The 54,841-nt window shown below is 67.7% G+C and carries 44 protein-coding genes and 1 pseudogene; 24 read left to right on the forward strand and 21 right to left on the reverse strand.

Going from position 1 to position 54,841, the window contains the following annotated elements; translation table 11 throughout:
* Window positions 1-150 precede the first annotated feature (150 nt).
* Window positions 151-693, forward strand: a complete 543-nt coding sequence (locus A5678_RS25015) for a histidine phosphatase family protein (protein WP_156747076.1) — start codon at window positions 151-153, stop codon at window positions 691-693.
* Here A5678_RS25015 and A5678_RS25020 read toward each other — a convergent pair.
* Both A5678_RS25020 and A5678_RS25025 read right to left on the reverse strand, forming a co-directional pair.
* Window positions 656-1,204 carry a DUF3558 domain-containing protein gene (locus A5678_RS25020; RefSeq protein ID WP_068048537.1) on the reverse strand — a complete coding sequence of 183 codons (549 nt, stop codon included), beginning with the start codon at window positions 1,202-1,204 and terminating at the stop codon, window positions 656-658. The genes A5678_RS25015 and A5678_RS25020 overlap by 38 nt on opposite strands.
* A complete protein-coding gene (locus tag A5678_RS25025) occupies window positions 1,201-1,758 on the reverse strand; it encodes a DUF3558 domain-containing protein (RefSeq protein ID WP_068048539.1) in 558 nt (185 codons plus the stop codon). Before A5678_RS25025 ends, A5678_RS25020 begins: the two co-directional genes overlap by 4 nt.
* A gap of 147 nt (window positions 1,759-1,905) precedes the next feature.
* Between A5678_RS25025 and A5678_RS25030 the strand changes: the two genes are divergently transcribed.
* The 4 genes from A5678_RS25030 (at window position 1,906) to A5678_RS25040 (ending at window position 7,802) form a co-directional block, all read left to right on the forward strand.
* The gene (locus A5678_RS25030) at window positions 1,906-3,663 is read left to right on the forward strand and encodes an ABC transporter ATP-binding protein (protein ID WP_068048543.1); all 1,758 of its coding nucleotides are present in this window, start codon (window positions 1,906-1,908) and stop codon (window positions 3,661-3,663) included.
* Complete coding sequence (locus tag A5678_RS25035; RefSeq protein WP_068048546.1) at window positions 3,660-5,558, forward strand: ABC transporter ATP-binding protein; 1,899 nt, start codon at window positions 3,660-3,662, stop codon at window positions 5,556-5,558. The genes A5678_RS25030 and A5678_RS25035 overlap by 4 nt, the downstream gene beginning before the upstream one ends.
* A gap of 21 nt (window positions 5,559-5,579) precedes the next feature.
* Window positions 5,580-5,888 (forward strand): FHA domain-containing protein, encoded by a 309-nt coding sequence (locus tag A5678_RS28240; RefSeq protein ID WP_255396946.1) that lies wholly within the window; start codon window positions 5,580-5,582, stop codon window positions 5,886-5,888.
* Between the two features lie 135 nt (window positions 5,889-6,023).
* Window positions 6,024-7,802 (forward strand): serine/threonine-protein kinase, encoded by a 1,779-nt coding sequence (locus A5678_RS25040; RefSeq protein ID WP_068048549.1) that lies wholly within the window; start codon window positions 6,024-6,026, stop codon window positions 7,800-7,802.
* A gap of 36 nt (window positions 7,803-7,838) precedes the next feature.
* Here A5678_RS25040 and A5678_RS25045 read toward each other — a convergent pair whose 3' ends face one another.
* Both A5678_RS25045 and A5678_RS25050 read right to left on the reverse strand, forming a co-directional pair.
* Window positions 7,839-8,420, reverse strand: coding sequence for a hypothetical protein (locus tag A5678_RS25045; RefSeq protein ID WP_068048553.1), 582 nt, complete (start codon window positions 8,418-8,420; stop codon window positions 7,839-7,841).
* A gap of 279 nt (window positions 8,421-8,699) precedes the next feature.
* Complete coding sequence (locus tag A5678_RS25050; protein WP_068048556.1) at window positions 8,700-9,812, reverse strand: adenylate/guanylate cyclase domain-containing protein; 1,113 nt, start codon at window positions 9,810-9,812, stop codon at window positions 8,700-8,702.
* 147 nt (window positions 9,813-9,959) lie between these two features.
* Between A5678_RS25050 and A5678_RS25055 the strand changes: the two genes are divergently transcribed.
* Entirely contained in the window at window positions 9,960-10,460 is a 501-nt protein-coding gene (locus A5678_RS25055; protein WP_068048559.1) for a DNA-deoxyinosine glycosylase, read from the forward strand.
* Here A5678_RS25055 and A5678_RS25060 read toward each other — a convergent pair.
* Window positions 10,455-11,846, reverse strand: a complete 1,392-nt coding sequence (locus A5678_RS25060; RefSeq protein WP_082945738.1) for an amidase — start codon at window positions 11,844-11,846, stop codon at window positions 10,455-10,457. The genes A5678_RS25055 and A5678_RS25060 overlap by 6 nt on opposite strands.
* 38 nt (window positions 11,847-11,884) lie before the next feature.
* On the opposite strand from A5678_RS25060, the gene A5678_RS25065 reads away from it, so the two are divergent.
* The 3 genes from A5678_RS25065 (at window position 11,885) to A5678_RS25075 (ending at window position 16,753) form a co-directional block, all read left to right on the forward strand.
* Window positions 11,885-12,313, forward strand: a complete 429-nt coding sequence (locus tag A5678_RS25065) for an HIT family protein (RefSeq protein ID WP_068048688.1) — start codon at window positions 11,885-11,887, stop codon at window positions 12,311-12,313.
* Window positions 12,314-12,323: 10 nt separating this feature from the next.
* A complete protein-coding gene (locus A5678_RS25070; protein ID WP_068048561.1) occupies window positions 12,324-12,770 on the forward strand; it encodes a nitroreductase family deazaflavin-dependent oxidoreductase in 447 nt (148 codons plus the stop codon).
* Between the two features lie 161 nt (window positions 12,771-12,931).
* Entirely contained in the window at window positions 12,932-16,753 is a 3,822-nt protein-coding gene (locus A5678_RS25075) for a bifunctional diguanylate cyclase/phosphodiesterase (protein WP_068048563.1), read from the forward strand.
* Window positions 16,754-16,774: 21 nt separating this feature from the next.
* Here A5678_RS25075 and A5678_RS25080 read toward each other — a convergent pair.
* From A5678_RS25080 to A5678_RS25090, 3 genes and pseudogenes are all read right to left on the reverse strand, one after another.
* Window positions 16,775-17,806, reverse strand: a pseudogene (locus A5678_RS25080) (LLM class flavin-dependent oxidoreductase).
* Between the two features lie 58 nt (window positions 17,807-17,864).
* Window positions 17,865-18,983, reverse strand: a complete 1,119-nt coding sequence (locus tag A5678_RS25085) for an FAD-binding protein (RefSeq protein WP_068048566.1) — start codon at window positions 18,981-18,983, stop codon at window positions 17,865-17,867.
* On the reverse strand, window positions 18,980-19,807 hold the full coding sequence (locus tag A5678_RS25090) for a uracil-DNA glycosylase (RefSeq protein WP_068048569.1): 828 nt from the start codon (window positions 19,805-19,807) through the stop codon (window positions 18,980-18,982). The genes A5678_RS25085 and A5678_RS25090 overlap by 4 nt, the downstream gene beginning before the upstream one ends.
* Window positions 19,808-19,891: 84 nt before the next feature.
* Between A5678_RS25090 and A5678_RS25095 the strand changes: the two genes are divergently transcribed.
* Window positions 19,892-21,145 (forward strand): MFS transporter, encoded by a 1,254-nt coding sequence (locus A5678_RS25095; RefSeq protein ID WP_068048570.1) that lies wholly within the window; start codon window positions 19,892-19,894, stop codon window positions 21,143-21,145.
* A 4-nt stretch (window positions 21,146-21,149) separates the two neighbouring features.
* Here the strand turns inward: A5678_RS25095 and A5678_RS26830 are convergent, their stop codons facing one another.
* Window positions 21,150-21,746, reverse strand: a complete 597-nt coding sequence (locus A5678_RS26830; protein WP_068048571.1) for an SHOCT domain-containing protein — start codon at window positions 21,744-21,746, stop codon at window positions 21,150-21,152.
* Window positions 21,747-21,813: 67 nt separating this feature from the next.
* On the opposite strand from A5678_RS26830, the gene A5678_RS25105 reads away from it, so the two are divergent.
* The 3 genes from A5678_RS25105 to A5678_RS25115 all read left to right on the forward strand — a co-directional run bounded on the left by A5678_RS25105 (window position 21,814) and on the right by A5678_RS25115 (window position 25,095).
* Window positions 21,814-23,181, forward strand: coding sequence for an FAD-binding oxidoreductase (locus A5678_RS25105; RefSeq protein ID WP_068048572.1), 1,368 nt, complete (start codon window positions 21,814-21,816; stop codon window positions 23,179-23,181).
* A gap of 94 nt (window positions 23,182-23,275) precedes the next feature.
* Window positions 23,276-24,517, forward strand: a complete 1,242-nt coding sequence (locus tag A5678_RS25110; RefSeq protein ID WP_197502244.1) for a cytochrome P450 — start codon at window positions 23,276-23,278, stop codon at window positions 24,515-24,517.
* On the forward strand, window positions 24,517-25,095 hold the full coding sequence (locus A5678_RS25115) for a TetR/AcrR family transcriptional regulator (RefSeq protein WP_068048575.1): 579 nt from the start codon (window positions 24,517-24,519) through the stop codon (window positions 25,093-25,095). Before A5678_RS25110 ends, A5678_RS25115 begins: the two co-directional genes overlap by 1 nt.
* A gap of 198 nt (window positions 25,096-25,293) precedes the next feature.
* On the opposite strand, the gene A5678_RS25120 is transcribed toward A5678_RS25115, so the two are convergent.
* Both A5678_RS25120 and A5678_RS25125 read right to left on the reverse strand, forming a co-directional pair.
* Entirely contained in the window at window positions 25,294-26,433 is a 1,140-nt protein-coding gene (locus A5678_RS25120) for an acyltransferase (RefSeq protein ID WP_068048578.1), read from the reverse strand.
* Window positions 26,430-28,130, reverse strand: coding sequence for a DEAD/DEAH box helicase (locus A5678_RS25125; protein ID WP_068048581.1), 1,701 nt, complete (start codon window positions 28,128-28,130; stop codon window positions 26,430-26,432). The genes A5678_RS25120 and A5678_RS25125 overlap by 4 nt, the downstream gene beginning before the upstream one ends.
* Before the next feature lie 166 nt (window positions 28,131-28,296).
* Here A5678_RS25125 and A5678_RS25130 point away from each other — a divergent pair, with 166 nt between their 5' ends.
* Both A5678_RS25130 and A5678_RS25135 read left to right on the forward strand, forming a co-directional pair.
* Window positions 28,297-28,896 carry an LppP/LprE family lipoprotein gene (locus tag A5678_RS25130; protein ID WP_068048584.1) on the forward strand — a complete coding sequence of 200 codons (600 nt, stop codon included), beginning with the start codon at window positions 28,297-28,299 and terminating at the stop codon, window positions 28,894-28,896.
* Between the two features lie 41 nt (window positions 28,897-28,937).
* Entirely contained in the window at window positions 28,938-32,345 is a 3,408-nt protein-coding gene (locus A5678_RS25135) for a TM0106 family RecB-like putative nuclease (protein WP_068048589.1), read from the forward strand.
* Window positions 32,346-32,359: 14 nt separating this feature from the next.
* On the opposite strand, the gene A5678_RS25140 is transcribed toward A5678_RS25135, so the two are convergent.
* Complete coding sequence (locus A5678_RS25140) at window positions 32,360-34,321, reverse strand: MFS transporter (protein ID WP_068048592.1); 1,962 nt, start codon at window positions 34,319-34,321, stop codon at window positions 32,360-32,362.
* A gap of 224 nt (window positions 34,322-34,545) precedes the next feature.
* On the opposite strand from A5678_RS25140, the gene A5678_RS25145 reads away from it, so the two are divergent.
* From A5678_RS25145 to A5678_RS25160, 4 genes are all read left to right on the forward strand, one after another.
* Entirely contained in the window at window positions 34,546-35,325 is a 780-nt protein-coding gene (locus A5678_RS25145) for a hypothetical protein (protein WP_068048600.1), read from the forward strand.
* Window positions 35,326-35,519: 194 nt separating this feature from the next.
* On the forward strand, window positions 35,520-39,248 hold the full coding sequence (locus A5678_RS25150; protein WP_068048603.1) for a multifunctional oxoglutarate decarboxylase/oxoglutarate dehydrogenase thiamine pyrophosphate-binding subunit/dihydrolipoyllysine-residue succinyltransferase subunit: 3,729 nt from the start codon (window positions 35,520-35,522) through the stop codon (window positions 39,246-39,248).
* An 81-nt stretch (window positions 39,249-39,329) separates the two neighbouring features.
* Window positions 39,330-40,157, forward strand: coding sequence for an SDR family oxidoreductase (locus A5678_RS25155; RefSeq protein ID WP_068048605.1), 828 nt, complete (start codon window positions 39,330-39,332; stop codon window positions 40,155-40,157).
* Between the two features lie 69 nt (window positions 40,158-40,226).
* On the forward strand, window positions 40,227-41,078 hold the full coding sequence (locus tag A5678_RS25160; RefSeq protein ID WP_068048608.1) for an SDR family oxidoreductase: 852 nt from the start codon (window positions 40,227-40,229) through the stop codon (window positions 41,076-41,078).
* Between the two features lie 7 nt (window positions 41,079-41,085).
* On the opposite strand, the gene A5678_RS25165 is transcribed toward A5678_RS25160, so the two are convergent.
* From A5678_RS25165 to A5678_RS25175, 3 genes are all read right to left on the reverse strand, one after another.
* The gene (locus A5678_RS25165) at window positions 41,086-41,955 is read right to left on the reverse strand and encodes a glycine betaine ABC transporter substrate-binding protein (RefSeq protein WP_068048611.1); all 870 of its coding nucleotides are present in this window, start codon (window positions 41,953-41,955) and stop codon (window positions 41,086-41,088) included.
* The gene (locus tag A5678_RS25170; protein WP_068048614.1) at window positions 41,952-43,151 is read right to left on the reverse strand and encodes an NADP-dependent malic enzyme; all 1,200 of its coding nucleotides are present in this window, start codon (window positions 43,149-43,151) and stop codon (window positions 41,952-41,954) included. The genes A5678_RS25165 and A5678_RS25170 overlap by 4 nt, the downstream gene beginning before the upstream one ends.
* Window positions 43,152-43,222: 71 nt before the next feature.
* Window positions 43,223-44,212: a malate dehydrogenase gene (locus A5678_RS25175; RefSeq protein WP_068048617.1), complete on the reverse strand. Its 990-nt coding sequence runs from the start codon at window positions 44,210-44,212 to the stop codon at window positions 43,223-43,225.
* A gap of 195 nt (window positions 44,213-44,407) precedes the next feature.
* Here A5678_RS25175 and corA point away from each other — a divergent pair, with 195 nt between their 5' ends.
* Window positions 44,408-45,511: a magnesium/cobalt transporter CorA gene (corA, locus tag A5678_RS25180; RefSeq protein ID WP_068048697.1), complete on the forward strand. Its 1,104-nt coding sequence runs from the start codon at window positions 44,408-44,410 to the stop codon at window positions 45,509-45,511.
* Window positions 45,512-45,514: 3 nt separating this feature from the next.
* Here the strand turns inward: corA and A5678_RS25185 are convergent, their stop codons facing one another.
* From A5678_RS25185 to A5678_RS25210, 6 genes are read right to left on the reverse strand one after another with little or no spacing between them, the layout of a single operon-like run.
* Entirely contained in the window at window positions 45,515-46,108 is a 594-nt protein-coding gene (locus tag A5678_RS25185) for a suppressor of fused domain protein (RefSeq protein ID WP_068048619.1), read from the reverse strand.
* The gene (locus A5678_RS25190; protein WP_068048621.1) at window positions 46,105-47,283 is read right to left on the reverse strand and encodes an ABC transporter ATP-binding protein; all 1,179 of its coding nucleotides are present in this window, start codon (window positions 47,281-47,283) and stop codon (window positions 46,105-46,107) included. Before A5678_RS25190 ends, A5678_RS25185 begins: the two co-directional genes overlap by 4 nt.
* A 4-nt stretch (window positions 47,284-47,287) precedes the next feature.
* A complete protein-coding gene (locus A5678_RS25195) occupies window positions 47,288-48,121 on the reverse strand; it encodes a carbohydrate ABC transporter permease (protein ID WP_197502245.1) in 834 nt (277 codons plus the stop codon).
* Window positions 48,122-48,125: 4 nt separating this feature from the next.
* The gene (locus A5678_RS25200) at window positions 48,126-49,037 is read right to left on the reverse strand and encodes a carbohydrate ABC transporter permease (RefSeq protein WP_068048626.1); all 912 of its coding nucleotides are present in this window, start codon (window positions 49,035-49,037) and stop codon (window positions 48,126-48,128) included.
* Window positions 49,034-50,416, reverse strand: coding sequence for an extracellular solute-binding protein (locus A5678_RS25205; protein ID WP_156747080.1), 1,383 nt, complete (start codon window positions 50,414-50,416; stop codon window positions 49,034-49,036). Before A5678_RS25205 ends, A5678_RS25200 begins: the two co-directional genes overlap by 4 nt.
* 55 nt (window positions 50,417-50,471) lie before the next feature.
* Entirely contained in the window at window positions 50,472-50,999 is a 528-nt protein-coding gene (locus A5678_RS25210; RefSeq protein ID WP_068048633.1) for a general stress protein, read from the reverse strand.
* Between the two features lie 161 nt (window positions 51,000-51,160).
* Here A5678_RS25210 and A5678_RS25215 point away from each other — a divergent pair, with 161 nt between their 5' ends.
* The 4 genes from A5678_RS25215 to A5678_RS25230 all read left to right on the forward strand — a co-directional run.
* The gene (locus A5678_RS25215) at window positions 51,161-51,781 is read left to right on the forward strand and encodes a DUF4190 domain-containing protein (protein ID WP_068048635.1); all 621 of its coding nucleotides are present in this window, start codon (window positions 51,161-51,163) and stop codon (window positions 51,779-51,781) included.
* Between the two features lie 69 nt (window positions 51,782-51,850).
* Complete coding sequence (locus A5678_RS25220; RefSeq protein ID WP_068048653.1) at window positions 51,851-53,158, forward strand: CBS domain-containing protein; 1,308 nt, start codon at window positions 51,851-51,853, stop codon at window positions 53,156-53,158.
* Entirely contained in the window at window positions 53,155-53,691 is a 537-nt protein-coding gene (locus A5678_RS25225; protein WP_068048656.1) for a DUF1003 domain-containing protein, read from the forward strand. The genes A5678_RS25220 and A5678_RS25225 overlap by 4 nt, the downstream gene beginning before the upstream one ends.
* Window positions 53,692-53,802: 111 nt before the next feature.
* Window positions 53,803-54,841 (forward strand): lytic transglycosylase domain-containing protein (locus A5678_RS25230; protein ID WP_068048700.1); only part of this gene is annotated, 1,039 nt, incomplete at its 3' end.

Consider the following 54,841-nt stretch of genomic DNA (forward strand, 5'->3'; position numbering starts at 1 on the left):
CCGCACCAACGCCAAGGGCCGAACCGAATGGATCCCACCACCCCACCTCGACAAAGGCCGACCCCGCACCAACAACTTCCACCACCCCGAAAACCTCCTGCGTGACGGCGACGATGACGACGACGCGGCATAGCGGTTAGCGTGACTCTCGTGGAAGATCAGCGCACCCTGCTCTTGATGCGTCACGCGAAATCCGACTACCCGTCGGGGGTCGCCGACCACGACCGGCCGCTGGCGCCCCGCGGCATCAAGCAGGCCGGACTCGCCGGTGACTGGCTGCGTGCCAACGCGCCCACCATCGACGCGGTCCTGTGCTCCACCGCGACGCGTGCCCGGGAGACGTTGGCCAACACACGCATCGAGGCGCCGGCGCAGTACAGCGAGCGGCTCTACGGCGCCACCGCCGGCACCATGATCGAGGAGATCAACTCGGTTGTCGACGACGTCAAGACTCTGCTCGTCGTCGGACATGAGCCAACGATGTCCGCCCTGGCGCTCGGCCTGGCCGGCAGTGGCACCGACGCCGCTGCGGCCGAAGCAGTTTCGGCCAAGTTCCCGACGTCGGCGATCGCGGTGCTGGCCGTGCCGTCCGGATGGGAAGACCTCGAACTCGGCCGCGCGGCCCTGATCGGCTTCCAGGTGCCGCGCCGATCCGCTACGAGTTCGTGGCCAGCGTCAGTTCCATCAGCTTGAGGGCCTGACCGCAGGCATCGATGCCGGGCGCTTGGGGGTTGACCCACCACCCGACCACGCCGGCCGCATCGCTGGCCACTCCGCATGCACCGTTCGGGTCATCCGGGCGCATCACGATCGACGCGATACCGGCGATGTTCCGTGACTCGACCTTGTACTTGAGGAAGTCGGCGACCTTGCGCTCCTCGGACAGGCTGCCCTGCTCGAACCAGAACCGGGTGATGTCGATCAGCCCGGCCGGGTTGGCCGCCTGCCACCGGCAGATGGCGCCGACGAACGTGCTCTGGATGTCGAGAGGGTCGGCACCCACGGTCTTGGCCAGGATGTCGCTGGTGAGCACCTCGCACTCCTTGAGCAGGTTCGGATACTGCTGCTGGGAGTTGTTGTTGCGCGGAACGCCGCCCGATCCGGCCTTAACGGCGTTGCCGGCGACGGACCTCGAACATCCGGTCAGTACCAGTAAGGCCGCGATCAAGACGGTCACAACGGCGCGGACGCTTCTTCTGGTCATTTGGAGTTCGCAATCGACTGACGCGCCAATTCTTTGGCTATGTCGCATGGCGGGGGGAACGGCTTTTGGCTGAAGCTGATCGACCATTCGATGAAGTCGTCCTGAAATTGGATGCCCACCTCGCACAGCGAGTCACCCAGGTTCGGCTCGTTTCCTATCGCGATGAAGCCACCGTGTCCGTCGATGTTAATGTCGTCGACGCTGGCGCGCGACAACTCCTCGGTCTTGCGCTCACGCCCGATCGGGCTGCCGCGATACCAGGAAAAAGAGAAGTGTGGGCCGAGGATGCCGCCGCCCGCCAGCCATTGGCAGCCGACGGAGTTTCGGGCGGTGTTGATCAGGCCGGTTACCTTGGTCAGCTCGGCCACCGTCTGATCGTTGATGCCGCCGCACTGGGGGAACATCGGCCCGTGGTGGCCCTCCGCGTTCGCCGGAGTCTGGCTAGCCGTCACGCCGGAGCTGTTGGCGCCGGAAGTCGAGCATCCGGCGATGGCGGGGATCACGATGGTCAGGGCCGATGCCCCAAGAGCAAGCGCCCTCGCGCTACGCCGCACTGCTACCCTGCCTTCGCCGAGCCTTGTTCTGGTCCACAGGATGCACTCTAGCGGCAGCCCAGGGGTCAACCGCGGACGCCGCGCCTGAGCAGGCATTTCAACGCGGTGGTCCCAACCGCGGCGACAGGGGTATGCGACCCTTACGAAATGCTCCTGGCACTGCTGCGCCAGTACATCCAGCCGTACCGGCGGCTGGTCGCGGTGCTGATGGCGCTCCAGTTGACCAGCACGCTGGCGTCGCTGTACCTGCCGACGGTCAACGCCGCGATCATCGACGAGGGCGTCGCCAAGGGCGATACGGCCACCATCGTCAGGCTCGGCATGGTGATGCTCTCGGTCACCGGGCTGCAGGCGTTGTGCGCGGTCGCGGCGGTGTACTTCGGCTCGCGAACCGGGATGGGCTTCGGCCGTGACCTGCGCGCAGCGATGTTCGACCACGTCACCACCTTCTCCGAGCATGAGACCGCGCGCTTCGGCGCGCCTACCCTGTTGACGCGCAGCACCAACGACGTCCGCCAGATCCAGTACCTGGTTCAGATATCGAGCACGGTGCTGGTCACCGCGCCCATCATGTGCATTGGCGGAATCTTCATGGCCTTCCGCCAGGAGGCCGCGCTGACCTGGCTGCTGCTGGTCAGCGTTCCCGTCATGGCTGTGGCCAATTACTGGGTGATGTCGCACATGCTGCCCCTGTTCCGCAGGATGCAAGGCCTGATCGACGGCATCAATCGGGTGATGCGCGACCAGCTTTCCGGCGTCCGCGTCGTCCGGGCGTTCGCCCGCGAGGGCTACGAGCGCGACCGGTTCGCCCGTGCCAACGCCGCGCTGTCGAACACCGCCCTGACCGCCGGCAACTGGCAGGCGGTGATGCTGCCGGTGACCACGCTGACCGTCAACGTGTCCAGCGTCGCGCTTATTTGGTTCGGCGGGCTGCGCATCGATCGCGGCCAGATGCAGGTCGGTTCGCTGACCGCCTTTCTGGCCTACTTCACCCAGATCCTGATGGCGGTGTTGATGGCGACCATGATGCTGGTGGTGCTGCCGCGAGCGTCCGTGTGCGCCGAACGGATCACCGAGGTGCTCGCCACCCAGGTCGCGGTCAACGACCCGCCGCGGCCCGTGTTCCCGCACGGCGGGATCACCGGGGTGGTGCGGGTGGCGGGCGCGACGTTCACCTATCCGGGCGCCGACCGCCCGGTGCTGCAGGACATTTCGTTGACGGCACGGCCCGGCACCACCACGGCCATCGTCGGCAGCACCGGTTCGGGCAAGTCGACACTGGTGTCGCTGATCTGCCGGCTCTACGACGTGACCGGCGGCGCCGTCCTGGTCGACGATGTCGATGTCCGCGATTACCACACAGAGCGGCTCTGGTCCGCGATCGGGCTGGTTCCCCAGCGCGGCTATCTGTTCTCCGGAACCGTTGCCGACAACCTGCGCTACGGCAAGGCGGACGCGACCGACGACGAGATGTGGGAAGCGTTGCGGGTGGCCGACGCCGACGGGTTCGTCCGCGCACACGACGACGGGCTGCGAATGCGGGTGGCCCAGGGCGGAATCAACTTCTCCGGCGGTCAGCGGGAACGGCTGGCGATCGCGCGGGCGGTCATCCGGCGCCCAGCCATCTACCTCTTCGACGACTCGTTCGGGGCCCTCGACGTGCACACGGACGCACGGGTGCGGGCGTCACTCAAGCGGATATCGGGCGCGGCCACCGTCATCGTTGTCACCCAACGGGTTTCGACCGCCGCCCAGGCCGACCAGGTGATCGTCGTCGACGGCGGGAGGCTGGTGGGCACCGGCACGCACGAATCGCTGCTCACCGAATGCGCCACCTACGTGGAGTTCGCCGACTCGCAGTCGGTGAGCGCCTTGCGGTCGGGTCAGGTCGGGGGTGCGTCATGACCGTGGCGGCCACTCGAGGCTTGACCCCGGCCCCGGCCGGGCGGTCGCGCGACTTCTGGGGTTCGGCCACCCGGCTGGTGAAACGGCTTGCGCCACAACGCCGGCTGAGCATCGCGGTGATCACGCTGGGCGTCACGGGAACGGCGATCGGGGTGATCGTGCCGCGAATCCTCGGACACGCCACGGATCTGCTCTTCAACGGCGTGCTCGGCCGACAGCTCCCCGCGGGCATCACCAAGGCGCAGGCCGTCGCCGCGGCCCGGGCGCGGGGTGAGGGCACCTTCGCCGACCTGCTGTCGGGGATGAATGTGGTGCCGGGCAAAGGCGTGGACTTCGGCGCGGTGGCGCGGACCCTGGCGCTGGCGTTGGGCCTGTATTTGATTTCGGCGCTGCTGATTTGGGCCCAAGCACGGCTGCTCAACGTCACCGTGCAGCGCACCATGGTCGCACTGCGCTCGGACGTCGAGGACAAGATCCACCGGCTGCCGCTGTCGTACTTCGACGGCCGCCAACGGGGCGAGCTGCTGAGCCGGGTCACCAACGATATCGACAACGTGCAGTCGTCGCTGTCGATGACCATCAGCCAGCTGGTGACGTCGATCCTGACCGTGGTGGCGGTGTTGGCGATGATGGTGTCCATCTCGCCGCTGTTGGCCCTGATCACGCTGGCGACGGTGCCGTTGTCGTTGGTGGCGACCCGCGCGATCGCGCGGCGCGCGCAGCGTCTGTTCGTGGCCCAGTGGAGGAGCATCGGTCGCCTCAACGCCCACGTCGAGGAGACCTACAGCGGCTTCACGGTGGTCAAGACCTTCGGCCACCAAGCCGCGGCGCGCCAGCATTTCCGCGACTGCAACGACGACGTTTACCAGGCCAGTTTCGGGGCCCAATTCTTCTCCGGTCTGGTGGCACCCGCGACGGCGTTGATCGGCAACCTCGGCTACGTGGTCGTTGCCGTGGTGGGCGGCCTGCAGGTGGCCACCGGCCACGTCACCCTCGGCGGTATCCAGGCTTTCATCCAATACGTCCGGCAGTTCAACGCCCCGCTCAGCCAGGTCGCCGGTATGTACAACACCCTGCAGTCCGGGGTGGCCAGCGCTGAGCGGGTGTTCGATCTGCTCGACGAGCCCGAGGAAGCACCGAACCCTGCGCCCACCCCCGACCGCGATGCGGCGCGCCCGGCCGGACGCGTCGAGTTCCAGCACGTGAGCTTCGGCTACCGCCCGAATACCCCGGTCATCCACGACCTGTCGATGGTGGCCGAGCCGGGTAGCACGGTGGCGATCGTCGGGCCCACCGGGGCCGGCAAGACCACCTTGGTGAACCTGCTCATGCGGTTCTATGACGTCGATTCCGGACGGATCCTGGTCGACGGGGTCGACATCGCGACGGTGAACAGGCAGGCGCTGCGGTCGAGAATCGGCATGGTCTTGCAAGACACCTGGCTCTTCGACGGGACGATCGCGGAGAACATCGCCTACGGGCGGCCCGGGGCCAGTGCGGACGAGGTGGTGCAAGCCGCCAAGGCGGCTTACGTCGACCGGTTTGTGCACACGCTCCCGGCCGGCTACGAGACGCGGGTCAGCGGCGGGGGCGGAAATATCAGCGCCGGCGAGAAGCAGCTCATCACCATCGCGCGCGCATTCCTGGCCAGGCCGCGGCTACTGATCCTGGACGAGGCGACCAGCTCGGTCGACACCCGCACCGAAGCACTCATCGCCCAGGCCATGTCCGAGCTCCGCCGTGATCGAACGAGTTTCATTATCGCGCATCGCCTTTCGACGATCCGCGATGCCGACCGCATCGTGGTGGTCGAGGCGGGCCGCATCGTTGAACAAGGCAGTCACGCCGAGCTGTTGGCCCGACGGGGCGCCTACTACGCCATGACACGGGCGTAGGCCGAGAACCCGGCGCGCGGCGTGGCCGCAATCGCATCGCGGGGAACGCATTTCACTCTGGCTGTCAGAAGTTGGTGTTATTGCGTCAACCCCCGCGGGGTTGCAGCACAATGGCAACTTAGTGACCGGAAGGTCAGCCGCCACCATGCGGTCATTGTCGACACGGGCACCAGCTTGATCATCAATGACCTCCGCTCGTCCAACGGGGTGCATGTGCAGCACGAGCGAATCCGCTCCGCCGCCACGCTGCGCGACGGTGATCACGTCCGCATCTGCGACCACGAATTCACGTTTGAGATCGCCGCGGACGACGAGAGCGCACCGAGCTAAATCGCGTGATTGTCGTGCGTCGGGCTGGGCGGGGGCTTACGGTCATGGTTGCTGGGTCAGGGGGTTGCGGCTGACCCGTGTCCCCGGCGATTGTTGGGTGTCGATGGTGTGGTGGCTGGGTGTGAAGGATCGGCGATGAGTGATGAGCAGGCCTCGCGGGCGGGCACGGAGTTCGGGCCTTATCACCTAAAACGGCTGTTGGGCCGGGGTGGGATGGGGGAGGTCTACGAGGCCGAGCACACCGTCAAGGAGTGGACGGTGGCGGTAAAGCTGCTCTCGGAGACCTTCAGCAAGGACCCGGTGTTTCGGGAGCGGATGAAACGCGAAGCCCGCACCGCCGGTCGTTTGCAGGAGCCGCACGTGGTGCCCATCCACGACTACGGCGAAATCGATGGACAGATGTTTCTGGAGATGCGCCTGATCGAGGGCACCGACTTGGACAGTGTGCTCAAACGCTTTGGCCCGCTGGCCCCGCCGCGCGCGGTGGCCATCATCACCCAGATCGCCTCGGCGCTCGATGCCGCCCACGCCGCCGGGGTGATGCACCGCGACGTCAAGCCGCAGAACATTCTGGTCACCCGCGACGACTTCGCCTATCTGGTCGACTTCGGTATCGCCAGCGCCACCACCGATGAGAAGCTCACTCAGTTGGGCACCGCGGTCGGCACCTGGAAATACATGGCGCCCGAACGGTTTTCCAACGCAGAAGTCACCTACCGTGCCGACATCTACGCCCTGGCGTGCGTGCTCTACGAATGCCTCACCGGCTCGCCGCCGTACACATCCAGCAGCGCGGGCGCGCTGGTGACGGCCCACACCATGGACCCCATCCCCCAGCCCACCGGGCTGCGCCCGGGCATCCCCAACGGCTTCGACGCGGTGATCACCCGGGGGATGGCCAAGAAACCCGAGGACCGCTACGCCAGCGCCGGCGACCTGGCCCTGGCCGCCCACGAGGCACTCAGCGACCCCGACCAAGACCACGCCGCCACCATCTTGCGACGCAGCCAAGAGGCCACCCTGCCCGGCACCGTCATGGCGCCTCCCCCCCGGCTGGGTCCGGTGGCCAACATCCCGCCACCGCCGGCGGCCCAGAATTCGCCGACACCCAATCCCGTGCCCGGCTCCACTCCCGTTCCCGCGCAAAGCGCTCCGCCCTGGCGACCCGACAGCGGGTCCATCCAGGCCGGCGCCCAACCGCCGGTCACACCGCGGTATTACCAAGGTGCCAACGCCAATTGGGTTGGTGCGCCACAACAATTCACTGGCCCGCCCGCCTGGAACCAACCCCCGCCGCGACGACGCAACCCGTGGCCTATCGTCGCCGCTGTCGCCGCGCTCGTGATCGTGGTCGTTCTGGCCGCCGTGGGCATCGCGATATTCATGGGCGGCGACGACGGCAACCCGCAGGCGAACGGCACGTCGACGACGACCACCACCAGGACCGTCCCCAGCACCACGACAACCACCCGGCCCGCCAACCCGCAGAGCAAGCTGCTGGGCATGCTGCCCGCCGGTTATCCCAGTGGCGCTTGCACGCCCGCAACCCCGAGGTCCAACAGCATATGGGTGAGTGCGCTGGCCATAATCGACTGCGACCAGAACACCAACCAGGGCGGCCCATCCCGCGCGGTCTACGGCCTGTTCGCCAGTACGGACGTGCTGAAGAAGGCGTTCGACGACGACGTGGCCGCCGTACAGCTGATGAACTGCCCCGGAGCCGGAGCGTCACCGGATGGCTGGCACCACGACAGCACGCCGACGGTAACCGCGGGCATGATCGCGTGCGGCACCTATAAGAACCACCCCAACGTGATATGGACCAACGAGGCGAAACTCATGCTCTGTGACGTCTACGGGGATCCCCCGGCCATCGAGGACCTGCACACCTGGTGGACCAATTACGGTGGCTGAACGGATCCCGAACCTCGGGCGCACTGCGGCTTTGATTCACGACTGAAGGTCGGGGCCCTCGGCGCGCAAGTCGTCGACCGCCGCCATGGCGCTACGCAACTTGGCCAGCCATTCCTCGGCATGTTCCCCGACGAGTTTGACCGACCACGCGAGCGCGTCCGCGCGGGACCGGGCGACGCCGGCGTCGACCAATGTGTCGAGCACCTGCCGTTCCGGTTGCTTCAAGCGGGTCATCACAGGTACTGCGATGTGAGTGAAGAGGATTCGCTCCGCGCTGGCGTTGGAGCCGACCTCGACGCCCCAAGAGACCTTGCGGCCGTAGCGATCCTGCGCCTCGTCGGCGATGCGCATTCGCTCCGAACGGGTTTCCTCGCGGAACCGCGATGCGCGGCCTTCCGCGCGGGCCTCGGTCTCTTTCTCGGAACCTTGCGGTTCGGGCAGTCGTCCGATGACCGTGATTTCTTCGCGGTCGACGACGACCGTCGGGTCGCCGTCGAACCAGCTTTCGGGCAGGCGCCCGGCGAACCATTCGGCGGCGTCGCTCGCGTCGGGTTGCTGTGCCTGCTGCCAGCCGCCGGGGCGGCCGTAGCGCCGACCGTGGGTGTGGTGTGATTTCATAATTACATGATTACACCGTTACACGAGTAAAGAAATAGCGTTCACCGGCGGCGAACGCGGTCCCCGCACCGGAAGCCCGCAAAAGGTGCGCCAAGTGCGGAGAACCCGTTGATATGAGCTGTTCGAAGTTGTATTTTTAGTAACGAAGCAGGCCCGGAAACGACCAATTCCCAAGCGCCGGAAGTCAGGGTAAAAAGCCGGCCGCGTAGGACCCGCGCATGACGGAGCCCAACGCCCCCTAGAGTCGTCCGGGCCTGCCCATGTCCGCAGGATTTCCAGTCAGTCTCCGCCCTCAGACGCGCTCCCGCGGCGGATCCGGAAGAGCTTGACCTCGTTCTTGATGCCCTTGAGACGGCGGGCGCCGGCGAACGACCCGTCGAATATCCCGGCGTCGCCGATCGCCTCCCAGACCGAGTCCGCCGCCAGCACCGTGCCCGGGCGCGCCACGCTCGTCACCCGGCTCGCGACGTTGACCGGGTTGCCGAACCAGTCGCCCGCCCGGCTCACCGCCATGCCGGAGGCCACCCCCGCTCGCAACCGCGGGAAGTCGTCGTCGGTGTCGATGGTGTCCACGAGCTTCACCACCACGTCGAGCATCGGCAGCGGGTCGGGACAGACGAACATCACCGCGTCGCCGATCGTCTTGATGAACCGCACGGGCGGGACGGTGATGTCTCGGGCCAGGACCGCCAGCCGGTTGGCCAGGTGACCCAACTCCTCCGCCGACACCACTTCGCCGATCCGGGTGAAGCCGACGAGGTCGGCGAAGGCCACCGTGATCTGACGCGCCCCGGGCAGCGGCTGGCCGGCGGCACGCTCGGCCGCGTTGACCGCTTCGGTCTCCATCATGTGGCGCAGCTGCATGAACATCATGTGCTGTAGCATCGGGCCGAGTTCGGGCGCGATCTTGCCGACCAATGCCTTTGACGCCTTGGCGATTTCCAGCTCGGTGGCCCCGGGCCGCAAGATCGCCGATAGCGCCGTGTAGCGCATGACCTCGGCGGCGCGTGACAGGCCTTCGGTGAGCACCCGGACCACCAGCACCACCTGCTCGGGATCCAGGCCCAGCTCGACGAAACGCTGGGCGTAGGCCGCGGCTTCACCGTCGGCGCGCATGTGGATGACCGCATCGGGGTCGTCGACTCTGGCCAGACCGATCGCGCGCTGCACCTGTTGCAGCAGCCCCAGGTCGATGCCGTACGTCTGGCTGATCTCGCGGGTCGACACGTAGCTGCCATCGTCGCCGATCAGGTGGCGGGTTGCCAGCAGCAGCGGCGGATTGGTCGTTCTGATCTCCTCGGGCGTGATGCCCTGCTGGAGCAGCCACTCCACCAACTCCGCCCGCTCGGCGCGTGCGGTTCCCTCGAGTCCGTCGAGCAGGTCCTCGTCCACTTCGCCAACCTACAACGGCGCGTCGATCGCGAGCGCGGGCGAAGCCGTGAAGCGGGTCGGCGCCATCAGACCGCCGGTCGCGAGCGCGGCAGAACCGGGCGAAGCGGGTGGAAGCCGGTAGACGGCAGCGAGCCATGATGGGAAGCGATGAGCGCACCACTGCTGCGGGGATTCCCGCCGATCGTCGATGAGCACGCGAGTGTGCTGATCCTGGGTTCGTTTCCGAGCGTGCAATCCCTGGCGGTCGGCCAGTACTACGGCAATCCGCGAAATGCGTTCTGGCCGATCACCGGTGAGCTGTTCGGGTTCGACGCGGCCGCGCCGTACGAAACACGGCTGGCCGCGCTGCAATCGGCCGGTGTGGCCCTGTGGGACGTGTTGCGCGCATGCCGCCGCGCCGGCAGCGCGGACGCGGCGATCGATCCGAAAAGCTTGGCGGTCAACGACTTCGGTGGACTTTTCGCGCAGTACCCGAAGATCGCGCGGGTGTACTTCAACGGCGCCAAGGCCGCGGCGCTGTACCACAGGCTGGCCGAGGCCGACGAGCGGGTCGAGTACCGGCGGCTGCCGTCGACGAGCCCGGCCCACGCCGTCCGTCCGGGCGCCAAGCTGGCCGCCTGGCGCGAGATCGTAGTACCGCGCTTATGACACCGGCGGTCGCCGGTGGGCCCACGGCCGGGCGGATTCGATCTGCGCGGCCAGCGACAACAGCGTCGCTTCGTCGTACGGCCGGCCCACCAGCTGCACGGCGATCGGCAGGCCGTCACCGTCGAAGTCCCACGGCACGGCCGCCGCAGGCTGGCCGGTCAGGTTCCAGACCTGCTGATAGGGCACCCGCTGCGCCGCCGCCAGCAGCGTCCACACCGCGCCGCGACGCTGGTAGGCACCGATGCGCGAGGGGCCCGTCGCGTTGCCGGGCGTGACGACGACATCGACATCGTCGAAGATCGCTTGGATCCGGACGGCCACCGCCGGTTCCGCATCGCGAAGGGCGATCATGCGGCGGTCCGAAAAAAACGAGCCAGCGCGCGCCAGGTTGCGGGTGCGCGCTTCGAGACGTTCGGGGTGAGCCAGTGAATCGGCGTCGTCACTGATACCGCGCAGATAGCGGGGCAGGTAATTCGTGATGATGGCCGACGGCGGATATTCGGGGTCGGCGGTGATCACCTCGTGACCCAGATCCCGCAGCAACGCGCCGGCCTGCTCGATCGCCGTGAGCTCCTCCTTGCCGATCCTGGCGGGGAGCGGCGTCGGGGACTTGGTGCTCAACGCAATGCGCAGCCTCCCGGGGTCACGCGTCGCCGCGGCCGCGAACTCCCCCTCAGGCCCCGGCACGGTCGACGTCGCATCGAGGAACAGCGCCGCGTCCAGCACCGACCGGGCCAGCGGGCCGTTGACACTCAGCCCGTACCACGCATCGTCGTGCGGCTCCAACGACACCCGATCCCGTTGGGGTTTGACACCGAACAGGCCGCACCAGATCGCCGGGATGCGAATCGACCCGCCACCATCGGACCCGAGCGCCAGCGGAGCGAGTCCGGCGGCCACCGCAGCGGCGCTACCGCCACTACTGCCACCCGGAGTGCGCTTGGGATTCCAGGGGTTGCGGGTAGCACCGAAGGTCAGCGATTCGGTGTAAGGAAACATCATCAGCTCGGGCACATTGGTTTTGCCGAGGATGACGGCGCCCGCGGCGCGCAGCCGGCGGACCACCTCCGCGTCGGATGTCGCGGCGGGGCCGTGTCCGCCGCTGCCGTAGGTCGTCACCTCGCCGGCAACGTCGACGTCGTCCTTGATCGCGATCGGAACCCCGAGCAGAGGGAGCCGCTCGCCGGCGTCGAGGCGGTCCTGCGCGACCGCTGCCTCGTAGCGGGCGCTGTCGGAAAGCACCACGCGATAGCAGCGCAGCTGGCTGTCCAGTCGCGCGATCCGTTCCAGGTAGATCTCGAGCAGCTCGGGCGCGGTCAGTTCGCCGTCGGCCAGCATCCGTGCCTGAGCGGCCGCGCCGGCATAGGCCACGTCGCGAGCGTCCACTGCGGCAGCGTATCCCGGCGGCCAGTACCGTGGGCGACATGTCCTGCGTGTTCTGTGCGATCGTCGCCGGGGAGGCCCCGGCAATCCGGATCTACGAAGACGACGACTACCTGGCGATCCTCGACATCCGCCCGTTCACGCGCGGCCACACCCTGGTGATCCCCAAAGGCCACACCGTGGACCTCACCGACACGCCGCCGGAGACGCTGGCGGGGATGGTCACCATCGGCCAACGGATCGCCCGCGCAGCGCGCGCGACGGAGTTGGCCGACGCGACCAACATCGCCATCAACGACGGCGGCGCCGCCTTCCAGACGGTGTTCCACATTCACCTGCACGTGCTGCCCCGGCGCAACGGTGACAAGCTGTCGGTCGCCAAGGGGATGCTGCTGCGGCGCGATCCCGACCGGGATGCCACCGCGCAGATCCTGCGTTCGGCACTGGCCCGCATCGACGCCAGCCAGTAATACTGGGCGGATGGCACTTCCCTCCTGGGTCGAGCAGCGTTTACTGCCTCAGGTTCTGCGCGCACACGACACCGTCTATCGCAGGACGAACGGCTGGATCGGGCATCGCATGCTGCTGATACCCAGCCTGCTCCTCCACACCCTGGGGGCCAAGACAGGCCAGGCGCGGACCGCGGCGCTCACCTATGCGCGGGACGGCGATGACTACCTGATCGTCGCTTCCAAGGGCGGCGACCCGCGCGCACCCGGCTGGTACCACAACCTCCGGAAGAATCCCGACGTGGAAATCAACGTCGGCCCAAAGCGTTTCGCGGTGACCGCCCGCGCCGTGCTGCCGGACGATCCCGATTACTCCCGGCTATGGCAGATCGTCAACAAGAACAACGGCGACCGCTACACGGCCTACCAGAAGAAGACGTCTCGGCCGATTCCCGTCGTGGTGCTCACGCGGCGTTGACCCTGAACCTGATGCGGAGGTTTATTCTCCACTAGCGCGGTGAACTGCTCGACGGCTCACCAGACGGCGCGGGATCGGCTGGAGCAGGCATGAAACCCTGGGCGGGAAAACCCTGGCGGCGGTTGAGGCTGCCCCCGCGCCTCGGTTGGCTCGTCGTCGCTGTGTACGGTTTGGCGGCCGCGCTGGTGATGGCTTCGTCGATCGCCGGTTGGCAGGGCGCCTACGCGACCCGGCCCGTCGACGAGATCGCGCTTGCCATTTGCCTGCTGTTCGGGGCGGCGTGTGCCGGCTACGCGGCCCGGTCGGCGGCCGGTCGGCACAGGGCCGGATGGCTGGCAATGGTGACGGCCCAGCTGGGCTGGGCGGCGGGCGAGGTCATCTGGGCCGTCTACGACGTGCGTCCCAAACTGGCCCACGCCACCCATCCCGCCGCCGCGGAGATCGTGCTGTTGCTATGGCCGTTCGGCGCCTATGCATCGTTGGTGCTGTTGTCGCGCTTCTCCCGCCAGAGTCCGCGTCGACTGGTGCTGGACGGCCTCATCGTGGCGACGTCGCTGTTCGTGGTGTCGTGGGTCTTCGTCCTCGAGAAACAACTGCGCGAGGACAGCGGTTCGCAGGTGACGACGATCGCCGAAGTCTTCAACGACGTCCTCCTCCTGACGACCGCGATCCTGATGCTGTCCCGGGTTCGTCGCGGCGACCCGCCGAGCCGCAACCTGCTGGCCGGGGGCGTGACGACGATCAGCATCGCCGACATCGCGATGGTGTTCAAGAGCGGGATCGGCAGCTACCAGGTCAGTGATCTGGTGGACCTCGGCAGAGTGGGCGGGCTCGGCATGATCGCGCTCGCCGCGCTGTCGAGCCTCTACGAGGTGCCGGTACCGGGGTCGCGTGACGACGAAATACGGTCGCGCACCCGGCTGTGGCTGCCATACCTGCCGTTGCTGGTGGCCGCCGCAGTCGGGCTGACCCGCGCGGTCAGGTTGATGGTGCACGGACCTCTGCTGATCGCGCTGGGAGTCCTGGTAGCCGCGGTGCTGGTCCGGCAGTTCGTCATGCTGACGGAGAACCAGAGGTTGTTGTCGGAGGTGGCCCGGGAAGCGTTCCGCGACAGTCTGACGGGGCTGGCCAATCGGGCGTATTTCCTCGATCGACTGGAGCAGGCCGTCGCCCGGCAAAGCTGCGAAATCACGCCCATTGCGGTGTTGTGCCTCGATCTCGACAACTTCAAATCGGTCAACGACGCCCTCGGACACCCAGCCGGTGACGAATTGCTGATCCGGGTCGCCGGGCGACTCACCGCCGCCTTGGATGGCAAGTGCGTCACCGCTCGCCTCGGTGGAGATGAATTCGCCGTGCTCATCGAGGGTTCCGTCGAGGAATCACAAGCGGCGGCGCAGCGAGTCCTGGACGCGTTCAACCACCCGATCCTCGTCGATGGCGTTGCGATACCGGTCCGACCGAGCGTCGGTTACACGGTGGCCATCACCTCGTCCGACTGCACCGTCGAACAGCTGCTCAGGCACGCCGACCTGGCCATGTACACCGCCAAACGCGAAGGCGGCCAATGCATTCGCAGCTTCGTGCCGGATCTGTCCCTCTCCTTTCCGACCGCGCAGCCGGCGAGGCCGGCCCCGCCTGCAGTGGAGGTCGCCGAGCCGAGTACCGCACCGATGCTCAGGCGGGCAGCTGACGTGGGGGCGCCAAGACCGGCGCAACCGCAGGAAGGCCTCGACGGTGTCCGGTGGCCGCCGACGGCGATCCGGATTGCGCTGACTCTCTTGATGTTTGGCGTGGTCGCCTTCACCGCGACCAGTGCCCTCTACCCGCATGCCAGCCACAGCGTCTTCTTCGCCAAATCGCTTTACTCGGCGTTGAACCTGCTGGCGGCCGGGTTGATCGCCGTCCGCGCATACCGCCTCAAGGCCGATCGCCTTGCGTGGTCTCTGATCGCGGCCGGCATGGCATTGTCGGCGCTCGGTGACGTCGTCTACGCCTTGTGGGTGCCGAACGCCCAGTCGCCGTCGGTTGCCGATCCCGAATACCTGGCGTTCTATCCGTTCGTCTATGCCGGGATTCTGCTGCTGATGCGATCGCGCCTGAAGCGAGTGCCGATGCCCATCCGCCTCGATTCCCTGGTGTGCGCGCTGGCCGTAGCTGCGCTCGCCGCGGCGCTGCGGGCCGGGCCTATGCACGCGGCCGCCGCACGGACGCCCGCGACCGTGCTGGTGGGTCTGGTTTATCCGTGGGGCGATCTGGTGTTACTGGCGCTGGCCATCGGCATGCTGCCAATCCTCGGCTGGCGCAGCGAGTTCCGTTGGGGCTTTCTCGTCGTCGGGCTGGTTGGGTTTGCGGTTGCGGACACGGCCTACCTCTTCCAGACGTCGGTGGGCTCGTACCGGGTGGGCACCACGCTGGACGCGCTCTGGCCCGCTTCGTCGCTGCTGGTCGCGATGGCCAGTTGGGCCCGTTGGTCGTCGGCGGCGCCGGCGCCGCGGCGTGGACTCGGCTCCTACGCGGTTCCCGTGACCTGCACCGTCGTGGCGCTGGGCGTCGCCATCCTGGGGCACGATTCGCGGCTCGCGTCGACGCTCGCCGCGCTGAGTCTGGTTGCCGTCGCCGCCCGATTCTCGGTGACCTTCCGTGATATCAGCATGCTGGCCGAAAGCCACCAGCAGGCTATGACCGACGAACTGACCGCCCTGCCCAATCGGCGATCACTGGCGACGGCGCTGACCGCACTGTCAACTTCCTCGTCACCCGGCAGGACGTCGTCGCACCGTGCGCTGCTCTTGCTGAATCTCCATAAGCTGCGCGAGATCAACGACTCCGTCGGTCGGCACTTCGGCGATGAGCTGTTGTGGCACATCGCAAACCGCCTGGCACACAACGTTCGTCGCGACGATCTGCTCGCGCGCGTGAGCGACGAAGAATTCGCCATCCTGCTCGGTGAGGGATCGGATCTGGTCGCCGCACGGGCCCAAGCGGGGCGGTTGCTCGAAGGCGTCAGCATCCCATTCGAATTGGATGCGATCAGCGTGCAAATCGATGCTTGCATCGCGATCGCGCTCTACCCCGACCATTGCGACCATCCGCAGGAGCTGTTGAATCGCGCCGAGGCGGCGATCCCGCACGCCAAGTCCGCCCTCAGCAGGATCGCGGTGTACGAGTCCGCCTTCGAGATCGACCGTGATCACGACCCTAACCTCGTCGGGGAGCTGCGCGCCGCGCTGATCGATGGCGACGAGTTGACGGTGCACTACCAGCCGAAGGTCAATACGAGCGACGGGAACGTCCACAGCGTCGAGGCGCTGCTGCGCTGGCAGCATCCCACCCGCGGGTTGCTGCTGCCGGAGGAATTTCTTCCGGCCGCCGAGCGTGCCGGGTTGATGCGCACGGTCGCCAATCGCACCATCAACCTGGCGCTCGAGCAGGTTCGGTCCTGGAGCGACCAGGGCATTCCGCTGACCGTCGCGGTGAACCTGTCGACGACGAACCTGCTCGACCTGGACCTCGCTGTCACCATCGAGCGACTGTTGCGGGTGCACGGCCTACCCCCCGATGCACTGATTGTCGAGATCACCGAAAGCGCCCTCGTCGACTCGGAGCGCTCCCGCAATACCGTCGCCGCCCTACAGCTTCTCGGCGTTCGGATCTCGCTGGACGACTACGGCACCGGGTGGTCGTCGCTGGCGCGCCTGCAGGATGTCTCGGTCGACGAACTGAAACTCGACAGAAGATTCGTGGCGCGGCTGGCCCAGGACCCGCGATCGGTTGCCATCGTGCAGTCCACCGTGGACTTGGCCCAGAACCTGGGCGCCGACCTCGTTGCCGAGGGGGTCGAAGACGAGGTCACCCTGAGCGCGCTGCGGGGCTACGGCTGCACCATCACCCAAGGGTTCGTGCACAGCGCGCCGTTGCCGCCGGACGAACTGCAACGCTGGATCACGACCAGGGGCGCGATCGCGGGCGTCGAATCTTAAGCGTTCGGCTCTGACCGACCGCTAGAACAACTCCTTGGCCAGCAATTCCAGGGTCAACACCCGTGCCGGAGCGGTGGCCGGGTTGGTGCCGCGGCGGGCCGAGGCGACCGGGTGCACCATCACCTCGTCGACGTCGAACCGTTGTGCAAGCGTCCGCAACTGTTCGGCGGCCTCGGCGGGTGTGCCGAGGACCGCTCGTTGCAGCCCGCTCTCCACGATGTGCTCCTGCTGCGGCGTCAGCTCCGCGCGTTCGGCTTCCTCGACAAGGGGGACCGGACCGAGGGGCTGCCCGGTGCGCAGCTTCGCCATCATCTGCAGGTTGGGCAGCATCAAAGCCGTTGCCTCGTCCCGGGTTTCGGCCACCGCGGCGTTCACCGTCAGGAACGTCACCGGCTAGGGCGTCAGGGCGCTGGGCTTGAATCGGGAGCGGTAGAGCTCGAGCGCCTCTTCGGTTCCGTTGCCGGAGAAGTGATGCGCGAACACGTACGGCAGCCCCTTGGCGGCGGCCAGGTGCGCCGAGTACATCGACGAGCCCAGCAGCCACAGTCGCGGCTCACCGGCCGCCGCCGGGGTGGCCTTGAGGCGATAGTCCCCCGAGCGCAGCGGCACAACCACGCCGCGCGCGCTCATCAGCGCCGCCACGTCGTCGAGGTATTCGGGGAAGTTCTCGATGTCGCGTTCGTCCCGGCCGCCGCGCAGTGCATAGGAGGTCACCGGGTCGGACCCGGGCGCGCGGCCGATGCCCAGGTCGATGCGGCCCGGCGCGGCCGCTTCCAGCAGCGCGAACTGCTCGGCCACCGCCAGCGGCGCGTGATTGGGCAGCATCACACCGCCGGACCCCAACCGCACCTGCGTGGTCTGCGCGGCCAGATAGGCGATCAGGACCGCAGGGCTGGTGGCGCCGACGGACGGCATGTTGTGGTGCTCGGCGACCCAGTAGCGCGTGAAACCCAGGCGATCCGCCGCCTGCGCCAGCTGCACGGTCGCCGCGAGCGCATCGCTGGTCGTCTGGTCGGTGCGCACCGGGACGAGATCAAGTACGGAAAGACGCACGTTCCCGTCAACGCCTTTACGCATGCGAACGTTCCCGACGTCAGCAGTCCTTCGGGTTTCAGTAGTCCTTCAGCGTGATCGAACTGACGATGCGGTCGAAGACCTCCTGCGGTATCGGCGCACCGCCCGGAATGTTGTCGACGACCAGCCATTGGTTGCGCTTGACGTAGTCGTTGAACTCTTTGTGGTAGTTGGCGAAGCCGAGTTCGTAGTCCTCACCGGTGGCTGCGAGCTCGCCGGCCAGGATGTAGGCACCCAGCAGGGCGACACTGGTTCCCTGCCCCGACAACGGCGAGCAGCAATACCCGGCATCGCCGACCAGCGCCACCCGGCCCTTGGACCAACGATCCATTTTGATCTGCGCCATTTCGTCGAAGTAGAAATCCGGTGCGCTGCGCATGTATTCCAGCAATTGCGGACGCACCCACCCGTCGTCGGTCATCCGCCGCTCCAGCTCGGCGAACTGCGCCTCGGTGTCGCGGTAGTCGATCCGCAGGTCGGTGTCCATGAAACCCAGCATGGCCCGCGCCTCGCTGTTGTTGCGCGCGCTGTACACCCCGGCCATGGTCGAATCCCCGTAATGCCAGGTTTGCCAATAGTCCAGGCCGAGGAAATTGGGCACGGTGAAGATCGCCGCGTGCGTGCCCAGCCGCTCGATGAATTGATCCTCGGGGCCGAACACCAACCGGCGCACGTTGGAATGCAGTCCGTCCGCCCCGATGACCAGGTCGAAGCCGCGCGCCGGGGCGCGTTCGAAGGTCACGTTGACGGCCGCACCGTCGTCGTCCAAGCCGGCGATGGTGTCGTCGAAGATGTATTCGGCCGTCCATTGGCTTGCGCCGTAGAGCAATTCGACGAGGTCGTCACGCAGGAGCTCGATGTCGGGGCTGTCGATGGGCCCGCCGGTGGGCGTCGACTCCGTGTCGCGGGAGAGTTCGTTGCCGTCGCGGTCGACGACGGAAGCGCCGCGGATTTGCGTCTTCCGTTTCTGGGCGGCGGCCAGCAGCCCCATGCGTTCCAGCACTCCCAGCGCCGGCCCGCGCACGTCGATGGCCTGACCGCCTGGCCGCGGCCCGGGGTGGCGCTCCACCACGGTGACCGAATAGCCGTGCCGTCCAAGCCAATAAGCCGCCGTTGCACCGGCCACGCTGGCGCCGGAAACCAGAACGTCAGTCACTTGATCCCTGCCAGCCTTTTCGCGTCTCGGAAAACGTCGTCGAGCATTGCTGGTGTCAACCTACCGGTAAACATGTTTTGCTGGCTCGGGTGGTAGCAGCCGAGTAACCGCACGCCAGGCGCGAATTGCGCCACCACCCCGTGGCCGAACCTCGGTTTGCGCATGCCGGACGCGCCCGGCAGGCGCAGCGCGATCTGCCAGGCGAAGCCGCCCAACGCCACGATCGTGCGCACATGATCGGACACCAGCCGCCATTCGGCCTGCAGCCAGGGCCAGCAAGTGTCGCGCTCCGCCGGCGTCGGGGCGTTGGCCGGAGGGGCGCACCGTACCGGCGCCGCGATGCGAATACCGTTGGCCCGCAACCCATCCGCGGCATCCACGCTGGTCGGTTGGTTCACCAGCCCGGCCCGGTACAGCGCCGCGTAAAGCTGATCGCCGGACCGATCGCCGGTGAACATGCGTCCGGTCCGGTTGGCCCCGTGCGCGGCCGGCGCCAGCCCGATGATCAACAGCCGCGGTCGCTCCGACCCCCAGCCCGGAACGGGCCGGCCCCAATACGGCTGGTCGGCGAAGGCGCGGCGCTTGAGGACGGCCACGTCTTCGCGCCATTCGACCAGCCTCGGGCAGGCCCGGCAGACGCTGATCAGGGCGTCGAGTTCGGGGATCGACGCGGCGTTGGGCGCCAGCGCGGCGACCTGCGCGGCGCCGGCGGCCACGGTGGTTTGCGGGGTCGCCAAGTCGCCCGGCCATCCGGTGCCGGGAACCACTGGAGAATCGAACGCTTGGCCGGTACGAGGATGGGCGAGCACATGAACATCCTGCAGTGAGCCGGTACCCGGCGGCCGACGCCCCCAAATATTCGGTGGTCCCGCCGGAAATCAGCGGCTAAGTTCGCGCCCGGGATATTCATGAGCCATACGAGCCGCGGCCCGGCGTTTCTGATCCTGTCCGCCACGCTGATGGCGACGGCCGGCACCGGCATCTCGGTGATCGCGTTTCCGTGGCTGGCGTTGCAGCATGATGACCGCGCGCGCGACGCGTCGATCGTGGCCGCGGCCATGACGCTGCCGCTGGTGCTGTCCACGCTCGTCGCCGGCACCGCCGTCGACTTCTTCGGACGCCGCCGGATTTCCCTCGTTTCCGATTCGCTGTCCGGCGCGGCGGTGAGCGCCGTCCCGCTGACCGCCTTGCTGTTCGGCGCAGACGCGATCAGCGTCGCCGAGCTGGCCGGGTTGGCCTTCTGCGCAGCCGCTTTCGACCCTGCCGGGACCACGGCGCGCCAGTCGATGCTGCCCGAGGCCGCCGCCCGCGCGGGCTGGTCGCTGGACCGCACCAACAGTGTCTACGAGGCGATCCTGAACCTCGGTTTCATGGTGGGCCCGGGCATCGGCGGCTTGATGATCGCCACGGTCGGCGGCGTCAACACCATGTGGGTCACGGCGGCCTGTTTTGGCCTGTCCCTGTTGGTGATTGGTGCGCTGCGGCTCGAGGGCGTCGGCAAGCCCCACCACGCGACCCGCCCCGGCGGGTTGGTCTCCGGCATCGTCGAGGGCCTGCGGTTCGTCTGGACCCTGCGGGTGCTGCGGACACTCGGCCTGATCGACCTTGCCGTCACCGCGTTGTACCTGCCGATGGAAAGTGTGCTGTTCCCAAAGTATTTCGCCGACCAACATCAGCCCGCACAGTTGGGTTGGGCGCTGATGGCGCTCGCGGTCGGCGGCGTCGCGGGCGCACTGGGCTATGCGGTGCTCTCGAAATACACCCGGCGGCGTACCGCCGTGCTGACGGCGACCCTGACCTTCGGCGCGGCGACGGTGGGCATCGCGTTCCTGCCGCCGCTGCCGGTGATCTTGGCGCTCTGCGGGGTGACCGGCCTGGTCTACGGGCCGATCCAGCCCATCTACAACTACGTCATGCAGACGCGGGCGCCGCATCATCTGCGCGGCAGGGTGGTCGGGGTGATGGCGGGGCTGACCTACGCCGCTGGGCCGTTGGGCCTGCTGGTGGCCGGCCCGCTCGCCGACGCCGCCGGGTTGAAGGTCACCTTCTTGGCGCTGGCGGTGCCGATTCTGCTGATCGGGCTGGTTGCCGTGCGGCTGCCGGTGCTGCGGGAATTGGACCGCGCGCCGGAATTTGAGGCGAGTCGCAATTCGCCGCTGTGATTCGTCAGTCGCCGAGGATTTTTCGCTTTTGCTGCTCGAATTCCTCGTCGGTGAGCAGTCCCCGGTCTTTCAGCGCGGCCAGCCTCTCGAGCCGCTCGATCGGGTCTGCACCCTGTTGGGTCTGCGCCGTCTGCATCGCGCCAAGCGCCTGCTGCTGCATCTCGGCACCGCGCCGCATCATCTCCTCCCGGAATGCGGTCGGATCGGCAATGGCTTGGCGGATGACATCGGCCATCGGCATACCCATGACCTGGGCGCCCGCCAGGTCGGGGCGGGCCGCCGTCACGGCGTCGATTGCCACATCGGCCGTGGCGGCCGGCTGGTGGTCCAGTTGGACCCGGTCGTGGTCTTTCGGGTCGTAGAGCACCGGCAGCCTCATCCCCGGCCGCGGTGGGCTCAGCTGAGGTAGCAGCGCGGTGACGCTGGCCTCGAACGGCGGTTCGGCGTCCGGCGTGACCCGCAGGCGCAGCTTCCAACGAACTTCGGTGTTGTTGACCAAATTCGGGTTGCCGATCATGACGGCGATGGCCGATTGCTCGGCGGCGAGGACGTCCGCGAACGCGCGGATGCCGACTTTGCTGAGATCTCGCCGTCCGAACACCTCTGACCCGACCTTTCGCCAGAATCGCTCAACTGTACAGCGCCGACCGGGCCCGTAGGATCGGTCCGTGACAGCTGACGTCCTTGCCGAGCTCATCGCCGGCCTGCCCGACGGCATGGTCGTCACCGACCCGACCGTGACCGAGGGGTATCGCCAGGACCGCGCCTTCGACCCGTCGGCCGGCAAACCGTTGGCCGTGGTCAGGCCGCGGTGCACCGAAGACGTGCAAACCGTGTTGCGGTGGGCCTGTGCTCACGGAGTGCCGGTGGTGACCCGGGGGGCCGGCAGCGGCCTGTCCGGCGGGGCGACGGCGCTGGACAACGGGATCGTCCTGTCGACGGAGAAGATGCGCGACATCGCCGTCGACCCGGTCACCCGCACCGCGGTATGCCAGCCCGGTTTGTTCAACGCCGAGGTCAAGAAGGCCGCGGCCGAGCACGGGCTGTGGTATCCCCCCGATCCGTCGTCGTTCGAGATCTGCAGCATCGGCGGCAACATCGCCACCAACGCCGGCGGCCTGTGCTGCGTGAAGTACGGCGTCACCACCGACTACGTGCTGGGCATGCAGGTGGTGCTGGCCGACGGGACGGCGGTCCGGCTCGGCGGCCCGCGTTTGAAGGACGTGGCCGGGCTTTCACTGACCAAGCTGTTCGTCGGCAGCGAAGGCACCCTGGGCGTCGTCACCGAGGTCACCCTGCGCCTGGTGCCCAAGCAGAACGCGTCCAGCATCGTGGTGGCCGCCTTCGCCACGGTCGAGGCGGCGGTCGATGCGGTGCTCGGGGTCACCGCTCGGTTACGCCCGTCGATGCTGGAGTTCATGGACTCGGTGGCCATCAACGCCGTCGAGGACACCTTGCGCATGGACCTGGACCGGGGTGCGGCCGCCATGCTGGTGGCCGGGTCCGACGAGCGCGGCGGGGCGGGCAGCGAGGACGCCGAGGTCATCGCCGCCGTGTTCGCTGAAAACGGTGCCACAGAAGTGTTTTCGACCGACGACCCCGACGAGGGCGAAGCGTTCGTAGCCGCCCGCCGGTTCTGCATCCCCGCGGTCGAGGCGAAGGGATCGCTCCTGCTCGAGGATGTCGGGGTTCCCCTTCCGGCGCTGGGCAGCCTGGTCACGGGCATCGCGCGCATCGCCGACGAGCGTGACCTGACCATCTCGGTGATCGCCCACGCCGGTGACGGCAACACCCACCCGTTGATCGTGTACGACCCCGCGGACACCGCGATGACCGAACGGGCCCACCTCGCCTTCGGCGAGATCATGGACCTGGCCGTCGGGCTCGGCGGCACGATCACCGGCGAGCACGGCGTCGGCCGGTTGAAGCGACCGTGGCTGGCCGGCTACCTCGGGCCCGAGGTGATGGCGCTCAACCGGCGGATCAAGCAGGCCCTGGATCCGCAGGGCATCCTCAACCCGGGTGCGGGGATCTAGGCTTTCGGCCGCGTTGCCTTTCGAGTGCCCGACCGGTCGGGCGCTCGGCCATCATGCGGTTGACATCCTGTGTACGTTGTCATATGAATGAGACATGACGCGGTTTATGTCTCATAATGCACCGGTCAAGTTCGAGCTGGCGAAGGCCGAGACCTGGCCTGATCCCTGGCCGATGTACCGCGCGCTTCGCGACCACGATCCGGTGCACCACGTGGTCCCGGCCAAGCGGCCCGAGCACGACTACTACGTGCTGTCCCGGCACGCCGACGTGTGGGCCGCGGCGCGCGACCACGAGACGTTCTCCTCCGCACAGGGACTGACGGTCAACTACGGCGACCTGGAAATGATTGGGCTGCAAGATAATCCACCGATGGTGATGCAGGATCCGCCGGTGCACACCGAGTTTCGGAAACTGGTGTCGCGCGGCTTCACGCCACGACAGGTCGAGGCGGTGGAGCCCAAGGTGCGCGAATTCGTCGTCGAGCGCATCGAGCGACTGCGCGCGGACGGCGGGGGCGACATCGTCACCGAGTTGTTCAAACCGCTGCCTTCGATGGTGGTCGCGCACTACCTCGGCGTCCCCGAAGCGGATCGGGCGCAATTCGACGGGTGGACGGATGTGATCGTCGCAGCCAACACCGTTGACGGCGGTGTCGCCGGGGCGCTGGAAACCGTCGGTGATGCGGTCGGGTCGATGATGGCCTACTTCACCGGCCTGATCGAGCGCCGCCGAACCGAGCCCGCGGACGACACCATCTCCCATCTGGTGGCCGCCGGAGTGGGCGCCGACGGTGATATCGCCGGGACGCTGTCGGTGCTTGCGTTCACGTTCACCATGGTCACGGGCGGCAACGACACCACCACCGGAATGCTGGGCGGCTCAATGCCGTTGCTGCATCAGCGCCCCGACCAGCGCCGGCTTCTGGCCGACGATTCGGGGCTCATCCCCGACGCGGTCGATGAGCTGCTGCGGCTGACCTCGCCGGTACAGGGACTGGCCCGCACGACCACCCGCGACATGACGATCGGCGACACCACCATTCCCGCCGGCCGCAAAGTGTTGCTGCTGTATGGCTCGGCCAACCGCGACGAGCGCCAATATGGCCCGGACGCGGGCGAACTCGACGTGACGCGACGCCCGCGCAACATCATGACGTTCAGTCACGGCGCGCACCACTGCCTGGGCGCGGCGGCGGCGCGAATGCAATCCCGCGTCGCCCTGACCGAACTGCTCACGCGCTGCCCGGATTTCGAGGTCGACGAATCCGCGATCGTCTGGTCGGGCGGCAGTTACGTGCGGCGCCCGCTGTCGGTACCGATCAGGGTGAAGTCCTGATGCCGAACGACTGGCTGGGCACGCACCGCACCGAAGCGGCCGCGGACCGGATCCTCGACGCGGCCGAGCAGCTCTACACCGAGCGCGACCAGGCTTCGATCGGCATGAACGACATCGCCAGGGCTGCGGGCTGTTCCCGCGCCACGCTGTACCGGTATTTCGAGAACCGCGAGGCGCTGCGAACCGCCTACGTGCACCGCGAAACCCGTCGGCTCAGCCGTGCGATCAAGGAACAGATCGGCGGCATCGACGATCCCCGGGAACGGCTTATCGCGAGCATCACCGCCACGCTGCGGATGGTTCGCGGCAGCCGCGCGTTGGCGTCGTGGTTCGCCATCACCCGGCCACCGATCGGCGCCGAGGTCGCCGGGCGATCCGAGGTGATCACCGCCCTGGCCGCCGCGTTCATCGGCTCACTCGGGCCGGAAGACCCCGCCGTCGTGGAGCGCAGGGCGCGCTGGGTGGTGCGAGTGATCACCTCGCTGCTGCAGTTCCCGGGCCGCGACGAAGCCGAGGAGCGGGCAATGATCGAGGAGTTCGTGGTGCCGATCGTGACGCCGGTTTCCGCCCGGGGCTAGGCGGCGGGTTCGTCCCGCCAGCCACACCGGTTGCTCCGCCGGAACCAATGCTCAAAGTGCCCGCCTCACAGCGACAAACCCGCCTAGTCGCGCCTCTGGTCGCGCGGCGCGGCCCCACAGTCGCTGTGAGGCGGGCACTTCGAGGCCGGCTTGCGCGACGGTACTTCTGGGGCGGATGGGGTTTGCCGAGGCGGCGGCTCAGCTCCGCACGCGGGTGAAGCGGTGCAGCAGCCAGGCCAGCGGGATGGTCACCACCATCGTCGCGATGAACAGATTCAGCATCGAGCCGGTGTAGACGTGGGCGCGCACGATGTAGACCATGGCGAATTCCATGGTGATCAGGTGGATGAGGAAGATTTCGTAGGAGATCTCCCCCAGCCACACCATCGGCCGCGTCGCCAGCAGCCGCCAGTACCAGCCGTGGTCCCCCAGGGCCAGGGGCGCCACCGCAAGCGCGGCGATCACGGCGTAGAAGCACGTCTTGAACAGCGCCTCGCTCAGCGTCGCCGGCGACGTGGTGGGGGCGCCGGCGACCGGAGTGGAGACGATGAAATAGCAGACGATGGCCAGCGGTATCGCGACGAAGGCGTAGCCACGCACGCCCATCGCCTGCAGCACGGCCAGCAGCATTCCGGCGAGGAACCAGGCCAGGTAGGTGGGCAGCCACAACCGTGCGCCGTCGGGGAACCAGTGGTCGGTGTGCACCAGGACCAGCCAGGCCGGGCTGATCAACGTCAGCCCCGCCAGCGCGCCCAGCAGTAACCTCGGCTGCCACCGTCGCCGACAGACGAGCACCAACAGCACGTATGCCAGCAACGGCAGCATCACATAGAAGGACGCTTCCACTGCGAGGCTCCACATCTGGGTCAGGCCCTGATGCAGGTACTTACCCAGGTAGCCGTTGCAGTAGATCTGCGTCAGCGTCAGGTTGCGGACCAGTCCGAGCCACGTGTGCCCGGGGTTGGGTCCCGCCTCGCGGAAGTGGTACAGCACGTAGGCGAACAGCACGGTGATGACGTAGGCCGGCATGATGCGCCGAACCCGGTGCCACGCATAACGACTCAGCGACGGTGGCGGTGCGCCAATGGCGGCCGATTTCAACCACGGCCGGAACAGCAGAAAGCCGGACAGTACGAAGAAGATCGGCACGCCGATCTCCATCCGGGAGCCGACCAGGCCCCAATAACCGTGGGTGTACTTGCCGGTGGTGTAGGCCGCGTGGGTCCCGACGACGAGAAGGGCGGCGACGGCACGGATTCCGGTCAGGGAGGCGACCCGGTCGACGTGGGCGGTCTGCTCGAGTCCGCCCTGGGCGTCTTGTTCTTCCGACAGGGTCATCCGGTGTGTTTCCTGCGCGGCTTTCCGCCGTCACGGCCGCGGGGCTTGGTCGCCGACCGGTCCGGCTGGAGGTTGATCAGCACTCCCGAAATGCGGGTGTGCTCGAGCTTTTTCAGCGTCGACTTGGGTAGCTTGGCCGGCAACTCCACCAGCGAGAAGTCCGGGCCGATCGCGATATGACCGAAGTCGCTGCGATGCAGGCCGCCCTCGTTGGCGATGGCGCCGACGATCGAGCCGGGGCCGATCTTGTGCCGCTTGCCCACCGCGATGCGGTAGGTGGTAAAAGGTTTGATCTGCCTTGGCTTTTCGGGACGCTCGCGATGTTCGGTGTGCCGCTCGCGCCGCTCGCGCGGCGGCTCGGGCGACATGAGGAACTCTTCGCCGTCACGGGACTGCAGCGCCAGCGCCGCTGCGATGTCGGCCAGCGGGACATCGTGCTCGCGTTCGTAGTCCTCGACCAGCTTGCGGAACAACTCGATTCCCGGACGGCCCAGCGCGGTGGTGATGGAATCGGCGAACTTCGCCACCCGCTGGGCATTGACGTCCTCGACGGTGGGCAGCTCGGCCTCGATGAGCGTTTGCCGCGTTGCCTTTTCGATCGCTTTGAGCAGGTGGCGCTCGCGCGGGGAGACGAACAGGAGCGCGCTCCCCGACCGCCCGGCGCGGCCGGTGCGTCCGATGCGGTGCACGTAGGACTCGGTGTCGTGCGGAATGTCGTAGTTGAGCACGTGCGATATCCGCTCCACGTCCAGCCCGCGCGCGGCCACGTCGGTGGCGACCAGGATGTCGATGCCGCCGTCCTTCAGCGCGGCAACGGTCCGCTCCCGCTGACCTTGTGGGATGTCGCCGTTGATGGCCGCCGCGGAAAAACCTCGGGCCCTTAGCTTTTCCGCGACCTCCTCGGTGGCCTGTTTGGTGCGCACGAATACGATCATCGCCTCGAACGGCTCGACTTCCAGGACTCGGGTCAGCGCGTCCATCTTGCGCGGACCGGCGACCTGGATGTAACGCTGTGAAATATTCTCCGCGGTAGCGGTTTTGGCCTTGGTGGTGACTTCGAGCGGGTCGTGCAGGTACTTGGTGGTGAGCTTGCGGATCGCTGCCGGCATGGTCGCCGAGAAGAGGGCGACCTGTTTGTACTCGGGGGTGTCGGCCAGGATGCGTTCGACGTCTTCGGCAAAGCCCATGGTGAGCATCTCGTCGGCCTCGTCGAGCACCAGGTAGTCGACGTGCGACAGGTCCAGCGTCCCCCGTTCGAGATGGTCGATCACCCGGCCGGGTGTACCGACCACCACTTGGGCGCCCCGCCGCAGCCCGGCCAGCTGAACCGTGTAGGAGGAACCGCCGTAGATCGGCAGCACGTTGATCTTCGGCAAGTGGGCTCCGTAGCGGCTGAACGCCTCGGCCACCTGCAGCGCCAGCTCCCGGGTGGGAGCCAGCACCAGCGCCTGAGTCGCCCTGCTGGTGGCGTCGATCTTGGACAGGATCGGGATCGCGAACGCCGCGGTCTTGCCGGTGCCGGTCTGCGCCAGCCCGACGACGTCCGAGCCCTCCATCAGCGCCGGGATCGTCGCGGCCTGGATGCCCGTGGGCGACTCGTAGCCGACGTCGGCGATCGCCCGCAGGACCGAGGGGTGGATCTGCAGGTCGGCAAATGTCGGAGAGGCAGCCTCAGGCGAGCTGTCCGGGAGGGTCATCGTCCAAGGAGTCTAGTGGTGATCGCGAGCTCAGCGGTGCTGAGCGCTGCGGGTCACCACCATCGGGCCCCGTGGTGATCGCGAGCTCAGCGGTTCCCGTGATAATGAGCACAACTGCGGCGGGCCCGGCCATGCCTGTCACACCAGCGCGCGCGATGACGGTACGGTGCGCGATGTGTGGTCGATACCCCGCCGTACCGAGCCACTGACCGGCTCGGCCACTCTCGCGTTGATCGCCATGACGTTGACCGGCTGCGGTTCGGGAGACTCCACGGTCGCGAAGACGCCGCAGGCTACGACGACTACCGAGATCCCGTCCATCACCGCCCCGGCTCAGCCGTCCGGCGCCGCCGCGCCGCCCGGCAGCGCCGCCGCGCCGGCGGACCCGTGCGCGGTCAGCCTCGCATCACCCACGATCGCGAAGGTGGTCTCCGAGCTGCCGCGCGACCCGCGCAGCCAGCAAGGCTGGAATCCGGAGCCGCTGGCCGGCAACTACAACCAGTGCGCCCAGCTGTCGGCGGTGATCATCAAGGCCAACACCAACGCCGTCAACCCCACCACCCGGGCGGTGCTGTTCCATCTCGGGCAGTTCATCCCGCAGGGGGTCCCCGACACCTACGGGTTCAATGGCGTCGACGCCGCCCAGACCACCGGCGACACGGTGGCGCTGACCTACCCCAGCGGCATCAACGGGTTGAACACCGATGTGCGGTTCCACTGGAACGGCAACGGCGTCGAGCTGATCGGCAACGCACCGGGTCACTGAGCCCCGCCTTTTCGTCAGTCCCCTCCCCTACAGTTGCTGCTGTGTTCGTCACCGGCGACAGCATCGTGTACAGCGCGTCGGACCTCGCCGCAGCGGCCCGCTGCGAGTTCGCGCTGTTGCGGGATTTCGACGCAAAGCTGGGCTGGGGACCCGCCGCCGCGGTCGAGGACGACCTGCTCGCGCGAACCGCCGTCCTCGGGAACGAACACGAGCGACGCGAACTGGACCGGCTGCGCACCCAGTTCGGTGACGACATCGCGGTCATCGGCCGCCCGGCATACACGCCCGCCGGCCTGGCGGCGGCCGCCGAGGCGACCCGCCGCGCCGTTGCCGGCGGCGCGCCCGCGGTGTATCAGGCCGCCATGTTCGATGGCCGCTTCCTCGGTTTCGCCGACTTTCTGGTGCGAGACGGCGAACAGTACCGAGTGATCGACACCAAGCTGGCCCGCTCGGCGAACGTCACCGCGCTGCTGCAGCTGGCCGCCTACGCCGACGCGCTGGCCGCCTCGGGTGTGCCGGTGGCCCCCGAGGCCGAACTGCACCTGGGCGACGGGACCGCGGCGCGCTTCCGCGTCCGCGACCTGGTTCCGGTTTACCGCTCGCAGCGCGCCCGGTTGCAACGCCTCCTCGATGAGCACCACGCCGGGGGAGCCGCGGTTCGCTGGGACGACGAGGGCGTGGGCGCGTGTATGCGTTGCCCGTTGTGCACCGAGCAATTGCGGACCACCGACGACCTGCTGCTGGTCGCCGGCATGCGAGTGGGCCAGCGGGACAAGCTGATCGACGCCGGAATCACCACGGTGTCCGAGCTCGCCCGGCACACCGGCCCGGTACCCGACCTCGCGTCCGGCGCGCTCGGCAAGCTGACCGCCCAGGCGAGGCTTCAAGTCCGCCAACGCGAACGCGGCACGCCGCTTTTCGAGGTCGTCGACCCGCAGCCGCTGGCGCTGCTACCTGAACCCGATCCGGCTGACCTGTTCTTCGACTTCGAGGGCGACCCTTTGTGGACCGTTGACGGGCGGGAGTGGGGTCTGGAATACCTGTTCGGCGTCCTGGAAGCGGGGCCGGCCGGCACGTTCCGCCCGTTGTGGGCGCATAGCCGGATGGACGAACGCAAGGCCCTGACCGATTTCCTGGCGATGGTGGCCAAGCGCCGCAAGCGCCGGCCGAACATGCACATCTACCACTACGCGCCGTACGAAAAGACCGCGTTGCTGCGGCTCGCCGGCCGTTACGGAGTCGGCGAGGATGAGGTTGACGAACTGCTGCGCAGCGGAACGCTGGTCGACCTCTACCCGCTGGTGCGCAAGAGCATTCGCGTGGGTGCGGAGTCGTTCAGCCTGAAGGCGCTCGAACCGCTCTACATGGGAGCGCAGCTGCGGGCCGGCGACGTCACCACTGCAACCGGTTCGATCACCTCCTACGCCCGGTACTGCGAACTGCAGGCCGACGGCCGCCGCGACGAGGCCGCCTCCGTGCTCAAGGAGATCGAGGACTACAACCACTACGACTGCCGCTCGACTCAGGAACTGCGTAACTGGTTGATGTTGCGCGCCTACGAATCTGGCGTCGTGCCGGTTGGCGCACAGCCCGTCCGGGACGGCAACACCGTCGAGGACCGTGACCAGTTGGCGGTGAGCCTGTCGACGTTCACCGGCGACGCCGCTGTCGATCAACGCACGCCCGAGCAGACGGCGGTGGCGATGCTGGCCGCGGCCCGCGGCTACCACCGGCGCGAGGACAAACCGTTCTGGTGGGCGCACTTTGACCGGCTGAACTTCCCCGTCGAGGAGTGGGCGGACAACACCGACGTCTTCTTCGCCGAGCACGCGTCGGTCAGCGTCGACTGGAACACGCCGCCCCGCGCGCGCAAGCCGCAGCGTCGGGTGAAATTGCGCGGCGAGCTGGCACGCGGAGAGCTGGTGGCCGACGTCTTCGCGCTCTACGACCCGCCGGCCCCGCCGGGGATGTCGGACGATCCGGACCGGCGGGCGGCCGGACGCGCCACGGTCGTCGCGGCCGACGATCCGGCCCTGCCCACCGAGGTGACCATCGTTGAACGAGCGGGCAACGACGGCAAGCCGTTTCATCAACTTCCGATTGCGCTCACTCCCGGCCCGCCGATCCCGACCACCGCACTGCGCGAGTCGATCGAGGCGACGGCCGCCGCCCTGGCGGCCGGCTTGCCGCGGCTACCCCGCACCGCCGTCGTCGACATCCTGCTGCGCCGCGCGCCCCGCACCCGGAGCGGCTCCGCGTTGCCGCGCGGCGCCGACACCGCGGCCGACATCACCGCCGCGGTATTGGATTTGGACTCGTCGTACCTGGCGGTGCATGGACCGCCGGGCACCGGCAAAACGCATACCGCCGCCCGCGTGATCCAGCGCCTGGCCACCGACCATGGCTGGCGCGTCGGCGTTGTGGCGCAATCGCATGCCACAGTGGAGAACCTGTTGGACTGCGTCATCGACGCCGGGCTGGAACCGGCGCGGGTGGCGAAGAAACGCAACGACCACAGCGCCCCACGCTGGCAGGAGATCGACGCCGGCGCTTACGCCGCGTTCATCGCCGACACCGCGGGCTGCGTCGTGGGCGGAACGGCCTGGGATTTCGCCAACGTCAATCGGGTCCCGCGCGACAGCCTGGACCTGCTCGTGATCGACGAGGCGGGGCAATTCTGTCTTGCCAACACCATCGCCGTGGCGCCGGCCGCTGCCAATCTGTTGCTGCTCGGCGACCCCCAGCAGCTACCGCAGGTCAGCCAGGGAACCCATCCCGACCCGGTGGACACCTCCGCCCTCGACTGGCTGGTGGACGGGCAGCGCACCCTGCCCGACGAACGCGGCTATTTCCTCGACTTCTCCTACCGGATGCACCCGCAGGTGTGCGCCGCGGTGTCCGCACTGTCCTACGAGGGCAGGCTGCATTCGCACGAGTGCACCGCCGCCCGACGCCTTGCCGGATACCGCCCCGGCGTGCGGACGCTCACCGTCGGGCATCACGGCAACTCGACGGAGAGTCAAGAGGAGGCGGAGGCGATCGCCGCCGAGGTCGATCGACTGCTCGGCACGCCGTGGACCGATGAGCACGGCACCCGGCCCCTGACCGCTTCCGACGTGTTGGTGCTGGCCCCCTACAACGCCCAGGTGGCGCTGCTGCGCCGGCGGTTGACCGCCGCCGGGCTCGGGGGGATCCGGGTTGGCACTGTCGACAAGTTCCAGGGCGGCCAGGCGCCGGTGGTTTTCATCTCGATGACGGCCTCCTCCGCGGACGTGGTGCCGCGCGGAATGTCGTTCCTGCTCAACAGGAACCGGCTCAACGTCGCCATCAGCCGCGCCCAGTATGCGGTGGTCATCGTGCGCTCGGGGTCGCTGACCGAGTACCTGCCCGGCACGCCCGCGGGGCTGACCGACTTGGGCGCTTTTCTGGCCCTGACGCAGCCGACGTGACGACCGGCCCGGCCCTAGTAGCCGGACGAGTGGCGACCGTAGCCGGTCGGGTCGTCGTCGGCATCGCGGCGGTGCCGGTTGTCCCGCGCCGAGCCGTTCTGCTGCCGTTGCGCCGGCGGCGCCGGCCGATCGCGTGGCGCGGACCGGTAGGCGCGCGCCGAGAGTTCGGTGACCGGGCGGAAGCGCTGCCGGGTGTCGACGTGGGAGCCGTTGTGCGCGAAGCCGATTGGGCCATTATTCGGAACCGGATCGGCGCGTCGGGTGTGCCATGCGGACGGCGGACGCGGACGCGGGACGCGATCGACCGGCGTCCCGCTTTCGCGCCCGTCCGCCGCGCGCGATGCGGGGGCGGCCTCGGGTTCCCGAAGAAGGATGAATTCGACGTACTCGTCGTCGTCATAGTCGTCGCCGACCAGGTCGCCCCCCTCGGTCGCGGCGCCGGCGACGGCCGACGGTGCGTAACCGACCAGGAACAGGGCGGCCACGATCCCGAACAGCGCGATGAACGCGGGCAGCAGCACCGATTGTGACATGGCGGCCGCGAACGGGTCGCGCAGGAATTCGGGCAGCTGCAGCGTGGCGGGCGCCTCCTCGCCGACACCACCAGGCTGCGGCGGCATCTCGGCGCCGATCCGTGCGGTCATGAACGCCGCCATGCCGGCGCTGCCGAGCACCGCGCCGAGCTGGCGGACCGAGTTGTACACGGCGGAGCCCGCGCCGGCCAGGCGCGGCGGCAGGTTGCGCGTCGCGGTGGCGGTCAGCGGCGACCAGACGAACGCCATCCCGACGCCGGTCGCGAAGAACGGCAGCACGAGCCGCCAGATCGGCGTCGCCGGCGACATCTCGAAGGTGAGCCAGGTCAGCGCGATCGCCAGCACCGAGAAGCCGAACCCGAGCACCGGCCGCGGATGGTATTTGTCGACCATCCTGCCGACGAACGGCGCGAACACACCGTTGGCGATCGCCATCGGTGCGATCAGCAGGGCCGAACGCGTCGGCGACAGCCCGCACACTGCCTGCGCGTAGAAGGTCAGCGGCAGCATCATCGCGGTCGCGGCGAACGAGACGATGGCCACCCCGACGTTGCACAGACCGAAGTCGCGGTCACGGAATATCGCCAGGGGAATCAGCGGCTCCCCGGTGTTCATCGACTGCCAGAACACGAACACCGTCATGAACCCGACGCCGGCGACCAGCATCGCCCAGATCCACGGTTCCCAGTGCGCGGCCTGACCCTGTTGCAGCCCGAACACGATCAGGAACATGCCCACGCCGGACAGCGCGACGCCGACGACGTCGAACCGGTGCGACTGGGTGGGCAGCACCGGGACCAGCCAGTACGCCAGTGCGAGCCCGATCACGCCGATGGGGACGTTGACGAAGAAGATCCACTGCCACCCCAGCCCGTCGACCAGCACGCCGCCGGCCAGCGGACCCACCAGGCTCGCGACCCCGGCGGTGGCTCCCCACAGGCTCACCGCGACGCCGCGCCGCTCCGCGGGAAAGATCCTGGTGATGGTCGACAACGTCTGCGGGGTGAGCACCCCGGCGGCGACACCCTGCACGACGCGCGCGGCGATCAGCATGGCGGCGCTGCCCGACAGCCCGCACCACACCGAGGCGACGGTGAACACCACCAGGCCGATCAGGTAGAGGTTTTTAGGCCCGAATCGGTCACCGAGCCGCCCGGCCACCAGCAACACGACCGCATAACCCAGCAGGTAGGCGCTGGTCACCCAGACCACCGTGTCGTAGCCGATGTGCAACTTCGTCATGATTGTCGGGTTTGCGATGGCGACGATGGTCGAGTCGACCATGATCATGAAGAAGCCGATCATCATCGCCCAGAGCGCGTTCCAGGGCTTCTGAGAATGCGGCGAGTTCTGGGTGAGGAAGTTCCAGCGCTGGGTGAGGTGGGCTGGGTTCGGCGCCGCGCGCCGGGTTCCCCCGGACGACGGAGGCGTCGCCGCGGTCATCTACCCACCTCGTTTCAGCTTCCGACGATGCCCGGCCGCACGGAGCCTGCCTGGTCGACGGGCCCGGACCGTCACGGACATCCAGCCTGCATTATGGCCGCTGCCGCAATCGAGGGCAGCGACGGACCCGATCCGGGGTACACCACGCGGAAGGTTTCATGTTCGGTCGGTGTTCTGCGGCGCGCACGTTAGCCTGGTAGGACGCCATTTGCAGGAGAGGCAAGATGCGGGCCCGACGGAAGCGGTCTTCGAACCGGTTTTTTAATATGTCGCGCGCGGAGCAGGCGCCGACGCCCACCAACGGCCGGCCTAAGACGTCCGCGCGGGCGTTGGCCCAGGTCATCGAGCGAAGCTCGCGGATCCAAGGCCCCGCGGCCGAGGCCTATGTGTCCAGGCTGCGCAACGCGCACCCGAGCAGCAGCCCGGCCGACATCCTCGCCAAGCTGCAGAAGCGCTACGTGGGCATGGTGACGGCCAGCGGCATGGCGGTGGGCGCGGCGGCGACCGTCCCCGGGATCGGCACGTTGAGCGCGCTGTCTGCCGCCGCGGCGGAGACGGTGACGTTCCTCGAGGCCACCGCGTTCTTCGTGTTGGCGGTGGCGGTGGTGTACGACATTCCCGCCGACCATCGGGAACGGCGCCGGGCCCTGGTGCTGTCGGTGCTGGTCGGCGACAACAGTAAGGAAGCGGTCGCCCAACTGTTCGGCCCGAGCCGCACCAACGGTGGCTGGATTTCCGAGAGCGTGGCCGCCGTGCCGCTGTCCTCGATGTCGCGGCTGAACTCGCGGTTGCTCAAGTCGTGGATCAAGCGGTACACGCTGCGGCGCGGCGCCCTGATGTTCGGCAAGTTGCTCCCGGTGGGCATCGGGATCGTCGTCGGCGCAGTGGGGAACTACTTCGCCGGCAAGAAGATCGTCCGCAACGCCGACCGGGCTTTCGGCGTCCCGCCCGTGCGGTGGCCACGCGCCCTGCATCTCGTGCCGCCGATCCACGAAGCCGGCTAGCGCACGGCCCGTCCCTCCGACCCCCGTCTCCCTGGCGAATTGCCGGCGAAAGGTTAGCCTTTATAGGGCGGGAGACGTTGAGCATCGCCACTGCTGTGACATGCTCCACAATCCGGGGGCCGAGAAACGTACAGGCGCCGTGCAAAATCTGCGTAAGCGCTTGCAGGACAGAGGAATTGAGGCGAACAGCGGTCGTGAGCAACATAAGTTCACCATTCGGGCAGAACGAATGGCTGGTCGAGGAGATGTACCGCAAGTTCCGCGATGACCCCTCGTCGGTGGATCCGAGCTGGCATGAGTTCCTGGTCGACTACAACCCCGAGCCAACGGGCGAATCGGCCTCGAGCACCCCGGCCTCAGGCGACGGCCAGCGCGCCGCGAGCGGCCAGCAAGCAAAAGCCGCGCCGGTCGCCCAGCCGTCCGCCCCGACCGCCGCGCCGGCCCAACCCGCCACCGGCAACGGCGCCGCCAGCGCCCCCGCGGCAACACCGGCCAAAGCCAAAGCCCCGACACCCTCGCCCGCCGAAGGCGACGAGTTGCAGACGCTGCGGGGTGCTGCGGCCGCCGTCGTCAAGAACATGTCCGCCTCGTTGGACGTGCCGACCGCCACCAGCGTCCGCGCCGTTCCGGCCAAGCTCCTCATCGACAACCGAATCGTCATCAACAACCAGCTCAAGCGCACCCGCGGCGGAAAGATCTCCTTCACCCACCTGCTGGGCTATGCGCTGGTGCTGGCCATCAAGCAGTTCCCGAACATGAATCGGCACTACGCCGAGGTGGACGGAAAGCCCACCGCGGTAACCCCGGCGCACACCAACCTGGGCCTGGCCATCGACCTGCAGGGCAAAGACGGCAAGCGTTCGCTGGTGGTGGCCGGCATCAAGGGTTGCGAGACGATGCGCTTCGCGGAATTCGTTTCCGCCTACGAGGACATCGTGCGCCGCGCCCGTGACGGCAAGCTGACCGCCGAAGACTTTGCGGGCGTGACGATTTCATTGACCAACCCCGGCACCATCGGCACCGTGCACTCGGTGCCGCGGCTGATGGCCGGGCAGGGCGCCATCATCGGTGTCGGCGCGATGGAATACCCCGCCGAGTTCCAGGGCGCCAGCGAGGAGCGCATCGCCGAGCTGGGGATCGGTAAGCTGATCACGCTGACCTCGACGTACGACCACCGGATCATTCAGGGCGCCGAATCCGGCGACTTCCTGCGCACCATCCACGAGATGCTGCTGTCGGACGCGTTCTGGGACGACATCTTCCGCGAACTGGGCAACCCGTACCTGCCGGTGCGGTGGAGCACCGACAACCCGGACTCGATCGTCGACAAGAACGCCCGGGTGATGGAGTTGATCGCGGCCTACCGCAACCGCGGTCACCTGATGGCCGACATCGACCCGCTGCGGTTGGACGGCAGCCGGTTCCGCAGCCACCCCGACCTCGAAATCCTCAACCACGGGCTCACGCTGTGGGATCTCGACAGGGTGTTCAAGGTCAACGGCTTTGCCGGCAGCGAGTACAAGAAGCTGCGCGACGTGTTGGGCCTGCTGCGCGATGCCTACTGCCGCCACATCGGCGTGGAGTACACCCACATCCTGGAGCCCTCGCAACAGGAATGGCTGCAGCAGCGCGTGGAGACCAAACACGTCAAACCGACGGTGGCCGAGCAGAAATTCATCCTGAGCAAGCTGAACGCCGCCGAGGCGTTCGAGACGTTCTTGCAGACCAAATACGTTGGTCAGAAACGTTTTTCGCTTGAAGGCGCGGAGAGCGTCATCCCGATGATGGACGCGGCGATCGACCAGTGCGCCGAGCACGGCCTCGACGAAGTGGTCATCGGGATGCCGCACCGCGGCCGGCTCAACGTGCTGGCCAACATCGTCGGCAAGCCGTATTCGCAGATCTTCAGCGAGTTCGAGGGCAACCTCAACCCGTCGCAGGCGCACGGCTCCGGTGACGTCAAGTACCACCTCGGCGCCACCGGCGTGTACCTGCAGATGTTCGGCGACAACGACATTCAGGTCTCTTTGACGGCCAACCCGTCGCACCTCGAAGCCGTCGACCCGGTGCTCGAGGGCCTGGTCCGGGCCAAGCAGGACCTGCTGAACCGCGGCGCCCACGACGACGGGGACGAGAAGGCCTTCTCGGTGGTGCCGATGATGATGCACGGTGACGCCGCCTTCGCCGGCCAGGGCATCGTCGCCGAGACGCTCAACATGGCGGACCTGCCCGGCTACCGGGTCGGCGGCACCATTCACATCATCGTCAACAACCAGATCGGCTTCACCACCTCGCCGGAGTATTCGCGATCCAGCGAATACTGCACCGACGTCGCCAAGATGATCGGGGCGCCGATCTTCCACGTCAACGGCGACGACCCGGAAGCGTGCGTGTGGGTGGCACAGCTTGCCGTGGACTTCCGGCAGAAGTTCAAGAAGGACGTCATCATCGACATGCTGTGCTACCGCAAGCGCGGCCACAACGAAGGCGACGACCCGTCGATGACCAACCCCGCCATGTACGACGTCGTCGACACCAAGCGGGGGGTCCGCAAGAGCTACACCGAAGCCCTGATCGGCCGCGGCGACATCTCGCTGAAGGAGGCCGAGGACGCCCTGCGCGATTACCAGGGCCAGCTGGAACGGGTGTTCAACGAGGTCCGGGACCTGGAGAAACACGGCGTACAGCCGAGCGCATCGGTCGAGGCCGACCAGATGCTTCCTGCGGGCCTGTCGACCGCGGTGGACAAGGCGTTGCTGTCCCGCATCGGTGACGCGTTCCTCGCGCTGCCCGAGGGGTTCAGCCCGCACCCGCGGGTGCAGCCGGTGCTGGAAAAGCGCCGGGAGATGGCCTACGAAGGCAAGATCGACTGGGCCTTCGGCGAGCTGCTGGCGCTGGGTTCGCTGGTGGCCGAGGGCAAGCTGGTGCGGCTGTCCGGCCAGGACACCCGGCGCGGCACCTTCTCCCAGCGGCATTCCGTGATCATCGACCGCAACACCGGCCAAGAGTTCACGCCGCTGCAGCTGCTGGCGACGAACACCGACGGGACGCCCACCGGTGGCAAGTTCCTGGTCTACGACTCACCGCTGTCGGAGTACGCCGCCGTCGGCTTCGAATACGGCTACACCGTTGGCAACCCGGACGCCCTGGTGCTGTGGGAGGCGCAGTTCGGCGACTTCGTCAACGGCGCGCAGTCGATCATCGACGAGTTCATCAGCTCCGGCGAGGCCAAGTGGGGCCAGCTGTCCAACGTGGTGCTGCTGCTGCCGCACGGCCACGAAGGCCAGGGCCCCGACCACACCTCCGGGCGCATCGAACGCTTCCTGCAGCTGTGGGCGGAGGGTTCGATGACCATCGCGATGCCATCGACGCCGTCGAACTATTTCCACCTGCTGCGCCGGCACGCGCTGGACGGAGTCCAGCGGCCGCTGATCGTCTTCACGCCGAAGTCGATGCTGCGCAACAAGGCCGCCGTCAGCGACGTCAGGGACTTCACCGAGATCAAGTTCCGCTCTGTGCTCGAAGAGCCGACCTATGAGGACGGCATTGGTGACCGCACCAAGGTCACCAGGATCCTGCTGACCAGCGGCAAGATCTACTACGAGCTGGTGGCGCGCAAGGCCAAGGACAACCGGGACGACGTCGCGATCGTGCGCATCGAGCAGCTCGCCCCGCTGCCGAAGCGACGGCTCAACGAGACCCTCGACCGTTATCCCGGCGCCAACGAGTTCTTCTGGGTGCAAGAGGAGCCGGCGAACCAGGGCGCCTGGCCGCGGTTCGGCCTCGAGCTGCCCGAACTGCTGCCCGACAAGCTGACCGGGCTCAAGCGGATCTCGCGCCGGGCCATGTCGGCGCCGTCGTCAGGCTCGTCGAAGGTGCACGCGGTCGAACAGCAGGAGATCCTCGACACCGCGTTCCGCTGACCCGGCGCAACCACCCACCGGTACGGGGGACCGCCGGTACCGGCTAGCCTCGACGCAAACGAGCCGACAAGGAAGGTGCTCATGCAGGGGTTCGCCGGCAAGGTCGCGGTGGTGACGGGCGCGGGTTCGGGCATCGGCCGAGCGCTGGCCGTCGAGTTGGCCCGCTCGGGCGCCAAGGTAGCGATCAGCGACGTCGACATCGAAGGCCTGGCGGAGACCGAGGCGCAGTTGAAGGCGATCGGGGCCGAGGTCAAGGCGGACCGCCTCGACGTGACCGAGCGCGAGGCGTTCCTGGCCTACGCCGACGCGGTCAAGGAGCACTTCGGCAAGGTGAACCAGATCTACAACAACGCCGGGATCGCCTTCACCGGCGACGTCGAAGTCAGCCAGTTCAAGGACATCGAACGGGTGATGGACGTCGACTTCTGGGGTGTGGTCAACGGCACCAAGGCATTCCTCCCGCACCTGATCGCCTCCGGCGACGGCCACGTCATCAACGTCTCCAGCGTGTTCGGGCTGTTCTCGGTGCCCGGGCAGGCGGCCTACAACTCGGCCAAGTTCGCGGTCCGGGGCTTCACCGAGGCGCTGCGACAGGAGATGGTGGCGGCCGGGCACCCGGTGGCGGTGACCACGGTGCACCCCGGCGGCATCAAGACCGCGATCGCCCGCAACGCCACCGCGGCCGAGGGGCTCGACCAGGCCCAGCTGGCCAGCCTGTTCGACAAACGGCTCGCCAAGACGAGCCCGCAACGAGCCGCCCAGATCATTCTGGAGGCCGTGCGCAAGAAGAAGGCCCGGGTGCTGGTCGGCACCGACGCCAAGGTGTTGGACGCCTTGGTGCGGCTGACCGGCCCGGGATATCAGCAGCTTTTCGGACCCGTCATGGGCCGGCTGATGCCCAAGCAGTGACGGCCGCCCTACGCGGGGACTGTCGGTAACGGATAGCCTGACGCAGCACGCCGGCACGAGGGAGTACGCATGCATGGGTTCGCCGCCAAGGTCGCCGTGGTGACGGGCGCGGGTTCCGGTATCGGCCAGGCCTTGGCCCTCGAACTGGGCCGCGCCGGCGCCAAGCTCGCGATCAGCGACGTCGGCGTTGAAGGCCTGGCAGACACCGAGGCGCAGTTGAAGGCGATCGGAGCGGAGTTCAAGGCGGATCGCCTCGACGTGACCGAGCGCGAGGCGTTCCTGTCCTACGCCGACGCGGTAAACGAGCACTTCGGTCGGGTGAACCAGGTCTACAACAACGCCGGCATCACGTTCGTCGGATCCATCGAAGACAGCCGGTTCGAGGACATCGAACGGGTAATGGATGTCGACTATTGGGGTGTCGTGAACGGCACCAAGGCATTCCTCCCGCACCTGATCGCCTCCGGAGACGGGCATGTCATCAACGTCTCGAGCGCGCTGGGGCTGTTTTCGGCTCCCGGCCAGGCCGCGTACGTATCGGCCAAGTTCGCGGTACGCGGGTTCAGCGAGGCGCTGCGACAGGAGATGGTCCGGGCCGGCCACCCGGTGCGGGTGACCACGGTGCACCCGGGCGGGGTCAAGACGGGGTTCGCCCGCAACGCAATCTTCGCCGACGGGCTCGACCAGGATGGCCTGGCCGAAAAGTTCGAGGAGCAACAGGCCAAGACCACACCGCAACGGGCGGCCCAGATCATCTTGGGAGCGGTGCAGAAGAACAAGGCTCGGGTGCTGGTCGGGCCGGACGTCAGGGCCATGGACCTGGTGGTGCGGCTGACCGGTTCGAGACCCGAGCGGCTGCTGGGCGGGCCGGTCATGGGACGAGTGCAGCAGGTGGTGCACCAGCTCATGCCCAAGCGCTGACGCCCCCTCACCGCCCCAGCGGGTGTTCCGCCAACCACCCGCCGGCGACCGCCTGGGGGTCCGCTCCGCCGGCCATCTGGCGGCGCATGTCGACCAGGGCCGCGGTGTCCAGCACGCCGGCGACCTCGTTGATCGCGAGCAGCTGCCGATCGCTCAGCGCGTTGCGGCGATACAGCGGCACCACGTTCTCGGCCCGGATCAGTGCGGGCTTGCCGTCGGCGAGCGCGACCAGGTCGGCTGGGAGGCCGGGGTCCGCGGTGGTCGTCCACCCCGCGGTCAGCTGCCCGGCCCGCAGCGCAGCGAACATCGTTGCCTCGTCTCGGAATTCGTGCGGAGCGGGCAGCCGGCAGGTGCCCACGCCCGTAGGGGCCTGGCGCCCGGTGACGATGCCCACGACCAAGCCGGCGCAGTGCTTCGGCAGCGTGCTCAGGTCCGCGCTGACATCGCTGCCGCCCCACGCCTTGGCGGTGGACCCCGTCACCAGCAGCACGGGCTTGTCCTCCGCGGCGGTCGCATAGTCGCCCGCGGCGACTCCCTCGGGCAGCGCGGCCACCATCGCGCGGTAGACGTCGGCATCGGACATGGCCACCGCGCCGGGCTGCAAACTCTGCAGCTTGCGGCCGGTCAGGGCCGGGACGACCGTGAACGCACCCGAGTCCAGGCGGGCCATGGGATCCTCGGCGGTCTCGGCGCGCGCCGCGAAACCGTACGACCGCAGCGCGGCCACGTAGACGCCGGCCAGCAGCGTCGACTCGGAATCCTTCCCGGAGCCGACCACCAGTTCCGGACGGGCGCCATGGTCGCCTGCGTCGGCGCCGCAGCCGGCCACGATGAGTGTGGCGGCGAGCAGCGGCACCGCCAGCCAGCCGGGTTTCACCCCGCGAGGTCGGCGGGGTCTGCGGCCAGGGCCACCGCCGTGGCGACCGCATCCCCGACGCGCAGGTCGAGCGGGCTCGGAACGATCCGGTCGAAAGCCAGGTCGTCGCTGACCACCGAGAAGATCGCCTCGGCCGCGGCAACCATCATCTTTTCGGTGATCCGGCGCGCCCCGGCATCCAGCGCACCCCGAAACACGCCGGGGAACGCCAGCACGTTGTTGATCTGGTTGGGGAAGTCGCTGCGGCCGGTGGCCACCACGGCCGCGTACTTGGCGGCGATCTGCGGATGGATCTCCGGATCGGGATTGGACAGCGCGAAGACGATCGCATTGGGCGCCATCGTGGCGATCATCTCCTCGGGCACCACACCACCCGACACCCCGAGGAACAGATCGGCGCCGCGCAGCGCCTCGGCCATGCTGCCCGTGAGACCGTCAGGATTGGTGCGCTGCGCCAACACGCTCTTCACGCTGTTCATGTCGTCGCGCCCGGTGTGCAGAATCCCGCGCGAGTCCAGCACCGTGATGTCGGAAACACCCATCGCCAGAAGGAGATTCGTGCACGCGACGCCCGCGGCCCCAGCGCCGGAAACCACCACCCGCAGCGACGTCATGTCGCGGCCGAGCAACTTGGTGGCTCCCATCAGCGCGGCCAACGCGACGATCGCAGTCCCGTGCTGGTCGTCGTGCATCACGGGGCAGTCCAGCGCTTCGATGACTCGCCGTTCGATCTCGAAGCAGCGCGGTGCCGAGATGTCCTCTAGGTTGACGGCGCCGAACGTCGGACGAAGGCGCACCAGGGTTTCGACGATCTCGTCGGGATCCTTGGTATCCAGCACGATCGGGATCGCATTCAGCCCGCCGTACGCCTGGAACAGGGCGCACTTGCCCTCCATCACCGGCAGCGAGGCCGCGGGGCCGAGGTCACCGAGGCCCAACACGGCGCTGCCGTCGCTGACGACGGCGACCAGCCGGTTCGCCCACGTGTACCGGGCGGCCTGGGTGCGGTCGGCGGCTATAGCGCGGCTGACCTGCGCCACCCCCGGGGTGTAAGCGATCGACAATGCGCGCTGAGTGTCCAGCGGAGCCGTCAGCCCTACGGAAAGCTTGCCGCCTACGTGTGCCTCGAAGATCTCCGCGTCGGTGATCGCGCCCTGTTCGGCCCGCGTCTGTATCGATTCAATCAACTCGGACACGCGCCCCAGGGTACTGACTACCGATTAGTAGGCCTAATCTGCGCGGGATGAGATTCCGCACGCCCGGGGGGTCAGATCAGTCCCAGCTCGGTCACCGCGTTGCGCTCGTCGACCAGCTCGGCGGTGGTCTTGTCTATGCGGCCGCGCGAGAAGTCGTCGATCTCCAGTCCCTGCACGATCGACCAGTTGCCGTCCTTGGTGGTCACCGGGAACGACGAGACGATTCCTTCCCGAACGCCGTAGGAGCCGTCGGAGTAGACCGCCATCGACACCCAATCACCGTCTGGGCTGCCCAGCAGCCACGAGCGGGCGGCGTCGATGGTCGCCGACGCGGCCGAGGCCGCCGAGGAGGCGCCGCGCGCGTCGATGATCGCGGCGCCGCGCTTGGCCACGGTCGGGATGAAGTCGTTCTCGATCCAGGTCTGGTCGCCGACGACCTCGGCGGCGTTCTTGCCGCCGACCTCGGCGTGGAAGATGTCGGGGTACTGGGTGGCGGAGTGATTGCCCCAGATGGTCATCTTCTTGATGTCGGTGACCTTCGCGCCGGTCTTCTTGGCCAGCTGCGTGATCGCCCGGTTGTGGTCCAGGCGGGTCAGCGCCGAGAACCGTTCCTTCGGGATGTCGGGCGCGTTACTCATTGCGATCAGCGCGTTGGTGTTGGCCGGGTTGCCGGTCACGCCGATGCGGATGTCGTCTGCGGCGACGGAGTTCAGGGCCTTGCCCTGCGCGGTGAAGATCGCGCCGTTGGCCTCCAGCAGGTCGCTGCGCTCCATGCCCGGGCCGCGCGGGCGGGCGCCGACCAGCAGGGCGAGGTTGGCGCCGTCGAAGATCTTGTTCGCGTCCGCGCCGATCTCGACGCCCGACAGCAGCGGGAACGCACAGTCGTCCAACTCCATCACGACGCCCTCGAGCGCCTTGAGCGCCGGCTCGATCTCGAGCAGACGCAGCTCGATCGGGCGGTCGGGGCCCAGCAGTGAACCGCTCGCCAGGCGGAACAACAGGCTGTAGCCGATCTGGCCGGCGGCGCCGGTGACGGCGACCTTGAGAGGACTTGCGCTCACGTCGAAATGCTCCTTGTGGAGGTAGTCATGCAGATTTCGGGTCTCGGCTCGAAACTAGCGCACCGCGCTCGGCTGCCAACCTCCGGTCCGATACCCGACACTTTCCGCCTCGACCGGATCGGCGCGCTTTGCGCAGCCAGGACGCGTAGCATGAAGCACCGCCCGGTCAGACCTGCGCGGCGGTCGGAGGTGGACGTGTTCCAGGGTTTTGACGCATTGCCCGAAGCGCTTCGGCCGCTCGCCCACGAGCCGCGCCCGCCGCAACCCGATCCCCAACCCCACTCCCCCAACGAGACGTTGGTCGACTGCGCCGTTTACGCCGAAGGCCAACGGCTGCCCGGGAAGTTCAGCTACGCCGCGGCCCGGGACAAAGTGCGCCAGATCGAAATGCTCGGACACGATGCGTTCGTCTGGGTCGGTCTGCGCGAACCCGACCAAACCGAGATGCAGGAAGTCGCGGACCTTTTCGGGATGCACCCGCTGGCCGTTGAGGACGCGGTGTGCGCACACCAGCGGCCCAAGCTCGAGCGCTACGACGACACGCTGTTCCTGGTGCTGAAAACGGTCACCTATGTCCCGCACGAATCGGTCGCGCAGGCCCGTCAAATCGTCGAAACCGGGGAGGTGATGGTTTTCGTCGGCAAGAGTTTCGTCGTCACCATCCGCCACGGCGAGCATGGCGGGCTGTCCGAGGTGCGCAAGCAGATGGAGGCCGACCCCGAGCAATTGCGGCTTGGGCCCTACGCGGTGATGCACGCGATCGCGCATGAGGTGGTGAACCACTACCTCGATGTGAGTCATCTCATCGAATCCGACATCGACAGCATCGAGGAGGTGGCTTTCGCCCCAGGCCGCAAGATCGACGTCGAACCCATCTATCTGCTCAAGCGTGAGGTCGTCGAACTTCGCCGGTGCGTCAACCCGTTATCCGGCGCGTTCCACCGAATCCAGATGGAGAACAAGGACCTCATCTCCAAAGAGGTGCGGCGCTACCTGCGCGACCTCGCCGACCACCATTCCGAGGCCGCAGACCACATCGCCAGCTACGACGACATGCTCAACTCGCTGATCCAGGCGGCACTGGCGCGGGTCGGGATGCAACAGAACAACGACATGCGCAAGATGGCAGCCTGGGCCGGCATCTTGGCGGTGCCCACCATGGTCGCCGCCATCTACGGGATGAACTTCCACTTCATGCCCGAATTGAACTGGACGTGGGGATACCCGGGGGTCATGGCCGCGATGACGTTGACCTGTCTGGTGCTGTACTTCCAGTTCCGGCGCAACAACTGGCTCTAGCCATCAATCGGGCTGTACTGCAGAGCGCTTCGGATCCAGCACGTCGACGCCGTCGTTCTGCCACGCCCGTCGCATGGCTTCGGCGCCCTTCAACCGCACCCAGGCCGCTTCGGTCGCGGTGATGGGAATCGCCGCGAGGAATTGCACCGGGTCGCGGGGCGGTTCTAGCGGCAGATCGTCGATGTCGCTGGGGCCCAACAACACCGCGGTGAACGGCACTCGCCCGCCGGCCCGCGCCCACAGTGGCGAGCCGAGATCGACCAACGCGTCGGCGGTCAGCACCAACCCCTCGACGGCCGGCGTCGCGGCCAGTACTGCCAGGCTGCGGGCAATCCCTCTGACCGGCCCCGGATTTCGCAGGCTCAGCACGACTTCGGCGCGCGGGCCCCGGGTGTGGTCATCGACGGTCTGCTTCGGGTCGGTCATCGGATAGCGCGAACAGCCCAGCGACACAAAGTGCACCAGCCCGTCGTTCCCACGGAAACGCAGCACCTCGATGGGTTCGGTGCCCAGGAAGGTCACGCTCGCCGAATCGGGCTCGGCGTCGGCGAAGTGGCGGCGCAGGTGGGCATGCACCTGGTCCGGGATCCGGCTCACTGCTCCCCAGACGCCGCGATGGTCAGGTTCGCCCCGGAGTCGGCGTCGAAAACGGCAAGCTTGGCGGTGTCGAACGCCAACTCGAGCGGCTGCCCCATCGCCGCTTTGGACTCCGCGGGAACCCTTGCCACGAACTGGTTTTCGTGCGCATGGGCCGTGGCGGCCAGCTCGTCCAGCTGAGCCGAGCGCGCCGCCCACCCAGCGGTGGAGAAGTAGACGAACTTATCGGCGCCCAGCGACTCCACCAAGTCCACCTTCACCTCGAAGGTGAGCGCCCTGATGCGCTGGTACCCGTCGATCAAAGCGGCGTCGTGCAGATGCTCGGGCCGTACCCCGACGATGACCTTCTCCGGCGTGGGGTGCCGCGCGATCGCCTGTTGGACTTCGGGAGCCATCACCGCTTCCCCGAACGGCAGCGTCAGCCCGATGGTTGTCAACGTGGCCGGGAAAAAGTTCATGGCCGGCGAGCCGATGAACCCCGCGACGAAGAGGTTGGCCGGATGCTCGTAGAGCTCGTCGGGGGTGTCGATCTGCTGCGCGACTCCGCCGCGCATCACCACCACCCGGTCTCCCAGCGTCATGGCCTCGGTCTGGTCGTGGGTGACGTAGACGGTTGTGGTGCCCAGCCGCTTCTGCAGCCGCGCGATCTCGCCGCGCATCTGGACGCGCAGCTTGGCGTCCAGGTTGGACAGCGGCTCGTCCATCAAGAAGGCTTTGGGGTGGCGCACGATCGCCCGGCCCATCGCGACCCGCTGGCGTTGTCCCCCCGACAACTGGGACGGCTTGCGGTCGAGCAGTTCAGTGAGGTCAAGGGTTTTGGCGGTCTCCTCCACCTTCTGGGCGATCTCCGCCTTCTTCATCTTCGCCAGCGTCAGCGGAAACGCGATGTTCTGCCGCACGGTCATGTGCGGATACAGCGCGTACGACTGGAAGACCATCGCGATGTCCCGATCCTTGGGCGCTTTCTCGTTCATGCGCTCGCCGCCGATGCGCAGCTCCCCGGAGGAGATGTCCTCAAGGCCGGCAATCATGTTCAGCGTCGTCGTCTTACCGCAACCGGACGGGCCGACCAAAATCAGGAACTCACCATCGGCGATGGTGATGCTGAGGTCTTTCACGGCCGTGGCGCCGTCCGGGTAGCTCTTGCTGACATGGTCCAGCACAATCTCGGCCATCGAGCTATCCCTTCACAGCGCCGGAGGTCAGCCCGGCGATGATTCTTCGTTGGAAGATTAGAACAAACAGGATGATCGGGACCGTGATCACGATGGCACCGGCCGCGATTGATCCGGTGGGTTCCTCGAATTGCGAACTGCCACCGAAGTTCGCGATGGCCACCGGTGCGGTGATCGCCGCCTTGGTAGCGGTCAGCGACAGCGCCAGCAGCAGGTCGTTCCACGCGAAGATGAACACTAGAATCGCCGCGGTGACCACGCCGGGCGCGGCGAGCGGGACGATCACCTTGCGGAACGCCTGGGCCGGTGTGGCACCGTCCATTTTGGCCGCCTTCTCCAGATCCCAGGGAATCTCCCGGAAATACGCCGACAGCGTGTAGATGGCGAGCGGCAGAGCGAACGTGATGTAGGGCAGGATCAGGCCGGGCCAGGTATCGAAGAGACCGACGAACCGTTCGATATTGAACAGCGGGGTGACCAGCGAGATCGCCGGGAACATGGTGACGAGCAGGCTGGCGCCGATCAGCATCCGCTTGCCCGGGAAGTTCAGCCGGGCGATCGCGTAGGCCGCCATGGCGCCGAGTCCCACCGCGATCGCGGTGGTGATCAACCCGATCCCGATCGAGTTGACCAGCGCCGAGCTGAACAAGTCACCCCGGAACACGCCGCGATAGTTCTCGAAGGATAACGATGACGGAATCAGCTTGCCGTCCTTGACATTTGACGTCGGCTTGAGCGAAAGGCTGAGGATCCACAACACCGGAACAAGCGCGTACAGCACCACCACGGTGTCTAGAAGGACCCAGCCCGCCCAGGCCGTGGCACGCCCGGGACCCACTTTGTTAGCGGCCATCGACGTCACCACCGGGCGCCGCCGCGCCGAACGCCTTGATGTAGACCAGCGCAATGATGCCCACACAGAGGAAGATCAGCACGCTGATCGCCGAGCCCAGCCCGACGTTGAACCCCTTGAACAGATTGTCGTAACCCAGGATTGACACCGAGTCGGTGTTGTTGGCGCCGTCGGTCAGCACGTAGATGCTGTCGAAGATGCGGAAGGCGTCAAGCGTCCGGAACAGCAACGCGACCACGACGGCCGGCCTGATGATGGGCAGGGTGATGCGCATCAGCCGCCGCCACGGCCCGGCGCCGTCGACCTGGGCGGCCTTCAGCAGGTCCTCGGGCACCAACGCCAGCCCGGCCAGCAGGAGTAGCGACATGAACGGTGTCGTCTTCCAAACCTCGGCGAGGACCACGATGCCGAGCGACGGGATCTGGGCGGTCAGGGGGGCGCTGCCCTGCGGCAAAAGGTTAGCCAGGTAACCGGTTCCGGGCGTCCACGCGTAGTACCAGCTGTACGAGGCGACCACGGTGACGATGCCGTATGGGATGAGCACCGCGGTGCGCACCAGGCCCTTGCCCAGCAGCGTGCGGTGCATCACCAATGCCAGCGCCAGGCCCAACACGAACTCGAGCGACACCGAAACCGCTGTTATTCCCAGCGTTACGGCCAGCGCGGTCCACCAATAGCGGTCGGTCAAGATGGTTTGGTAGTTGCTCAGCCCGACGAACGCGGTGTCGTTGGGGGTGGCGAGGCTGTTGCGCTGCAGGCTCAGCCACACCGCGTAGCCGATCGGGTAGGCGGTCACGGCCAGCATCAGGATCGCCGCCGGCGCGACGAGCACAAACGCCAGTCGCCGTTCCGGCAGCTGGTTTCGGGCCCGAGGGCGCGGCGCGACGGCCGTTGCGGTCATGGCAACAGCCCCCTGCCGTCGATGGCCTTCTGCGCCTGTGCGGTGAGTTCGTCGGCCGTCCGCTCCGGGTCGATTTTGGTGATCGGGCTCAGCGCCGCCGACAGCCGCAGCGACAGCGCCTGATACACCGGCGTCGCGGGCCGCACGGCGGCGTCGGTGAGCTGTCGGCGAATGATCGTGTACATCGGATACTTGGTCTGGAATTGCGGATCGGAGTACAACGACGTCCGGACCGCGGGCAGGCCACCTGCCATCGAAACGTACTTCTGGCTCTCCAGGCTGCGCAGGCAGCGCACGGCTTCGAAGGCCTCCGCGCGGTGACGGGTGGTGCTCGCCACCGCAAGGTTCAACCCGCCGAGCGTCACCTTGGCCGGCCGGCCCGGCGCCACACCGGGATACGGCGCGAATCCGAAGACCTGCCGGCTGGCGTCGTAGGCGATGCGGAACTGTTCGTCGGAGGGCACGAACGTCCCGACGTCGTTGATGCTGCCTGCCAAGGCCGGGTCGCGGTTCAGCGGCAGGAAGGGGACACCGCCCTTCACCGCGTTCTCCAGCATGGAGGCCAGCACATACGGCCAGTTGACCTCCAGTGCGGCCTTGCCCTGTTCGACCGCCAGGCGCGCCGTGCCTTCGTCGGTCCGGGTGATCGACGGGTCGGCCCCGGGGGCGGTACCGACGGACTTGAGGATGCGCAGCGCGTTGACGGTCGCGGCCCGGTGCGCGGGCGTGTCGGTCAGCGTGACCTGGCGGCCGTCCTCGGAGAGCACCTGACCGCCGCCACTCACCAGCAGCGTGTTGAACCACACCACCAGGCCCTCACCCTCGTTCGCCTGCACGGCGATCCAGGCGGGCTGACCCGCAGCGCGCAACCGGGCGGCCTCGGCCACCATGGCGTCCCAGTCCCGCGGTGGCTGACCTACCAAATCGGGCCGGTACCAAAGCAATTCCGTGTTCGTAGTGACAGGTTCGGCATACAGCTTGTGCTTCCAGCGGGCCGTCGCCAGCGGGCCGGGCAGGGTGTCGACGGCGGCGTCGGTGTCGGCCCGCCCCTCGGGGTCGTCGGACAGCGGCAGCGCCCAGCCCGCCTCGGCGAACTCCGCGGTCCACACCACGTCCAGCGCCATCACGTCCAGCCCGCGGTCGTGGGCGCTCAGCCGCCGCGCCAGCTGCACTCGCTGCTCCCCGGGACCCCGCGGCAGGCTCACGTGCTGGATGGTGAACCGCCCCCGCAATTGCCTGGTGCACTCCTGGGACACCGCTGTGAAGGTGGCCGAATCGGTGGCCGGCGTGAAGAAGGTGATCACCAGCCCGTTGGCGGCGGACCCGCAGGCCGACAGCACCGCCGCAGTGGTCACCGTCACCAGCGCGATGACGCCCATCCGGCGCAACCGCCCAGGACGTTTCAGCACCGATTCACACCTCTCGCGGGCGGCCTCAAATCGCTAAGCGCGCCAACAGATCCCGTGCCTTCTCCGCGTTCTGCGGATCGCAGAGCACGTCGTAGCGACCGGCCACCAGCTGCATGGTCGAGCTGAAATCCCTTGTGCCACGGGCCATCGCGTACGGGACGGCGGAGGTGATCAAACCGAAGAAGACACCGGCGACCAGGCCGGTGGCCAGCGCGGCCCACGGATTCGGGCTGAAGAAGCCGAGTACCAACCCGATGAACAAGCCCAGCCAGGCCCCGCTGAGCACACCGCCGCCGAGAACCTTGGCCCACGTCAGCCGGCCGGTGACTCGTTCGACCTGCATCAGGTCGACGCCGACGATGATCACCTGCTGCACCGGGAACTGCTGCTCGGACAGGTAGTCGACGGCGCGCTGCGCCTCGGCATAGGTCGGATAGGAGCCGACCGGCCAGCCTTTGGGCGGGGTCGGCAGCGAGGGCACGCCGCGCCGGGCGGCCGCCGCGCCGGGGGGCGTGGCGCCGGGAACTTGACCGGGCTGGAAAGGACTAGTCATTAGTGCTCATTCTCCTCCGCCCGGCAAGACGTCACATCTCGGGCCCTCATAGCCTATCCAGGGACCGCGCGCCAACCTGCGAAAACAAGACGCCGCGGCCCGGCGCCCCCGCGGCGGTTCGCCGCCAATCCCCCTCCTGCGCATCGGCTAGGTTGAACAGCATGACAGCGCCCGGCGATGGCTTCGGCGAACGCGCCAACGATGACCAGGCCAAACCGGCCCCCGCCGGCGGCGGGACCCCGGAACAGCCGGAGGCGCCGTGGGAGCCGCCCGCATCGGCGCCCGGACCCGAATATCCGCCCCCGGCCTATCCGCCGCCCGGGTATCCCACCGAGCAGCACCCCGGTTATGGGCCCCAATACCCGCCGCCCCCACCCGGATACGGGCAGCCGCCGGCCTACGACCAGCCGCCGGGCTATGGCCCGCCGCCGTACCAGCCGGTGCCCCCGCAATTCGGTGGGCCGCCCGCCGGCTACGGGCCACCGTCTTATCCGGGCGGCTACTACCCCCCACCGGACTACCTGGGCGGCTACGGGCTACCGAGCGGGCTCAAACCGGGCACGAACAAGCTCGCCATCGCGTCGCTCATCTCGTCGTTCAGCGGCGTGTTCTGCTGCTGCCTCGGCTCGATCGCGGGCATCGTGATGGGAGCGATCGCGCTCAATCAGATCAAGCGCACGCAGCAAGACGGCTACGGCCTCGCGGTCGCCGGCATCGTCATCGGCGTCGCAACTCTCGTGGTGGGCCTGGTCGTCGCGATCTTCGCGATGCACTCGCATTAGCAGCATCGCCTAACCGGACCGACACCGCCGCCGGCTGCCCTGCCGCCGAGCGCTGCTTAGGCTTTCCGCATGGCATCGGTCAACAGGGTGTACATCGCCCGGCTCTCGCGGATGATGGTGCTGGGCCCACTCGGCGAGTCCTTCGGCCGGATCCGCGATGTGGTGATCAGCATCAGCATCGTGCGTCAGCAACCCCGGGTGCTGGGCTTGGTCGTTGATCTGGCGACCCGGCGCAGCATCTTCATCCCGATGCTCAGGGTCACCGCGATCGAGCCGGAGGCCGTCACCCTCAACACCGGCAGCGTGTCCCTGCGCCACTTCGAGCAACGCCCGGGCGAGGTGCTGGCGATCGGCCAGGTGCTCGACACCCAGGTCAAGGTCAACGATCCCGCGCTGCCGGAGCTGGCCGGCCTCGACGTCGTCGTCACCGACCTGGGCATCGAACAAACCCGCACCCGTGACTGGATGGTGAGCCGGGTCGCGGTACGCAGCCAGCGGCGGCTACGCCGGCGCGGCCCCGTGCACGTCGTGGATTGGCACAACGTGCAGGGCCTGACCCCTTCGGCGCTGGCGTTGCCCGGCCAGGGGGTGGCACAACTGCTGAACCAGTTCGAGGGCTGGAAGGCCGTCGATGTGGCCGACGCCATCCGCGGCCTGCCGCCCAAGCGGCGCTACGAGGTGCTCAAAGCGCTCGGCGATGACCGGCTGGCGGATGTCCTGCAGGAGTTGCCCGAGCTGGACCAGGCCGACGTGCTATCCGAGCTGGGCACCGAACGCTCGGCCGACGTGCTCGAGGAGATGGATCCCGACGACGCCGCCGACCTGCTCGGCGTGCTGAATCCGACCGACGCCGAGATGCTCCTGACCCGGATGGACCCGGGCGATTCGGCCCCGGTACGCCGGCTGCTGGCATATTCGCCCGATACCGCCGGCGGCCTGATGACGTCCGATCCGGTAGTGCTGACGCCCGACACGTCGGTCGCCGAGGCGCTGGCTCGGGTCCGCGACCCCGACCTCACCACCGCCCTGTCGTCCATGGTGTTCGTGGTGCGCCCGCCCACCTCCACACCCACCGGGCGGTACTTGGGCTGTGTGCAGCTGCAGCGGCTGCTTCGCGAACCACCGGCGGAGTTGGTCGGTGGGATAGTCGACACCGACCTGCTGACCCTGACGCCGGAAACGCCGCTCGGTGCGGTCACCCGCTACCTGGCCGCGTACAACCTGGTGTGCGGACCGGTGCTCGATGATCAGAACCACCTGTTGGGCGCGGTGACGGTGGACGATCTCCTCGATCACTTGTTGCCGCACGACTGGCGGGTGGATGTCCAGGCGCTCGACACCACCGGCCGGGTCGAAGAACTGGGAGGATCCGCGTGAGCACGTCCTCGGCCCCGCGCCGGCTCTACACCCCGCGGACGTCGCGGAGATACTCGCCCCGCGTCGACCCGGAGGCGGTCGGCCAGATCACCGAATCAATCGCGCGTTTCTTCGGCACCGGCCGCTACCTGCTGGTGCAGACGATCCTCGTGCTGGCATGGATTGCGTTGAACCTGTTCGCTGTGGGGCTGCGATGGGATCCTTATCCCTTCATCCTGCTCAACCTGGCCTTCTCCACGCAGGCCGCCTACGCGGCGCCGCTGATCCTGCTCGCCCAGAATCGTCAGGAAAATCGCGACCGGGTCGCGCTCGAACAGGATCGCCATCGCGCGGCGCAGACCAAGGCCGACACCGAGTTCCTGGCGCGCGAACTCGCCGCGGTGCGGCTGGCGGTCGGTGAGGTCGTGACCCGCGAATACCTGCGTCACGAGCTCGAGGACTTACGCTCCCTGCTGACGAATTTGGAGCCGGAATCCGAGGGCTCTGAGGCCGCGCCGGACGGTCCCGGCGCGGACCGCAACCCTAAGAAATAGGGACGAGAACCAGTTCCGACCATTGCGCCACTCTGGTCACAAGAGTTATGTATGGTGATCTAGTTCACGGCTGAGAAGCAGTTGACCAGCTCACATACCTAGGACGGTCGAGTGCGCATAGGGGGACGCCGGGGTGCACACCCGGCCGCCGCGGCGGAGCGGCTACGAGCACTTCAGGTATCACGCACGCGCGCATTCGGGGTCGCCACCATCACCCCGTTGATTTTTGCCGGAGCGGTGAGCGGAGGGGCGCCTTCACTCCCGGTAAAACTCCCGCCGGTGCATGCCAACATCACTCCGGTGGCTGCTGTCTCCCCGAGCATGCCCGACCTCTCGGGGCCGGCTGTCGTCCGCATCGACCGTTCTCCGACCGCTTTCCACGTCGCCGAACCCGCCTTGTCGGCACCACCGCCGGCGATGATTGTGAATGCGCCTGGGGCGCTTGGCATCCCGAGCATCGCGTTGGCGGCCTATCGCAGCGCCGAGCAGAAGATGGCGGTGGCCGCCCCCAACTGCGGCGTCAGCTGGAACCTGCTGGCGGGGATCGGGCGCATCGAGTCGGGGCATGCCGGGGGCGGTGCGGTTGACGCGCGCGGCACCGCCGTCGTCCCGATCTACGGCCCCGCGCTGGACGGCACGCTGCCGGGCAACGAGGTCATCCTGCAAAGCAGCACCGGCAATCGCCCCACCTATGCCCGCGCGATGGGGCCGATGCAGTTCTTGCCTGGCACCTGGGCGCGATACGCGTCCGACGGCAAAGGCGACGGCGTGGCCGATCCGCAGAACCTCTTCGACTCCACGCTGGCCGCGGCCCGCTACCTGTGCAGCGGCGGCCTCAACCTCCGCGATCCGTCGCAAGTGATGGCCGCGATCCTTCGCTACAACAACTCGATGGCCTACGCGCAGAACGTTCTGGGCTGGGCCTCGGCGTACGCCACCGGCGTGGTTCCGGTCGACCTGCCTCCGATGACTGGGCCGCCGCCTCCGCTCGGCGACGGGTTCCTTGAGCATCCCGAGGGACTCGGCCCCAACCTGCCGATGAACGTCAACGGGTTGCCGCTGGACGACCCCCTGGCGCGCATGCCGTTGATCGACCTCAGCCAACCGCAGAGCGTCGGTCCACCGCCGATGTTCCCGTGGATGACCCCAC

It is taken from the genome of Mycobacterium sp. E2733, from assembly GCF_001667585.1.
In the GTDB taxonomy this organism is placed as follows: Bacteria; Actinomycetota; Actinomycetes; order Mycobacteriales; family Mycobacteriaceae; genus Mycobacterium.

Coding starts and splice junctions, on each gene's coding strand:
- A5678_RS25205 (WP_156747080.1), bottom strand. CDS start 50,416: ATGGGCGTCATCGCGCTGGTGACGGTGACCACTGCGGCGGTGCTGTCG.
- A5678_RS25115 (WP_068048575.1), top strand. CDS start 24,517: ATGCCGAACGACTGGCTGGGCACGCACCGCACCGAAGCGGCCGCGGAC.
- A5678_RS25155 (WP_068048605.1), top strand. CDS start 39,330: ATGCAGGGGTTCGCCGGCAAGGTCGCGGTGGTGACGGGCGCGGGTTCG.
- A5678_RS25055 (WP_068048559.1), top strand. CDS start 9,960: ATGAGCGCACCACTGCTGCGGGGATTCCCGCCGATCGTCGATGAGCAC.
- A5678_RS25095 (WP_068048570.1), top strand. CDS start 19,892: ATGAGCCATACGAGCCGCGGCCCGGCGTTTCTGATCCTGTCCGCCACG.
- A5678_RS25065 (WP_068048688.1), top strand. CDS start 11,885: ATGTCCTGCGTGTTCTGTGCGATCGTCGCCGGGGAGGCCCCGGCAATC.
- A5678_RS25020 (WP_068048537.1), bottom strand. CDS start 1,204: ATGACCAGAAGAAGCGTCCGCGCCGTTGTGACCGTCTTGATCGCGGCC.
- A5678_RS25190 (WP_068048621.1), bottom strand. CDS start 47,283: ATGGCCGAGATTGTGCTGGACCATGTCAGCAAGAGCTACCCGGACGGC.
- A5678_RS25110 (WP_197502244.1), top strand. CDS start 23,276: ATGACGCGGTTTATGTCTCATAATGCACCGGTCAAGTTCGAGCTGGCG.
- A5678_RS25040 (WP_068048549.1), top strand. CDS start 6,024: ATGAGTGATGAGCAGGCCTCGCGGGCGGGCACGGAGTTCGGGCCTTAT.
- A5678_RS25215 (WP_068048635.1), top strand. CDS start 51,161: ATGACAGCGCCCGGCGATGGCTTCGGCGAACGCGCCAACGATGACCAG.
- A5678_RS25200 (WP_068048626.1), bottom strand. CDS start 49,037: ATGACCGCAACGGCCGTCGCGCCGCGCCCTCGGGCCCGAAACCAGCTG.
- A5678_RS25070 (WP_068048561.1), top strand. CDS start 12,324: ATGGCACTTCCCTCCTGGGTCGAGCAGCGTTTACTGCCTCAGGTTCTG.
- A5678_RS25045 (WP_068048553.1), bottom strand. CDS start 8,420: ATGAAATCACACCACACCCACGGTCGGCGCTACGGCCGCCCCGGCGGC.
- A5678_RS25120 (WP_068048578.1), bottom strand. CDS start 26,433: ATGACCCTGTCGGAAGAACAAGACGCCCAGGGCGGACTCGAGCAGACC.
- A5678_RS25145 (WP_068048600.1), top strand. CDS start 34,546: ATGCGGGCCCGACGGAAGCGGTCTTCGAACCGGTTTTTTAATATGTCG.
- A5678_RS25125 (WP_068048581.1), bottom strand. CDS start 28,130: ATGACCCTCCCGGACAGCTCGCCTGAGGCTGCCTCTCCGACATTTGCC.
- A5678_RS25210 (WP_068048633.1), bottom strand. CDS start 50,999: ATGACTAGTCCTTTCCAGCCCGGTCAAGTTCCCGGCGCCACGCCCCCC.
- A5678_RS25035 (WP_068048546.1), top strand. CDS start 3,660: ATGACCGTGGCGGCCACTCGAGGCTTGACCCCGGCCCCGGCCGGGCGG.
- A5678_RS25030 (WP_068048543.1), top strand. CDS start 1,906: ATGCTCCTGGCACTGCTGCGCCAGTACATCCAGCCGTACCGGCGGCTG.
- A5678_RS25220 (WP_068048653.1), top strand. CDS start 51,851: ATGGCATCGGTCAACAGGGTGTACATCGCCCGGCTCTCGCGGATGATG.
- A5678_RS25140 (WP_068048592.1), bottom strand. CDS start 34,321: ATGACCGCGGCGACGCCTCCGTCGTCCGGGGGAACCCGGCGCGCGGCG.
- A5678_RS25160 (WP_068048608.1), top strand. CDS start 40,227: ATGCATGGGTTCGCCGCCAAGGTCGCCGTGGTGACGGGCGCGGGTTCC.